Origin of the sequence: Shewanella sp. GutCb (assembly GCF_002836135.1) — a bacterium.
Lineage (GTDB): Bacteria > Pseudomonadota > Gammaproteobacteria > Enterobacterales > Shewanellaceae > Shewanella.
Map to the genome: position 1 here is coordinate 230,687 of NZ_PJBL01000003.1, position 57,671 is coordinate 288,357.

The 57,671-nt window shown below is 44.4% G+C and carries 54 protein-coding genes (2 of these 54 running past the window's edge); 24 read left to right on the forward strand and 30 right to left on the reverse strand.

Annotated features, from left to right (window positions below; translation table 11 throughout):
* Nucleotides 1-2,637, reverse strand: partial view of an outer membrane protein assembly factor BamB family protein gene (locus CXF86_RS04300; protein WP_102038416.1) — the 5' end (the start) only. 4,164 nt of this gene lie to the left of the window's left edge; only the first 2,637 of its 6,801 coding nucleotides appear in the window; the start codon lies at nt 2,635-2,637; its stop codon lies beyond the left edge, outside the window.
* Between the two features lie 750 nt (nt 2,638-3,387).
* Between CXF86_RS04300 and CXF86_RS23010 the strand changes: the two genes are divergently transcribed.
* Nucleotides 3,388-3,558, forward strand: a complete 171-nt coding sequence (locus CXF86_RS23010) for an alkyl sulfatase dimerization domain-containing protein (RefSeq protein ID WP_257985289.1) — start codon at nt 3,388-3,390, stop codon at nt 3,556-3,558.
* Nucleotides 3,559-3,823: 265 nt separating this feature from the next.
* Complete coding sequence (locus CXF86_RS22665) at nt 3,824-3,994, forward strand: hypothetical protein (protein ID WP_180961009.1); 171 nt, start codon at nt 3,824-3,826, stop codon at nt 3,992-3,994.
* 299 nt (nt 3,995-4,293) lie between these two features.
* Here the strand turns inward: CXF86_RS22665 and CXF86_RS04305 are convergent, their stop codons facing one another.
* Nucleotides 4,294-5,793: an aldehyde dehydrogenase gene (locus tag CXF86_RS04305; RefSeq protein WP_102038417.1), complete on the reverse strand. Its 1,500-nt coding sequence runs from the start codon at nt 5,791-5,793 to the stop codon at nt 4,294-4,296.
* 283 nt (nt 5,794-6,076) lie between these two features.
* Between CXF86_RS04305 and CXF86_RS04310 the strand changes: the two genes are divergently transcribed.
* The 5 genes from CXF86_RS04310 (at nt 6,077) to CXF86_RS04330 (ending at nt 11,115) form a co-directional block, all read left to right on the forward strand.
* The gene (locus CXF86_RS04310; RefSeq protein WP_101091268.1) at nt 6,077-7,417 is read left to right on the forward strand and encodes an omega-aminotransferase AptA; all 1,341 of its coding nucleotides are present in this window, start codon (nt 6,077-6,079) and stop codon (nt 7,415-7,417) included.
* Nucleotides 7,418-7,535: 118 nt separating this feature from the next.
* Nucleotides 7,536-9,029: a CoA-acylating methylmalonate-semialdehyde dehydrogenase gene (locus tag CXF86_RS04315; RefSeq protein ID WP_102038418.1), complete on the forward strand. Its 1,494-nt coding sequence runs from the start codon at nt 7,536-7,538 to the stop codon at nt 9,027-9,029.
* A gap of 65 nt (nt 9,030-9,094) precedes the next feature.
* The gene (locus CXF86_RS04320; protein WP_219621796.1) at nt 9,095-9,466 is read left to right on the forward strand and encodes a cupin domain-containing protein; all 372 of its coding nucleotides are present in this window, start codon (nt 9,095-9,097) and stop codon (nt 9,464-9,466) included.
* A gap of 123 nt (nt 9,467-9,589) precedes the next feature.
* Nucleotides 9,590-10,312 carry a TorF family putative porin gene (locus CXF86_RS04325; protein ID WP_102038419.1) on the forward strand — a complete coding sequence of 241 codons (723 nt, stop codon included), beginning with the start codon at nt 9,590-9,592 and terminating at the stop codon, nt 10,310-10,312.
* A 458-nt stretch (nt 10,313-10,770) separates the two neighbouring features.
* Nucleotides 10,771-11,115 (forward strand): DUF3634 family protein, encoded by a 345-nt coding sequence (locus CXF86_RS04330; protein WP_101091265.1) that lies wholly within the window; start codon nt 10,771-10,773, stop codon nt 11,113-11,115.
* Nucleotides 11,116-11,167: 52 nt separating this feature from the next.
* On the opposite strand, the gene CXF86_RS04335 is transcribed toward CXF86_RS04330, so the two are convergent.
* From CXF86_RS04335 to CXF86_RS04395, 13 genes are all read right to left on the reverse strand, one after another.
* On the reverse strand, nt 11,168-11,356 hold the full coding sequence (locus CXF86_RS04335; RefSeq protein WP_101091264.1) for a hypothetical protein: 189 nt from the start codon (nt 11,354-11,356) through the stop codon (nt 11,168-11,170).
* Nucleotides 11,357-11,492: 136 nt separating this feature from the next.
* Nucleotides 11,493-12,077, reverse strand: coding sequence for a DUF3833 domain-containing protein (locus CXF86_RS04340; RefSeq protein ID WP_180961013.1), 585 nt, complete (start codon nt 12,075-12,077; stop codon nt 11,493-11,495).
* A gap of 14 nt (nt 12,078-12,091) precedes the next feature.
* Nucleotides 12,092-12,712 carry a chalcone isomerase family protein gene (locus tag CXF86_RS04345; protein WP_157822912.1) on the reverse strand — a complete coding sequence of 207 codons (621 nt, stop codon included), beginning with the start codon at nt 12,710-12,712 and terminating at the stop codon, nt 12,092-12,094.
* Between the two features lie 42 nt (nt 12,713-12,754).
* Complete coding sequence (locus CXF86_RS04350) at nt 12,755-13,270, reverse strand: DUF2878 domain-containing protein (RefSeq protein ID WP_101091261.1); 516 nt, start codon at nt 13,268-13,270, stop codon at nt 12,755-12,757.
* A gap of 1 nt (nt 13,271) precedes the next feature.
* A complete protein-coding gene (locus tag CXF86_RS04355) occupies nt 13,272-14,522 on the reverse strand; it encodes an SAM-dependent methyltransferase (protein ID WP_102038421.1) in 1,251 nt (416 codons plus the stop codon).
* 2 nt (nt 14,523-14,524) lie between these two features.
* Nucleotides 14,525-15,292: a DUF1365 domain-containing protein gene (locus CXF86_RS04360; RefSeq protein WP_102038422.1), complete on the reverse strand. Its 768-nt coding sequence runs from the start codon at nt 15,290-15,292 to the stop codon at nt 14,525-14,527.
* Nucleotides 15,289-16,566, reverse strand: a complete 1,278-nt coding sequence (locus tag CXF86_RS04365) for an NAD(P)/FAD-dependent oxidoreductase (protein ID WP_102038423.1) — start codon at nt 16,564-16,566, stop codon at nt 15,289-15,291. The genes CXF86_RS04360 and CXF86_RS04365 overlap by 4 nt, the downstream gene beginning before the upstream one ends.
* Entirely contained in the window at nt 16,566-17,393 is an 828-nt protein-coding gene (locus CXF86_RS04370) for an SDR family NAD(P)-dependent oxidoreductase (RefSeq protein ID WP_102038424.1), read from the reverse strand. Before CXF86_RS04370 ends, CXF86_RS04365 begins: the two co-directional genes overlap by 1 nt.
* Nucleotides 17,390-17,923: a nuclear transport factor 2 family protein gene (locus CXF86_RS04375; RefSeq protein WP_232775039.1), complete on the reverse strand. Its 534-nt coding sequence runs from the start codon at nt 17,921-17,923 to the stop codon at nt 17,390-17,392. Before CXF86_RS04375 ends, CXF86_RS04370 begins: the two co-directional genes overlap by 4 nt.
* Complete coding sequence (phrB, locus tag CXF86_RS04380) at nt 17,920-19,392, reverse strand: deoxyribodipyrimidine photo-lyase (RefSeq protein ID WP_102038425.1); 1,473 nt, start codon at nt 19,390-19,392, stop codon at nt 17,920-17,922. Before phrB ends, CXF86_RS04375 begins: the two co-directional genes overlap by 4 nt.
* A 2-nt stretch (nt 19,393-19,394) precedes the next feature.
* Complete coding sequence (locus CXF86_RS04385; RefSeq protein WP_102038426.1) at nt 19,395-20,378, reverse strand: MerR family transcriptional regulator; 984 nt, start codon at nt 20,376-20,378, stop codon at nt 19,395-19,397.
* Between the two features lie 16 nt (nt 20,379-20,394).
* Nucleotides 20,395-21,351, reverse strand: coding sequence for a YbgA family protein (locus CXF86_RS04390; RefSeq protein WP_101091254.1), 957 nt, complete (start codon nt 21,349-21,351; stop codon nt 20,395-20,397).
* A 201-nt stretch (nt 21,352-21,552) separates the two neighbouring features.
* Entirely contained in the window at nt 21,553-22,470 is a 918-nt protein-coding gene (locus CXF86_RS04395; protein ID WP_101091253.1) for a polyprenyl-phosphate transporter, read from the reverse strand.
* Between the two features lie 168 nt (nt 22,471-22,638).
* On the opposite strand from CXF86_RS04395, the gene CXF86_RS04400 reads away from it, so the two are divergent.
* Nucleotides 22,639-23,130 carry a hotdog fold domain-containing protein gene (locus CXF86_RS04400; protein WP_101091252.1) on the forward strand — a complete coding sequence of 164 codons (492 nt, stop codon included), beginning with the start codon at nt 22,639-22,641 and terminating at the stop codon, nt 23,128-23,130.
* 127 nt (nt 23,131-23,257) lie between these two features.
* Entirely contained in the window at nt 23,258-23,551 is a 294-nt protein-coding gene (locus tag CXF86_RS04405; RefSeq protein ID WP_101091251.1) for an ArsR/SmtB family transcription factor, read from the forward strand.
* 18 nt (nt 23,552-23,569) lie between these two features.
* Here the strand turns inward: CXF86_RS04405 and CXF86_RS04410 are convergent, their stop codons facing one another.
* Nucleotides 23,570-24,226 carry a cupin domain-containing protein gene (locus tag CXF86_RS04410; protein ID WP_102038427.1) on the reverse strand — a complete coding sequence of 219 codons (657 nt, stop codon included), beginning with the start codon at nt 24,224-24,226 and terminating at the stop codon, nt 23,570-23,572.
* A gap of 33 nt (nt 24,227-24,259) precedes the next feature.
* Complete coding sequence (locus CXF86_RS04415) at nt 24,260-25,021, reverse strand: SDR family NAD(P)-dependent oxidoreductase (protein ID WP_102038428.1); 762 nt, start codon at nt 25,019-25,021, stop codon at nt 24,260-24,262.
* Nucleotides 25,022-25,134: 113 nt separating this feature from the next.
* On the opposite strand from CXF86_RS04415, the gene CXF86_RS04420 reads away from it, so the two are divergent.
* The 3 genes from CXF86_RS04420 (at nt 25,135) to CXF86_RS04430 (ending at nt 26,666) form a co-directional block, all read left to right on the forward strand.
* Nucleotides 25,135-25,470 (forward strand): winged helix-turn-helix transcriptional regulator, encoded by a 336-nt coding sequence (locus CXF86_RS04420; RefSeq protein WP_102038429.1) that lies wholly within the window; start codon nt 25,135-25,137, stop codon nt 25,468-25,470.
* A gap of 11 nt (nt 25,471-25,481) precedes the next feature.
* Nucleotides 25,482-26,105 carry a DUF1294 domain-containing protein gene (locus tag CXF86_RS04425; RefSeq protein WP_102038430.1) on the forward strand — a complete coding sequence of 208 codons (624 nt, stop codon included), beginning with the start codon at nt 25,482-25,484 and terminating at the stop codon, nt 26,103-26,105.
* Nucleotides 26,106-26,195: 90 nt separating this feature from the next.
* Nucleotides 26,196-26,666, forward strand: a complete 471-nt coding sequence (locus tag CXF86_RS04430) for a BamJ family beta-barrel-assembly machinery protein (RefSeq protein WP_101091246.1) — start codon at nt 26,196-26,198, stop codon at nt 26,664-26,666.
* Between the two features lie 82 nt (nt 26,667-26,748).
* On the opposite strand, the gene CXF86_RS04435 is transcribed toward CXF86_RS04430, so the two are convergent.
* On the reverse strand, nt 26,749-27,966 hold the full coding sequence (locus CXF86_RS04435) for a M24 family metallopeptidase (RefSeq protein WP_102038431.1): 1,218 nt from the start codon (nt 27,964-27,966) through the stop codon (nt 26,749-26,751).
* Between the two features lie 524 nt (nt 27,967-28,490).
* Nucleotides 28,491-29,684 carry an MFS transporter gene (locus tag CXF86_RS04440; RefSeq protein ID WP_102038432.1) on the reverse strand — a complete coding sequence of 398 codons (1,194 nt, stop codon included), beginning with the start codon at nt 29,682-29,684 and terminating at the stop codon, nt 28,491-28,493.
* Between the two features lie 288 nt (nt 29,685-29,972).
* Between CXF86_RS04440 and CXF86_RS04445 the strand changes: the two genes are divergently transcribed.
* Together CXF86_RS04445 and CXF86_RS04450 are read left to right on the forward strand one after the other, a co-directional pair.
* Nucleotides 29,973-31,760, forward strand: coding sequence for an aminopeptidase P family protein (locus CXF86_RS04445; protein ID WP_102038433.1), 1,788 nt, complete (start codon nt 29,973-29,975; stop codon nt 31,758-31,760).
* Nucleotides 31,761-32,065: 305 nt separating this feature from the next.
* Nucleotides 32,066-33,364 (forward strand): DEAD/DEAH box helicase, encoded by a 1,299-nt coding sequence (locus CXF86_RS04450; RefSeq protein ID WP_101091242.1) that lies wholly within the window; start codon nt 32,066-32,068, stop codon nt 33,362-33,364.
* A gap of 177 nt (nt 33,365-33,541) precedes the next feature.
* Here the strand turns inward: CXF86_RS04450 and CXF86_RS04455 are convergent, their stop codons facing one another.
* Complete coding sequence (locus CXF86_RS04455; protein ID WP_101091241.1) at nt 33,542-33,925, reverse strand: VOC family protein; 384 nt, start codon at nt 33,923-33,925, stop codon at nt 33,542-33,544.
* A gap of 177 nt (nt 33,926-34,102) precedes the next feature.
* The gene (cyaB, locus tag CXF86_RS04460) at nt 34,103-34,654 is read right to left on the reverse strand and encodes a class IV adenylate cyclase (RefSeq protein WP_101097988.1); all 552 of its coding nucleotides are present in this window, start codon (nt 34,652-34,654) and stop codon (nt 34,103-34,105) included.
* A gap of 207 nt (nt 34,655-34,861) precedes the next feature.
* Here cyaB and CXF86_RS04465 point away from each other — a divergent pair, with 207 nt between their 5' ends.
* Nucleotides 34,862-35,503 (forward strand): peroxiredoxin-like family protein, encoded by a 642-nt coding sequence (locus tag CXF86_RS04465; protein WP_374702322.1) that lies wholly within the window; start codon nt 34,862-34,864, stop codon nt 35,501-35,503.
* Nucleotides 35,504-35,593: 90 nt separating this feature from the next.
* Complete coding sequence (locus CXF86_RS04470) at nt 35,594-36,241, forward strand: DUF2913 family protein (protein WP_102038434.1); 648 nt, start codon at nt 35,594-35,596, stop codon at nt 36,239-36,241.
* A gap of 65 nt (nt 36,242-36,306) precedes the next feature.
* On the opposite strand, the gene CXF86_RS04475 is transcribed toward CXF86_RS04470, so the two are convergent.
* The 3 genes from CXF86_RS04475 to CXF86_RS04485 form a co-directional block, all read right to left on the reverse strand.
* Nucleotides 36,307-38,145: a S8 family serine peptidase gene (locus tag CXF86_RS04475; RefSeq protein WP_102038435.1), complete on the reverse strand. Its 1,839-nt coding sequence runs from the start codon at nt 38,143-38,145 to the stop codon at nt 36,307-36,309.
* Between the two features lie 773 nt (nt 38,146-38,918).
* On the reverse strand, nt 38,919-39,542 hold the full coding sequence (locus CXF86_RS04480) for an OB-fold-containig protein (protein ID WP_102038436.1): 624 nt from the start codon (nt 39,540-39,542) through the stop codon (nt 38,919-38,921).
* Between the two features lie 152 nt (nt 39,543-39,694).
* Nucleotides 39,695-40,243: a DsrE family protein gene (locus CXF86_RS04485; protein ID WP_257985290.1), complete on the reverse strand. Its 549-nt coding sequence runs from the start codon at nt 40,241-40,243 to the stop codon at nt 39,695-39,697.
* Between the two features lie 116 nt (nt 40,244-40,359).
* Here CXF86_RS04485 and CXF86_RS04490 point away from each other — a divergent pair, with 116 nt between their 5' ends.
* The 4 genes from CXF86_RS04490 to CXF86_RS04505 all read left to right on the forward strand — a co-directional run bounded on the left by CXF86_RS04490 (nt 40,360) and on the right by CXF86_RS04505 (nt 43,244).
* On the forward strand, nt 40,360-41,847 hold the full coding sequence (locus CXF86_RS04490; RefSeq protein ID WP_102038437.1) for a carboxypeptidase M32: 1,488 nt from the start codon (nt 40,360-40,362) through the stop codon (nt 41,845-41,847).
* Nucleotides 41,848-41,893: 46 nt separating this feature from the next.
* The gene (locus CXF86_RS04495; protein ID WP_102038438.1) at nt 41,894-42,373 is read left to right on the forward strand and encodes a GNAT family N-acetyltransferase; all 480 of its coding nucleotides are present in this window, start codon (nt 41,894-41,896) and stop codon (nt 42,371-42,373) included.
* 45 nt (nt 42,374-42,418) lie between these two features.
* Entirely contained in the window at nt 42,419-42,673 is a 255-nt protein-coding gene (locus CXF86_RS04500) for a DUF2960 domain-containing protein (protein WP_101091745.1), read from the forward strand.
* Nucleotides 42,674-42,734: 61 nt separating this feature from the next.
* A complete protein-coding gene (locus CXF86_RS04505) occupies nt 42,735-43,244 on the forward strand; it encodes an RDD family protein (protein ID WP_101091752.1) in 510 nt (169 codons plus the stop codon).
* A gap of 156 nt (nt 43,245-43,400) precedes the next feature.
* Here CXF86_RS04505 and lptG read toward each other — a convergent pair whose 3' ends face one another.
* Both lptG and lptF read right to left on the reverse strand, forming a co-directional pair.
* Nucleotides 43,401-44,459: an LPS export ABC transporter permease LptG gene (gene lptG / locus CXF86_RS04510; RefSeq protein WP_102038439.1), complete on the reverse strand. Its 1,059-nt coding sequence runs from the start codon at nt 44,457-44,459 to the stop codon at nt 43,401-43,403.
* A complete protein-coding gene (gene lptF, locus CXF86_RS04515; RefSeq protein WP_101091743.1) occupies nt 44,456-45,571 on the reverse strand; it encodes an LPS export ABC transporter permease LptF in 1,116 nt (371 codons plus the stop codon). The genes lptG and lptF overlap by 4 nt, the downstream gene beginning before the upstream one ends.
* A 223-nt stretch (nt 45,572-45,794) precedes the next feature.
* Between lptF and pepA the strand changes: the two genes are divergently transcribed.
* The gene (gene pepA, locus CXF86_RS04520; RefSeq protein WP_101091742.1) at nt 45,795-47,303 is read left to right on the forward strand and encodes a leucyl aminopeptidase; all 1,509 of its coding nucleotides are present in this window, start codon (nt 45,795-45,797) and stop codon (nt 47,301-47,303) included.
* A 1,230-nt stretch (nt 47,304-48,533) separates the two neighbouring features.
* On the opposite strand, the gene recJ is transcribed toward pepA, so the two are convergent.
* From recJ to brnQ, 4 genes are all read right to left on the reverse strand, one after another.
* A complete protein-coding gene (gene recJ / locus CXF86_RS04525) occupies nt 48,534-50,258 on the reverse strand; it encodes a single-stranded-DNA-specific exonuclease RecJ (RefSeq protein WP_101091741.1) in 1,725 nt (574 codons plus the stop codon).
* Between the two features lie 134 nt (nt 50,259-50,392).
* On the reverse strand, nt 50,393-51,121 hold the full coding sequence (gene dsbC / locus CXF86_RS04530) for a bifunctional protein-disulfide isomerase/oxidoreductase DsbC (RefSeq protein WP_101091740.1): 729 nt from the start codon (nt 51,119-51,121) through the stop codon (nt 50,393-50,395).
* A gap of 208 nt (nt 51,122-51,329) precedes the next feature.
* A complete protein-coding gene (xerD, locus tag CXF86_RS04535; RefSeq protein ID WP_101091739.1) occupies nt 51,330-52,232 on the reverse strand; it encodes a site-specific tyrosine recombinase XerD in 903 nt (300 codons plus the stop codon).
* Between the two features lie 126 nt (nt 52,233-52,358).
* Complete coding sequence (gene brnQ, locus CXF86_RS04540) at nt 52,359-53,702, reverse strand: branched-chain amino acid transport system II carrier protein (protein ID WP_101091738.1); 1,344 nt, start codon at nt 53,700-53,702, stop codon at nt 52,359-52,361.
* Between the two features lie 497 nt (nt 53,703-54,199).
* Here brnQ and CXF86_RS04545 point away from each other — a divergent pair, with 497 nt between their 5' ends.
* The 3 genes from CXF86_RS04545 to CXF86_RS04555 form a co-directional block, all read left to right on the forward strand.
* Nucleotides 54,200-54,931, forward strand: a complete 732-nt coding sequence (locus CXF86_RS04545) for a tRNA1(Val) (adenine(37)-N6)-methyltransferase (RefSeq protein ID WP_102038440.1) — start codon at nt 54,200-54,202, stop codon at nt 54,929-54,931.
* A gap of 78 nt (nt 54,932-55,009) precedes the next feature.
* The gene (srmB, locus tag CXF86_RS04550; RefSeq protein ID WP_101091736.1) at nt 55,010-56,236 is read left to right on the forward strand and encodes an ATP-dependent RNA helicase SrmB; all 1,227 of its coding nucleotides are present in this window, start codon (nt 55,010-55,012) and stop codon (nt 56,234-56,236) included.
* Between the two features lie 257 nt (nt 56,237-56,493).
* Nucleotides 56,494-57,671, forward strand: partial view of an efflux RND transporter periplasmic adaptor subunit gene (locus CXF86_RS04555; protein ID WP_101091735.1) — the 5' portion only. It continues 37 nt past the right edge of the window; the window shows 1,178 of its 1,215 coding nt (coding positions 1-1,178); the start codon lies at nt 56,494-56,496; the stop codon falls past the right edge of the window.

Below are 57,671 nucleotides of genomic sequence, written 5' to 3' on the forward strand. Positions count from 1 at the left end.
ATCACCATTTTCCTCAAGCGCTACTGGCGAACCCGATACGGTAATTTCACCGATTTTTTGGTAATCATCAGAAGACCATATTGAGATCACTGATGAACCAGCTTCATTCACAGATAGAGCAAAAATCTCATCAGCTATCCATCGAATATCAACGGCCGACAAGGACAAATCAGCGACTTCAGCCAAAGTCGTCACATCAATAATTCGTCCGTTGCCTAAAGCGACTTTCGTTTTATCGCTAGAAATTCTGACAGGATGAGCGATACCAGTTTGCCTGTGATAGGGCGAATAACCCGCACTAATAATGGTGCCATTAGATTGATCGATCTCTTCAAAGTACAGATCATTAGGTGAAACTCCATCTCTTGAAAAATAAACCTTAGATGTATTTGCATTCCATGCATAGGTACTGGAGAAGTAGTTGCGGTTTTTACTATCGGTTAACGTGCCATCTTGATTATAAATATTATGTGATGCTGAAGATCCATGACGGTATTGAGCGAGTATAAAATTACCAACACTAACAACACTATCCACCGGCTGACTCGAATTCGTATATTCTTGCAGTGGCGTTAGCACATCAATATTGGCATATTTGATAGCCCCAGAATCAAAACCCACATATAGGCGTTCATGAGTTGCAGAATAACCTATGCTAGTTGCAGACTCTTCGTCATTAAAGGGCCATGAAGACCTTAGATTAATTGGATTCGTATAAGATTCAGTTGACGATATCCAGCGGTATATTTTTTTGTCTTCTGCATTTAACAGGTAAACAACACCATCAACAGATGCTATATCATCGGCGGTGAAATTTGGCACCATCGCATTGTAATCACATACCCCGCCAGCGCCATGCTCAGCTAGCCAACATGCTGAATCTTGAGGAAATGCATCAACTAAAGCCATAGTTTCTGCATCAACTTCAACACCTTCGTGAACCTCGTCAGCAAAACCGTCGTTATCAGTGTCTTTAGAGAGAGCAGCATTATGCGCAAAAGCATCTTCAGTATTACCAACGCCATCACCATCGTTATCATCACTAGCTAGGTATGTGCCGATCCAAACTCTTTCTGCAGTTTTATAAACTAATACCGCTGAATCACTCTTTGAAAATGCGCCTAATAACTCACCATCAATAGCAACATACTCTTGCAGTGCTAATTGTTCATTTCTACGTACAAGAAGTAATTCATCAGAATTGGATTGAACCGTGACTAGAGCCTTATCAGCTAACCAAAAAGCGTGGTTGAATTGAGTTGATATTGAGCCCTGCAACTCTAAAGTTTCAGCGTCATACAGATCGCCACTTCCCAATGCAACAGTGTTACCGTCAAGTGAAATAGATAACGGTGGCGTAATAGAATAATCACCATGATATGGACTATCGATAGCATAGCCTAATTGCCCTGTAGACTGATCAATTTCAGTATAAAGAAGATCATTGGGTGAGGAGCCATCTTGGAAATGGTATAACCTTGACTTGGCTTGGTTCCATTCATAAGCCATTGAACGAAAATTAAAATAACTAATACTCTGCTCTGACTCTACGCCATTGATATCGTAAGTTGCATAAGCATCGTTGTAATAGTCCTGCACCAGAGTTAGCAGGTAATCACCAACTGGAATGAGGGTTGTGAAAGGAGTATCTGATGTCGCAAAATGGACTAATTCATCTCCATCAATATAACTGATGTCGCCGCTGTCATCACTGATATAAAAACGTTGATGTCCAGGTGAGTAGGCCATCGTTGGAGAGTCACTGACATGAACTGTAATTGGGGTTAAGAAATGTTCAGTATTACTATCGTAACGGTGTACTAATTCCCACTGCGACCCAGAAAAGTAAACAATGCCATCAGTTCCATATTCCACTACGCTAATTGTTTGCGACGCCATCCAGGTTAAGTAACAAACGCCATCACTACCATCTGACTCCGCAAAACAACTCGCATCCGTAAGAAAGTAATCACTACTATCACCGACACCATCGCCGTCGGTATCAACTGACTCGTTAGCATCTAACGGGAAGGCATCATCTTCATCTAAAACGCCATCACCATCATCATCGTTGTCTGCATTGTTACCTATGCCATCACCATCGGTATCAACAGACTCAGTAGCATCTAGAGGAAACGCATCATCTTCATCTAATACGTTATCACCGTCATCATCAGTATCAGCATTGTTACCTATGCCATCAGTGTCAGTATCAAGTGACTCAGCAGCATCTAAGGGAAATGCATCGGCATCATCTAAAAAACCATCACCGTCGTCATCAGTATCAGCATTGTTACCTATACCATCAGTGTCGGTATCAAGTGACTCAGCAGCATCTAAGGGAAATGCATCGGCATCATCTAAAACCCCATCACCGTCGTCATCAGTATCAGCATTGTTACCTATGCCATCGGCGTCAGTATCAACTGACTCAGTAGCATCTAGAGGAAACGCATCTTTGTCATCATTGACACCATCACCATCATCATCAGTATCTACATTATCTGAAATACCGTCATTATCGGTGTCAGTTACTGGTACTGGCTCAGGTTTAGGTGCTGGGCTATCATCGCCGCCACCTCCGCCACAACCTAATAGAGATAACATGACTAATGCAAGCGTAATTGTAGTTTTCATTGTGCATCCTAGCAGGCAAATTTGAGAGCCATAAAAATGGTAAAAGTGCTTTATACCAATAGCATTAAGTATTTGACTAATTCAGAGCCCCTCAGACTTTTCAATTCAAGGCGCATTGGTGAAAAAAGGGTTATTCCCTTTTAAGCCACTGCAAAGCAGAAGTGGAAAATCTGAGTCGCTTAACTGGTGCGGCCGACGTTTAAAGCAAATGGCAAAGCCCTTTAAGCTTCGTTGTGGGCTTTGGATATAGAATAGCTATTAGCTTCAATCCCCCATCTTGCCTACAGGGCTTTAAATTCCCGCCGAATGGTCAAACTTTTAATGCAACTGGTATTAGACAAAGCATGAAACTTTTCTTTTAAGAAGGAATATAGAAATAAAACGGAGGAAGCGTGCTCACACAGAGATACTGTCCTTAGTTGGCTTTTTAACTAAACTCATCCTTGTTTAATCGTCACAAAATACACAAAAACAAACTTAATATCAACATATTAATAACAATATTGGAGCTTAAAAAGCTTAATCTGTTTTTCAAGTTTAATAAGTTCGCAATAGCTGATAATCATAGGAAAAACCAACGTCGGATTATTAATCACCTTCTATAAAGATGCTTTTAGCTTTAGATTATTAGTAATCATCTATTTTTCAGTTTTATTTACCCTTACGACTTTCTGCTCGCTTCACTATACACACCTGCAAACCATCGACTTTTCATTCCAAAAGCACTATAGACACGCCCTTGTATACTCTGTGCTAGCGTTAAGAACAAAGCCGCCCAATATTATTTCCAGCACTGTCGAGATCATTATTCATCTTGTGGTAGCACATAACGGTAATGAGCGCGCCGAAGCGTTGCTCGCTACTGCTTATGATAAGCTCGGTTATCAAGCCGAATCAGCACAATGGCGCGGTTTTACCTAAGCGCTGTGTATAAACAGCAGTGCCGGAGTGTCAGATGTGTTGTTCTCGGATGAGCTGCAGATCGAAGGCAGTAAAATAGATCTAGCCAGTTCTTTCTCTAAACTCGATAAGCCAAAAGGGGTGTTTAATATCGTGACGCCATAAGGTTTGCAGGTTACAGCTTTGAGTGGCTAACTCGTTGTTTGGATGCTATGGGTTAGCCAGGTTAATCTTGCAAAACATAATTCTGCAGCAGTTAATTATCTTCAGACCAAGGTGGTTCCAATTGCCTGCGGCAAGCGTATGTGCAGATACTCCCGTGACACGCTACAAGTCCATCCATGGAAGCTCAGCCATCAATTCAGACAAACAGAAAACACAAATCCCCATCGAAGTTGCCGAAGATATTGAAGACAATCTCGTGATTGAGGCATGGATGCCGAATATGAGGCGATAGAGATTATCGAAAATATCTGAGGATCAACAGCTTCGTCTGGGGCGCTGAAGGATTGACTCTTATAAAATCAAGAACAGGAACAAGCGCTTTCTCCCTTGGCTCTGCTCTTGATTACAAGAATGGGCGAAGCGCCACGACTTTCTCGGCCGTAAGGCTGCTGCTTTAATAGCAATTAGTTAATACTGAGTTTAACTAAACTAGAAGTAATTCCAATGTTCGGTGAGATGCATATCAACCAACAACAAAAAAGCCAGTCATAAAAATGACTGGCTTATGACAAAGCTAATGACTACAAAAGTTTAATCTAGCGAAATCCAAGTGGCTTTGATTTCGGTGTATTTGTCAAAAGCATGCAGTGACTTATCACGACCATTACCCGACTGTTTATAGCCACCGAAAGGCGCTGTCATATCACCGCCATCGTAATGGTTAATCCACACCATGCCACTGCGCAACGCTTTGGCGGTCTTATGGGCTTTGTTGATATCTGCCGTCCAAACGCCAGCAGCTAAGCCATAGATACTGTCGTTAGCAATGGCAATCGCTTGCTCCATTCCCTCAAAAGTGATCACCGATAACACTGGACCAAAAATCTCCTCTTTGGCGATAATCATCTTATTATCAACGTCCGAGAAGATAGTCGGTTCAATATAGACGCCACCTGAATCTTGCATCACTTGGCGACCACCAAAGTTGAGCGTAGCGCCTTCATCTTTACCGGATTGAATGTAACCCAATACGTTATCAAGCTGCTGCTTATCGACCACTGCACCTGATGTGGTGTTTGGATCTAATGGATGACCCGGCTGCCAGCTTTGTAACTCTTCAGCAATCAGTCCGATAAGCTCATCTTTTACGCCCGCTTCAACTAACAAGCGAGAACCTGCAGTACACACTTCACCTTGATTAAAGGCTATCGCGGCTGCCGCGGCTTGGGCCGCTTTCTTTAGATCTGGGGTGTCGTTAAACACAATATTAGGGCTCTTGCCGCCCGCTTCTAGCCAAACACGTTTCATGTTCGACTCACCCGCATAGACCATTAACTGTTTAGCAATCTTGGTTGAACCAGTAAACACCAAGGTATCGACATCCATATGCAGTGCCAGTGCTTTGCCAACAGTGTGACCAAAACCTGGCAGTACGTTGAGTACACCTTTAGGAATACCGGCTTCGATGGCGATTTGCGCGATACGAATAGCGGTTAAAGGTGACTTTTCTGATGGCTTTAATATCACACTATTACCCGTTGCCAATGCAGGCCCAAGTTTCCAGCACGCCATTAATAGCGGAAAATTCCAAGGGACAATCGCGGCAACCACACCAACAGCTTCACGGGTGATCATACCGATCTCATTATGTGCAGTGGGTGCTATTTCATCATAAACCTTATCGATAGCTTCGCCAGACCAGCGAATAGAGCGAGCTGCGCCAGCAACATCGACAGCGCGAGAATACTGAATTGGTTTACCCATATCTAAGGTTTCAAGCAGGGCCAGCTCATCAATATTTTCATCTAGCAAATCGGCAAAACGAATCATTATCTGCTTACGTTTTACAGGAGGAAGATGCGCCCACACACCACTTTCAAATGTTTCTCTGGCATTGCTAACAGCAATATTGGCGTCAGCCTCATCACAACTAGCCACTTTAGCCAGTACTTTACCGTCGATAGGACTGATGCAATCAAAGGTCTCTTTAGACTGTGATTCAACGTAATCACCCGCAATAAATGCTGCGCCGTTAATTGACATTGTATCTGCGAGTGTTTGCCACTGACTGCGATTTTCTGGTGTGCTCATGAAGGCCTCTTAACACTGAATTTAATTATTAGAATTGTTTTCAATACGGTAATTTTGCCTATAAATAGCAAATTCCCGCAGTAAGGTGTTGCCCAAGATTACGCTTAATGACGCCTAAGTTTCAATATATTTTACAAAAAGTTCACTTTTGCTATAAATAAATGCACAAAAAGCTTTCATGTTCATTATTTCTGACATAGCATAGCAAATATCAACCGCTTGATTAAAAAAGCAACAGATACAAAAAAAACAACAATAATTAAACTGAATCAAGGTAGATGATATGGCAGATTCACAGACGCAACATCACAGCGAAACACCGTCTTTATCAAATTACTGGATGCCTTTTACGGCCAATAGACAATTTAAGTCTAATCCACGAATGTTGGCCCAAGCCGAAGGTATGTATTATAGAGACACCGCTGGTCGCCCCATATTAGATGGCACTGCAGGATTATGGTGCTGCAATGCCGGTCATGGACGCAAAGAAATCTCAGAAGCGGTGTCTAAACAGATCCACCAACTGGACTTCGCCCCCTCCTTTCAGATGGGTCACCCACTTGCATTTGAACTCGCTGAACGCCTAGCGCAGATAAGCCCTGAAGGTCTTAATAAAGTTTTCTTTACTAACTCAGGTTCTGAATCTGTCGATAGCGCACTTAAAATCGCACTCACCTATCACCGTGCCAATGGTCAGGCAACTCGAACGCGCTTTATCGGCCGTGAGCTTGGCTATCATGGCGTAGGCTTTGGGGGTATTTCAGTGGGCGGTATTGGGAATAATCGTAAGACATTTAGCCAACAGTTACTACAAGGTGTTGATCACCTTCCGCACACATTAGACATGAAAGAAAACGCGTTTTGTCGCGGTATGCCTAAAACCGGTGCTGAAAAAGCAGAAGCACTTGAACAGCTTGTTGCGCTTCATGGCGCAGAGAATATCGCGGCTGTGATTGTTGAACCTATGTCAGGCTCTGCTGGCGTTATCTTGCCACCAGAAGGCTATCTGCAAAAACTACGAGAAATCACTAAAAAGTACGGCATCTTATTAATTTTCGATGAAGTGATTACCGGCTTTGGCCGGGTGGGCGATGCATTTGCTAGCCAACGTTGGGGTGTGACTCCCGATATGATCACCACAGCTAAAGCACTCAATAATGGTGCGATCCCTATGGGGGCGGTACTGATTGATGACAATATTTACGACGCCTGTATGCAGGGACCTGAAAATGCCATTGAACTGTTTCATGGTTACACCTATTCCGGTCACCCCGTTGCGGCAGCCGCTGCTATTGCCACTCTTAATATCTACGAAAATGAAAAACTATTTGAACGTAGCCGCGAGCTTGAAGGCTACTTTGAAGATGCGGTGCATAGCTTAAAAGGCTTACCGAATGTTATCGATATTCGTAACATAGGCTTAGTCGGCGGCATTCAGTTTTCTCCCAGTGACAAAGGCGCAGGTAAGCGAGGCTTCGGTATATTTGAGCATTGCTTTGCTAATGGCACATTAGTGCGCGCGACTGGCGATATCATTGCGATCTCCCCACCTTTAATTATCGATAAACACCAGATCGATACCATCATTAACACCTTATCGGATGCGATTACCGCTGTCGGTTAATCTCTGTGCCTATTGCATGTTGTCGCGCCAGTTTGCGCGAATGATGTCATAGGCGGATCCATTAACACTCATTAACACCCTTGGTTCCCAGCAGGGAATAACATTAGGATTTTGCGCTATGCACACGATTAACCATTACATTAATGGCGGCCACACATCGCCTAGCCAACGTACACAAGCGATTTTTGAACCCGCAACGGGAGAGCAACGCGCTACCGTTTCTTTAGCCAGCGCAGCGGATGTTGTAGATGCAATTGAAATAGCAAAAAAGGCCCATGAGTCTTGGTCTAAAGTCACCCCGCTAAACCGGGCGCGCGTCCTGTTTAAGTTCAAGGCGTTAGTCGAAGCCAATATGGATCAGATGGCCGAACTTATCACCCGCGAACACGGAAAAGTGCTTGATGATGCCAAAGGTGAAATTATTCGTGGTCTTGAAGTGGTTGAGTTTGCCTGTGGTATTCCTCATCTACTCAAAGGCGAACATACCGAGCAAGTTGGCGGTGGCGTTGATGCTTGGACACTCAATCAATCATTGGGCGTGGTAGCGGGTATTGCCCCGTTTAACTTCCCGGTGATGGTGCCAATGTGGATGTTCCCTATCGCAATTGCCTGCGGTAATAGCTTTATCATGAAGCCGTCTGAAAAAGATCCAAGCTCAGTCATGCGTATGGCTGAACTCCTTACCGAAGCGGGCTTACCAGATGGTGTATTCAACGTTGTTAACGGTGACAAAGAAGCGGTAGATACGCTACTCACCCATAAAGATGTACATGCTATTAGCTTTGTCGGCTCCACCCCAATTGCGGAATATATTTACGCAACGGCATCGGCACACGGTAAACGCGTCCAAGCATTGGGCGGGGCTAAAAACCATATGGTGCTGATGCCAGATGCTGATTTAGATCAGGCCGTTGGCTCACTAATGGGCGCTGCATACGGCAGTGCTGGCGAGCGTTGTATGGCGATATCTGTGGTACTGGCAGTGGGTGATTCAGGTGATGCTTTAGTCGAAAAACTATTGCCTCAAATCAAGTCGCTAAAAGTCGGCAACGGTGTCACCCCAGAGATGGACATGGGACCACTTATCTCTGCTCAGCATTTAGAGAAAGTCACTAACTATATTGAAACGGGCGTGAACGAAGGCGCCAAGTTACTCGCCGATGGTCGTCAGCTAACAGTGACGGATCATGAACAAGGCTACTTCTTAGGTGGCTGCTTATTTGACCATGTCACACCAGAAATGACTATCTACAAAGAAGAGATTTTTGGCCCTGTACTCGCCATTGTGCGCGTCAAAGATTACGCCGAAGCGCTGCAACTCATCAACGACCATGAGTTTGGTAACGGCACTGCGATCTTTACCCAAAGCGGTGAAGCGGCGCGCCATTTCTGTCACCACGTACAAGTGGGTATGGTCGGCGTCAATGTCCCTATCCCTGTACCGATGGCGTTTCATAGTTTTGGCGGTTGGAAACGTTCGCTATTTGGTCCTTTGCATATGCATGGTCCAGATGGAGTGCGCTTTTACACCAAGCGCAAAGCGATTACCGCGCGCTGGCCTCAGCCAAGCAAGCAATCAAAAGCTGAGTTTGTAATGCCAACGATGAAATAGCCCCTAGATGCGCAGTTAACGCTGCGCATTTGCTATTTGAATATAGGAATAAAATGGACAGTTCAATGACCATAGGTATCGACTCAATCATTAATTTTGCAGCGATCAATACTGCTGTTGAACGTTACAAACTCAGTGCCGAAAAAGTATTGCAGGGCGACCCTGAGCAGCACTTACAGAATCATTACTCAAGTGACTGCGATCAATTCCATGTCGGTGTTTGGCAGGGTGATATAGGTCGCTGGAAAGTTGCTTATAGCGAACATGAATATTGTGAAATTCTATCGGGTGCCAGTGTTATCACTGACAGTAACGGTACTCAAATGACCGTTAGAACGGGTGATAGATTTGTGATCCCAGCCGGGTTTAAAGGTACTTGGGAGGTACTTGAGAGCTGCCGTAAAGTATATGTGATTTTCGAGCCTAATCAGCAGTAAAGGAATGTGAAATCATTATTTAGCCATGAGGTCGTAGCAAACGCTGCTGTTTGGCAAAACCGAAAGGTGCTTAAAACATAAAAATAGAGCATCTAAGTCAACATAGTAAATGGAGAAACTACCGTGTATAAAAAATTCAATAAAAAACGGATTGCCCTAGTTGTCGGTCTTACCTTATCTACAGCGCTAATCGCACCTTTGGCTCAAGCTGAAGTGTCAGGCGAAATCAGTGTCACCAATGATTATCGCTTTCGCGGTGTGTCACAAACCGCCGGTGACTTTGCCGTGCAAGGCAGCGTCGATTTCAGCATGGACAACGGCCTATTTTTAGGTGCTTGGGCAAGTAACGTAGATGATGACAGTTATGATGCTGATGTCGAAATCGATATCTATGCGGGCTACGCTGGCGCTTTTGGCGAAGATGATGCCGTAGAATACGATGTCACTTTGACTTACTACACTTATCCAGGACAAGATGAAAGCACACAGTATTTAGAAGCCTCTGTGGGTCTTTACTTTGCTGATTTTCATCTAGCGCAGTGGTACACCAACGACTACTCCAATAAAGACATATCACTTAACTATACCGAGCTAAACTACTCTTATGAAATTGCTGAAAACTGGAGTATTGATGCTCACGTAGGTTATAGCTATGGTGACGGTGCTGACTATGATTGGGGCGAAAACTATGCTGATTATTCTATTGGCGTCTCGACAGAGTTGGGCGGCGTGGCGTTGTCTGTAGCCTGGCTAGACACTAACCTAAGCAGCGAAAATATCATCGACTCTTCAGAGCCTTGGAGAAATGACGGTACTGTTTTAGCATCAGCAAGTTACGCTTTCTAAGCCCGTTGTTGCGAACCTGATCCCTCCTTATAAAAACCGCCTAATGGCGGTTTTTTTATGAGACATTCACCAAAGCTCAGAGTGATGACCTTAACTTGGGTATTAAAATAGCCTCGCCATTGCAGGGCAGTTAACTAACCTTGCACTAATACTTACTTAAATTAGCATGTTCCTCACTGCGCTCTGAAAAACCCGCGTTTGATTATCTATTAGGTCAGCCTACTACTGACACAACACCGATCACCCTTGTATGTTTGAAGCGATCATACTTTTTCATCCTTTACAGAAAATAGACCGACACACTAAATCCCTTGACTACACTAAAGTAGATCCTAGTGATCGAAAGATTACAAATCTTGGCAAACTGTGCTCTGGCTACTTTAAAAAAATGACCAGCCAGAGTATCTTAGCCTTAAGGCTCAAGGTTTAAAAATTGGATTAAAGCAAAAGGAATAAATATGACGCCAACACTAGTTAAAATCGCTGTTATTGCTCTCGGTATTTTTTTGGTCTACAAATTGATTTTCAGCGGTAAGAAAGGATTAACTGTATTTGAGATGCACTTTAAAGAGGGCCGACTCAGCTCCCACAAAGGTAAGATCCCAGAAAAGTTTGAAAAAGAGTGTCGCGCTATCGCTAAATCTAACAAGCTCACTTGCACCGTTAGAGCGGAAAAGCTCGGTGGAGTCAGGCTGCATGTGTCGGCGAATGTCGGCGATGACGTCACTCAAAGGATCAGAAATATGTTCCCGTTTGAGTATTATGATAAAAAGCAGGTCGATAATAGCCGTAAAACATCTTAACGATTGCGAGCTTGAGAGCGTAAATTTGATTTACGCTCGATTGACTTTTTGCCTATTTTTTCTCTTTCTCTTCCGCTTCTTTGGTCAGTTCGTCATTAATGATAGGCGTACTATCATTTACCATAGGCGCCTGCCTTGAACTCATCACGTCGTCATCAGAACTGGCTGAGACAGAATAACTGGCATTGGAACCACAGGCCGACAATACAAAAAGCGCTGATAAAATAGCGACAAATTTCATTAACAATTCCTTTTTAATAACTTGAACTTATAACCTCGAGTCCGTAATTAAGAGTTCAGTTGAATACCCTAACGGTTACCCTACATGAATTATTGGCTGATAGTAAATGCGATTTCTTACTATTATTCAGGTCGGCTCAATCCACTGCTATGGTCAAATCGGAAAAATCTGCCGTTGGTTGCTTGGTGATAACCAACGTGACTTGTGCCATGGTAATGCCAAACTTGATAATATCGCTGCGATTGATAATGGTATTTTCATCTACTAGATACATCCAATCATCGAAGCGTACTTGATATTCACTGTCATCAACGGGCAATAACATTTCATACTCCCACTGCAGTGCCATGCCAACAGCGCGGCCAGTGGCATCACCTAAAATATCATTTGCCCCACCAGAATAGTTGCCCTTACCTAAGCTAACGATATTCCAAATGCGAGTTTGCTTCTCGCCGTCATCATAGATAAACCACTCTTTTATCTCACCGTTATCACCGTCCCAGCGGGCAAACATTTTGACGGTGAAACGCCGTACAACATGGCCACTAAAATCCTCAACCACACCGTGGGCCGTTAGCGAACCATCAAAAAACTGCTTTAAATCCAAGTTTGGAGTGCTATCTTGGTAATCTTCAATATCGCGACTGGTGCACGCATTAAGTAATAGTGCGACGCACAGGGTAAACAAAACCCTAAATGACGCGATAGCCAAAAATCTGATGTCTTTCTGTTTGCTTAACAATCGCATGCGACCTCCCCGAGTAACTGTTTTCTAAGGTCTGGGCGACTGGTTTGATCCGACAACCAAATCGATAAGAAGTCGTCACTAAAACCTGCAGGCATCGCCTTGGACAGTGGTTTTCCGTTGAAATAAAATTGGCTAACTTGCGGACTCATCACCTTAAGGCTCAACTTGTCACCTTCTGTAACATCAGGCCAAAGCTCACTAAGAGTGGTTTGCCACAGCAGCTGACGGTTGTCGTCTAGGCCGAGATGCTGCCATTGATCTAACGTTGCTTCGAGCAAACGTGAACTAGGGATATCTTGGTAGTACTCAATGTCTAATACTAGCGGATACTGCCCTTGCCTATAAGCGCCATCAGGCGTCAGTAACCTTGCTCGGTAAAGTGTAAACCACCACCACTGCATCTCGCCTCGCCCCACTTCTTGAAATGATGCAACACTGGCTGCAAAACTCTGCTCAACTTGAGCGTCTACTGTAGAGGGTAAATCTGGCGTGGGATTAGGAGGAATGGTGTGAGTCAGCTCCTCAACCGGCCCCTCTTGCGCAAGGCAAGCAGCGCTAAACATGAAGACGGTCAATAAGATAGTGCGATTTACAACAGAATAACCCATGTTAACCATTCCTATAAAATCATTCAGAGAACAAACGGGGCGTTAATCCTTGAGCATTCGCCTGCTGATATTGACGAATATAGGGAATATTACGATCCAGATGGCAAACAAGATCATTGCACTGCTTAAATACTCCAGCGGCAGGTGAACGGCATCAAAGCGCGCTCCGGCTAAATAGCTGATACAGCCAAACACGCCTCCGAGTAAAGCATTGATATACCATGGTAGTTTTTGAGTAAACGCCAAACTGTAACCTAGACTGATAGCAAAGTGACACCAAAGTAATATGAGCCAGTAAGGTGTCTCACTAAAATGAAAAACACCGCTAAAGATCAACCCAGAATCAACAGCGATCCCCAACAGCACCACTTTCAGCATTAGCATGAAATCAAGCTGCATCCGGCTTGATAAGATGAAATGAAACAACAACAAACCTAAGCTAAGTCCCAATGCGCTATTTTGGTACAAAATAGATAACCACCACACACATTGGAACATTAGCAAATTAACGACCGTTAAATATTGCGATGCTAACTTATCGACCCAAACCTGAAACATATTAACCCTGTTGCTGCGTAGGGCGATATTGCGGTCTAACCGCGACTAGGTGAACTGCACTGGTGGTGCGTTCAAGGAAGCCACCTTCACAATAACTTAGGTAGAATTTCCACATACGGATAAAATCATCGCCATAACCTAGCGCCTTAATTTTTGGTAACGCAGCGTCGAAATTGTCCTGCCAGTCCTTGACGGTTTTAGCATAGTCCAAGCCCATATCATCCACTGACCAAGTGACAAAATCAGTGTGTTTAGTCAGTTCATTGTTCATGCGCGTTACAGACGGTAAACAGCCGCCAGGGAAAATATAGCGCTGAATAAAATCAACACTCTTGCGATAACTGTTATAGCGCTGATCGACGATGGTGATCGCTTGAATTAATAGGCGTCCATTGGGCTTTAACAGTGCTTGTAGTTTCTTAAAGAATCCGGGTAAGTACTCATGCCCTACCGCCTCAATCATCTCAATAGAAACCACGCGATCATACTCTCCGGTTAAGATCCGGTAGTCGTCTTTAAGCAAGGTGACACTGTCCGTTAACCCTTCCTGTATCACTCGCGCTACTGCATATTCAAACTGGGCATCTGAAATGGTTGTCGTTGTCACTTTCACGCCGTAGTGCTTAGCAGCATAAATGGCGAGGGCTCCCCAACCAGTGCCGACCTCAAGCAGCGTTTGCCCAGCTTTCAAGTCGAGTCGCTCACAAATAGTCTTAAGTTTATGTTGCTGTGCTTCCTCTAATGAAGCGTCAGCATGCGGATACAACGCACTTGAATACAGCATTTCTTTATCAAGAAAGGCTTGGTACATGTCATTGCCTAAGTCGTAATGGGCCAAAATATTCTTCTTTGAGCCTGCTTGTGTATTACGCTTGAACAGATGAGCGACTCTGCTAAAAGGTGTGGTCAACCAAGATAACTTCTGCTCTAATTTATCCAGCAACGGCAAATTTTTGGCAAAGATCTGTACCACCTTGGTGAGATCGGGACTGGTCCAGTCGTTTTGAATGTAGGCTTCACCCGCACCAATAGAACCAGACAACAAGATCTGCCGATAGAAACGGGGATGCTTGACGATTAACGTTGCATGTAGATCTGAATCCTTGCTGCCGAACTCATAGCTATTATCGCCGTCGATCAAACTTAAGTGACCATCGGCTAGCCCTGGTAATACGCTTAGCAATAACTTTCTCGCTAAGCTATCGGGTAAAGCTGCGCTAGTCAGACTTTTCTTGGTTACAGTATTGTCCATTATTATCTCTCCGCTGACTTGTCTGGATGCCCAATAAAAGGCACGCGCTTTATAAATAGTTTCAGTGCTTGCCAATAGATCCCTTGCACTATTTTGAGTGTCATAAAGGGGAACTGCAGCAGCATTGTGCGTAAACTATGGTGGCTCATTTCCCGTCGAAATAGACACAAGTTAACATCAAATAATTTTTGCGTACTTCGGTTCTCAATCCCGACTTTGACAGACGAAGATGGCGGCTCTATGCGCCATATGTATTTCATGTTTAAGTCCATAAAGGGTGACACATGAAACGCCTTATCACTGGGCTGCGGATTATTAAGATCAACAAGGTAGTAATGACGTTGATTCCACGGCGTATTACTGACTTCAGCCAACATGTATCTGACGTCGCTACCTTGGTAGCAAAAGAAACAATTAATCGGGCTAAAATAGATGCCAAAGTGCCTTACCTGACCCACAAAAAGCACTCGTTCACACTCAATATCGCCGCCTAACTCATCGACTTTATTCAACACTCTTGCTTTGAGGTTATCCGCGATAATAGCGGAGTCAGAAGTCTTTACCTGTTCATTTAGATAATCTTTTTGATTAAACATCAGTGGTGCAAAACCTGTGGTTGAAAATAACCAACTCATCTGTTCGATCACGTTCAGCTCGTCAAGATCGAGCACCAACATTGCTATTTCATAATCAAAATTATGTTTGCGTGGACTATAACGTCGATGCTTAACATCTCCTTTATATATACCGCTATTTAGCTGGATATTCATAGGCGTAGCCCAAATGCTTCACACACATCAAATGCGCTGTGAACGCCATCTTCATGAAAGCCGTTATACCAGTAAGCACCAGCAAAATGAGTATGATTAACGCCTGAGATCAATGACTTTTGAGATTGAGCTAGCAAGGTTTGTTCATTAAATACCGGGTGTGAATAATTAAAGCTGCGCACTATTTTGTTTGTATCAATTAGCTCAGACTGGTTCAAGGTGACGCAAAAGGTGGGCGCATCGCTAGGTAGACACTGCAATATGTTCATATTGTAAGTCACTGAGGCTTGCTTCTTGGTATCACCATCTAAGCGATAATTCCAACTTGCCCAAGCGGCCTTACGCTTTGGTAATAAAGACTCATCACAGTGCAAAACCACTTCATTATTTTGATAAGTCAGTTTACTCAATACTTGTTGTTCATCCTCGCTGGCATCACTTAGCATCGCCAACGCTTGATCGCTATGACAGGCTAAGATCACCTCATCGAATTGCAACCACTGATCGTTGACCTTAATTTTCACGCCTGCATCATTGCGTTCAATCGCATTAACAGGGCTATTCAAATGAATAGAGGAGGCAAAAGGGGCGGTTAAGTCAGCAATATAGCTACGAGATCCGCCTTCAAGTACATACCATTGCGGTCTGTCGGCAATATTCAACAAGCCATGATTCTGAAAGAACTGAATAAAGAATCGTAGCGAAAAGGCTTTCACATCCTCTATGCTCGATGACCAAATAGCCGCGCCCATAGGCAGTATGTAATGCAAACTGAAGAACTCACTAAAACGCTCTTTATCGAGTAATTCACCTAATGTTTGATAAGCATAATGGTCGTCTGAGTATGCTTGCTTACATAACTTGTTAAACCGTAAAATCTCTCTAATAAACAGCCAAAAACGAGGGCGGAATAGATTGCGCTTCTGCGCAAAAAGGCTAGACAGGGTGTTGCCATTATATTCAAGTTTAGTCAGCGAGTTGTGTACGCTGAAACTCATTTCTGTGGCTATTGCCTTAACCTCAAGGCGAGCCAGCAACTGTTCGAATCGCGGATAGGTGCGATCATTAAACACGATAAAACCAGTATCGATAGCATAGCGTTTGCCATCCATATCGACATCGACAGTCGCGGTATGCCCACCAATATAATCATTAGCTTCAAAAACACTGACATCGTGCTTCTGCGATAAAATATACCCACACGTAAGACCTGAAATACCCGATCCAACAATGGCAATTTTTTTGCGTTTATTGCGGTTTGCTGCAGATTCCATTAGCGCACCTTCCTATTATCTGTCGGCTTATTTGAATGCCGGTTAGCCTCAGGCTCAGTCACTTGTTCCACAGCTGATGCTTGACTTGGCTGGACCATTTTTTGCCAAATACCGCGGGGCAACAAGGATATAAATTTTAAAATGAGGGTAAAGCGACGTGGAAAGTGTATCTCTTGACGGCCTTTATCAAGACCTTGTCTTATTGCTACTGACGCTTGAATAGGCGTTTGCTGCATTGGCATCGCAAAATTATTTTTATCAGTGAGTGGGGTCTTTACAAACCCAGGGCAAATAACACTCACGCCAATGCCATGAGGCTTTAGATCCAGCGACAAACTACTGGCCAAATATTGCACTGCCGCCTTTGATGCACCATATGCCTCAGCCCTTGGAAATGGCAGATATACCGCACTGGAGCCCATTAAGCCAATACGCCCTCCCGTTTTAATTAAGGGTATAAAAGCCGCTAAACAGTGCCCCATAGAGATCACATTGGTGCGAATGACTCGCTCGAATAACTGGCCGTCAAAATGGATAGCATCATCAACATACTCACAGGTCCCTGCATTCAAGATGACTAAGTCGAGCTGCATTTTATCTGCTTTTATCAAGTCGGCTTGTACGCCGATGGCGTCAGTATCATTAATATCAAATAACAGCTTCTTTGCGCCAGCAAGCGTGGCTAGCCCTTGCTCATTACGGCCACAGGCATAGACTTGCCAGCCTTGCGCTAAATAGTCATGAGCCAGTTGCAAGCCTATGCCTGAACTCGCACCTGTGATCAGCACGCTTTTTTGTGTTTGGGTTGCCTCTGTCAGAGTGGTCATTTAGCCACCTTTGACTTGATAAAACCAATTAATCCACCAACGATAGGCAGCTGTTCATAAAGCATTGCACCGAGATCAAAATAGTCTTGATGATGATGAATTTTATCGGTAAACATCAGTAAACTCATGCCATCAACGCTAATGCCGTTACCCGCATTCAGCTTAGGGTGAACTAAGTTCATGGTCCATTTTAATGCTGCAGCACCGTCATCTCGCACCACTTGATGTATAACAAAATCTATCGATTCAACATTTTGATAAAGCGTTTCAAAGTAACTTGTTAGTGCGGTTAACCCAGCAATTTTATGCAGTGGATCAATAAAACAAATGTCTTCCGAGTAGATATCACCAAGTAACCCTAGGTTGTCTTTATTGAGCTGTTGATAGACAGAGACAAAGCGCTCAATAATCTCTTGAGACAGGATATCGACACTGGCTTGTTGGCTGTCTAATATCGCATTAGCGCTATTATTGACGGCGCTCATTGCGGCGACCGAAACTTCCATGGTTGTATCTGCAGTGATTGTCATCCGAAAATCTCCTTATCTAAATCTATCGCTGCCACTGGGTTGTTACCGCGTTTCATCGCAGCCAACTCTTTTAACGCTCGCTCACGGGCAAGTTTGTGATCGACGATCGGGCAAATATAGTGACTATCTGAAAAAAGTTGCGCTTGGGTCGGTATTTTAAGTTTATGAATTAACTTCAAATCCACACCTTTAAGCTCTGGTAGATAGTTACGAATAAACTCACCAGTAGGATCAAACTTTTCACATTGTGAAATCGGATTAAATACTCTGAAATAGGGTTGAGCGTCACAACCTGTGCCCGCAGACCATTGCCAACCACCATTATTGGCGGCCAAGTCACCATCGATAAGTTTCTGCCTGAAGTAACGTTCGCCCCAGCGCCAATCAATCAGCAGATGTTTAGTCAGAAAGCTCGCGACTACCATCCTTAAACGGTTATGCATCCAACCTGTTTGATTTAGCTGGCGCATCGCCGCATCCACCAGTGGATATCCGGTGCGGCCATCACACCAAGCTTTAAACTCTGTTTCATTATTTCGCCAAACGATATTGTCGGCTAATGGGTTAAAGTTCTGCGCTTTTGAAAGCCGAGGAAAGGCCACCAGCAAGTGACGATAAAACTCTCGCCAGATGATCTCATTTAGCCAGCAACGGCCGGGGCTTTCATCGTGGACTAATGCATCGGGATAATGACTGAGCAGGGCCACAATGCATTGACGTGAACTGAGAATGCCGACAGCGAGATAGGCCGATATTTGGCTGGTGCCATCAATTGCAGGAAAGTCTCTAAACGCCTTATAGTCTGCCGCTTTAGTTAACGCGAATTCTCGTAATTGGGCTAACGCCGCATGTTCTCCAACAGCCCAAGCTTTGCTGCACACTTTTGCACACTGCAGTCGAACGGGCTCAGTCACCCTGATAGGCGCAGCGATTGCATTAGGAGTAACGAGTGTGTGTATTGGCTTAGATCTGGCTATTTCACGCCACTTTTTACCAAACGGGGTAAAGACCTTATACATCTTTCCCGCTAAGTTGAGCACGCTCAATGGGGCTAACAGGCAATGCTGTTGATATAGGCTTAAATTCACCTTTGCGGCGACAGCGAGATCGCGCTGACACTCATTAAACTCAGGCTCACTGCTGGCAAATACACTATCGACCTGCCACTGCTCAACATATTGTTTTAGATATGCTGGAATATCGTCAAAGGTATTAAGGTGATAAACGTCCAACGGGATCCCAAGGGCGGCAAGAGCGACAGCCAATTCATTTAGCTGCCGTTCGATAAAGTCCAACTGAATTGGCGCTACATCATGTTGCAGCCACTGCTGCGGCGTAGCAATAAAAATAGCCCGCAGCAACAGGCCCTTGCTTACTGCATGTTCGCAAGCCGCCATTAATGTTTGGTTATCTTGCACCCGCAGATCGCTTCGAAACCAAACCAGTGTATTTACCTTTTCAGCCGCCATAATTAGTCATCCTTGTTTCCACTTAATCTTGTCTCATTGTTCGGTGTCATTATTTCGATATCGGTATCAACAATGCTATTCGCTACCCCATCCTTAGCCACAATGTCTTTAATACTGAGATGACTTAGGCCCAAGCGTTGATTCACGCTTTTGGCATAGATCCCCACCAGATTGATACTGCCAAGGTTGGATTGCATCAGCAGCTCAAACTCTCGTGTATCGACATTATTAAACTGGGGGTGAGCGATCAGCAGTATCTGTCTCGAGGGTATTCGTTGAGCAATAAACCCCAACTCACTAACCTTGGTAATATTAATCTGTTGATGTTTCACTTTATAGGCACTCAGTTCAGCAGAAAACATCAATGGACTCCAATGGGGTTCCTTGCCAATACAGACCAATAGCGTCATGGCTAAGCTATCTTCTTGTAGCAATGCCAACCGCCGCGCCGAAAAATGGGCTGCCAATTCATTACTGAGCCAAGCTTGAATACTTGCAGCATCCTTTCGCTCTCCCATCGTTGCTTCATGTCCACTTAACCAGGGCCAGTAAAGGCATGTTTTTAAAACGCTAAATGGGTAGAGCGCTGTTAATACGTTTAATTTTTTATGTAAGTCAGTGGCATTAAAATCAATACAGCACTGATTCAGAAAGATGATATTTCCCTGCCAAAAACTCATCTCAACAGCACTCAGCGAGGTATTGTTAGCCAGAGGTTTGGCCGCCGCTTTGATAACTGAAGCCTTAAGAAAGGGTTTTACTTTACTAATAGAGACCCCTTTATTGAGCCAATAAAGGATCTCTTCGATTTGCATTAAGTGTGCGTGGCTATAAAGCCGGTGCCCCTTTACTGTTCGCTTAGGGACAACTAAACCATAACGGCGTTGCCACGCTCTTAATGTCACTGGATTAACCCCAGTACGGTCAGCGGCTTCACCTATAGTGAGCCACTTATCTTCCGCAATGAAAGGCTTAACCTGAGTCATAATTGTGCCCGCTAACTTAGTACGCGTAACGCAGTTTAAGCTCTTCTGGATGCGGATTCAGATAGACTTGATTCTCAATATAAGGCGTTGGAAACTCACGGATATAATGGTTAATCAAGGTCATTGGTACCAAGATGGGTTGCAAACCTTGGTTATACTTTAAGATTGATTCAGCTAGTTCCTCTTTCTGCGCACTCGATAAGTGTTTTTTAAAGTAGCCTTGCATGTGCTGTAGCGCACTGGTGTGATTCTTTCGAGTCGCTTTAATCTTAAGGATCTGCATAAAGCCAGTGAAATACTCTTCAGCAATTTTCTCTAAATCACCGGTCATATCCGCTAGTAACGGTCCCAGCTCGCGATACAGTTTCGGACTATGCGCCATTAGCATGTATTTATAACGCACGTGGAAATTTAAGACATTACTCTTAGTAAAACCAGACGCCTGCAGGCAATGCCAATCATGATATGCGTAAACGCGAGTGAAAAAATTCTCACGAATAACCAGATCATGTAGCCTGCCCTCCTCCTCAACAGGTAATAGAGGGTAACGTTCCATCAACTTACGCGCATAAACGCCAATGCCTGATTTCCAGCCATTATTAGTCCCGAGCTTGTATTCCGTCACACGTTCCATACCGCACGTTGGCGATTTAGCACACAGAATGTACCCCCCCAAAAAGCCAAGTTGTTCCACTTTTTTTGTGCTGAATTCATTTAGTTTATCGGTAACATCAATTGAGCCATCGGCACTTTTAACATAAATAACGTCACCGTCTTTTTCAAGTCGAACCGACTTTCTTGGCGCGCCCATACCTATCGCCATTTCAGGGCATACAGGGACATAATCAAAATGAGGGGCTATCTCTTTGCGGCAATAGCCTGATGCTTTATGTCCGCCGTCGAAACGGACTTTCTCTCCAAGTAAGCAGGCGCTAATCCCGATTTGAATTTTGTCTGAATTAAAATGGCTCATGATATTACTCCCTTAATTTTGAAGTCATTACGCAGCATACTTGTACAAGGATCACTTTTTTGTACAAGTGTGAAATTCAGTATGGCACTCCTTTGAATTTTGGCAATAAAAACGCCAGCTAATTGCTGGCGTTTTTATTGATTAATAAGCAGATTTGAGTTTGTTAGCCTTATTCTTAGCGCTCTTTATTTACAATCCTTCTTAACGTTCTTTATTAGCAAAGCGTTCTAAACCCCATACCACTAAGATACCGGCTAACATGGCGATAACGGCATAGGTAAGCAATGACGCTTGTCCCGTTAGGTGTTCATACTGCAATGGCGATAGGATACGTTCATCCAGCGGCACCATCTCTCCTTTAGAGTTTTCTCGAAAACTGAGCACCTCTTTCCAAGGCCAGATCTTACCTAACGTCCCCAGCATTAACCCGGTTAAAAACACTAACGTTGCGTCATGGTATTTACGTAGCAATAGCGATAACACCCGGCTAAAGCTTAATAACCCAATAACGGCGCCTACAGCAAAGGTGACTATAATGCCTATATCAAAACTCTTCACCGCGCCCATAACCGAGGTATACAACCCCAATAGCAATAAGATAAAGCTCCCTGAGATCCCCGGCAAAATCATCGCTGTAATCGCGATACAGCCACCAAAAAATACATTTAAGTAGGTCATTTCAAGGGCAATAGGCTTTAGCATGGTTATCCCCCATGCGATAACAAAACCTAGGCCAAATAACACCACTCTTGCCGCTGTAACACCTTTGACCTGCTTGAGCATATGTACGACTGAGATAAGGATAAGCCCAAAGAAGAAAGACCAAACAGGAATGGGGTGGTTATGCAGCAGATAAGTAATTAGCCGCGCCAAGGTAAAAATACTGGTTAGGATCCCACCGAAAACACAGACCAAAAAAGGCCCATTGATATGTGAAAAAGCCGCTTTAACACCCTGTTTTCTAATAATTGAAATCAAAGAGGGGCTGATCCTGCCAATACTCTCTAGCAAGGTATCTAAAATACCTGTAATAAAGGCGATAGTACCGCCCGAAACACCCGGTACAACATCTGCTGCGCCCATTGCCATCCCTTTAAGGTAGGTCTTTAAATAATTCACTTTATTCCCTAATTCAATCAAAACTAATTACCCGCAAAATTATACGTCTCAATCCCATACAAAGGGAAATGAAGTTTGCCATTTCCCTTTGTATATAATCTGACGCTAGTAATTGATGTTAATTCAATGTTAATCTCATCCGACCAGTAAAGGTTCACAAGGAAGAAGATGAGCAACTCAGTCCACAACAACAAGCCGACAAAAGTGATGTCACTCTACAGGCGTGTGACCCGATTGCCCTTTGGCAATAAGATATTTTCACTCATGGTCTGCCGAATGGCGCCTTACTTCGGTACAGTTAACCCTTTTATTAGTGAATTAAAAGTGAATAAATGCGTTTGTCTCATTAAAAAACGCAAATCAGTTCAAAATCATATTAAAACGGTACATGTTATAGCGATCTGTAACGGCCTTGAGATGGCGATGGGCACGATGGCCGAAGCCTCTATTCCAAACCATTTACGCTGGATCCCAAAGGGGATGAGTGTTGATTACACCGCTAAAGCGGGTAGCGACATCACCTGTGTGGCAGAAGTTACGCCTGAGCAATGGGCTGTGGGTGATATGTTAGTCGCTGTCACGGCTTACGACACAGAAGGTGTAGTTGTGGTGCGGGGATCGATTAAATTATGGATCTCAGAGAAACCACCGAGAAAATAACGCGCCTTAATCGCCGGCGAATGAAATAACCCTTCATTGGCCGAGTATATCCTGCTATTATTTCGGTAATTACCGAAACATAGACACTTCAATCAAGTGTCTAGCGTAAACCAACTGAATTGAGCTTATGAACATTGACGTCGCGGCCAAAGCACTAAAAGAACTTGGACACCCAACGAGATTGACGTTGTTTCGCTGTCTTGTAAAAGCGGGATATGCAGGCTTACCAGTCGGGCAACTGCAAGAAACATTACAGATCCCTAATTCAACCTTGTCACATCACCTCTCAAGCTTAATGTCTGCGGGACTCGTGAAGCAGCAAAGAGAGGGACGAGTGTTGCATTGTATCCCTCAATTTGATTGCTTAGACGGGCTAATTTCATTTCTGCAAGAAGAGTGTTGTACCGACGAGAAATGTTAAGCACTGAGCAGTTAACACTTACTCAGCAAGGTAGAGATGCCCCGTTTTGACAAAAATAATGGTGTCCTGTTCAACAAAAGGAAAATGCTCACTCATATGTGGGCTCCGCAGCCAAGTGTATTGCGGGTAAGTGCCATGCTCATCGTTAAACTCACCGCTAATAACAAAGATCTCCTCGCCGCCAAAATGACGATGTACTTGAAAACGCTCTCCGGCAGGCCATTTTACCAATGCCACATGTTCATGCTCAAACTCATGCAGAGGCATCACCTGTAAACCGCCCATTCCTTGACGCCAATCATGAGTCTGAGTGCTCACCCTGACGGTCTTTAAATCACGTTTATCAAACTGATTTAACTTAACCAGCAGTACACAGCCATCTTCACTATACGGCGCATGAGCGCTCCCCGGTGGGTTACGAATATAGGTGCCCGCTGGATAATCACCCTCCTCATCAGAGAAAACTCCCTCCAGCACTAAAATCTCTTCACCATAAGAGTGGGAGTGACGCTTAAAGCGAGCACCAGCTTGATATTTAACGATGCTGGTCGTATGGCCACTTTCTGCTGCAGCGCGTTCAAGCGGCTTACGAAATACCGTAGGAGAAGGACTGTCTAACCAAGGTGATTCTTGGGTTTTAATAACCACTTTTTGACTTAAGTCCATATTTAACATCAATAGCTCCTAAACGTTTTATTCAAATAACGATTAATTACGGCCTGCCATAACGCCGCCATCGACATCCCAAATAGCCCCAGTCACCCACGCAGCTTGATCTGATAATAGATGCACAATCGTTTGCGCGACATCAATTGCAGTACCGACTCTACCAATAGGGTGAAAAGCATCGAATCCCGAGATAGCCTCGTCCAACTCTTCAGGCTTAATAAACGCCGCATAGATGGGTGTTTTAACCACGGCTGGCGCAACAGCATTCACACGGATATTGCTATCAGCCAGCTCCATCGCCATATGTTGTGTCAGTGCATGTAATCCAGCTTTGGCCATTGAATATGCTGATGATGGCGTGGCTTTAACCGCTTGCTTAGCCCACATAGACCCTATATTGACGATACTGCCGCCACCGTGCAACTGCATATTACTCGCAACCACTTGCGACACTTGGAACAGAGCTTTATTGAGTTGCATGTAAATATCGTAGTCAGCAGAGGAATGCGCTAAGAAGGGTTTTGGGTTGAAGTAACCTGCCGCATTCACTAAGTAATCTATTTTACGCTCAAGTGTGCTTAACGCTGTGGCTAATCGCTCTACATCGGTCGCCTGCTGCAGGTCAGCTTGTATTGTGCTTACGGTGCCCAAAGCTGATAGCTGCGCGGCGGCAATATTGAGTTTATCTACATTGTTGCCGATGATAATCACATCTGCCCCCTGCTTTAGCAGCAGCCTAGCCGTTGCCAGGCCGATGCCGCTTGATCCACCGACTACGATGGCTAGTTTTTTATCATTCATCTTGTTACTCATAAGGCTCACTCATCTGATTTAGTGTGGTAACCTTAAACAATGAATATATGTCTGAATAGTAAGCACAAATTAGTACCATAGGTACTTTTTGGTACATATTTATGAATCTAAAAGAAAAATTAATTTCAAGAAAATCTGGACCAGCTAAAACAGCAAGAATGGTAGAGACGATTGTCGGCTGTAAATGGTCACTAACGGTCTATCAGCTGCTGGAAGATGACATCAATCGTCCTGGCGAGATGGTAAAATCGGTAGAGGGTTTAACCACAAAAGTCTTGAACCAGTGCTTAAAACGCAATATCGAATTTGGTATTTTGCAGAAAGTCAGCTACCCAGAGATCCCACCACGAGTCGAATATAACGTGACCGACTTTGGGCAAAAGTTTGTGCGCATTTTAAAAGACTTAGAGTCACTGCAACTTGAGATAGATAACTAGAAGAGGACACCATGCAACAAGGCGTACTGACCCGATGGGATGATGCAAAAGGCTTTGGTTTTATAACCCAAGCCAACAGCAGTAATGACATTTTTGTACATGTATCCAGTTTCAAATCAAAAGTTCAACGCCCTAAAAATGGCGATATCATTAGTTTCAAGAATACTAAAAATAGTAAGGGCAAGTCGCAAGTCAGTATGGCTAAAATCATAGGGAAAGCCGCGGGCACGACAAAAATGGCTAAGCGTTCCGCTAAATTAAGCATGGTCAGTCTATTTGCTATCACTGCCATCATCAGCGCAATCGTACTTTATCAATTTGGTTTACTGCCGCTAACCGCGCTTATCTACATGCTCGTAATGTCTAGTATGACATTTATTGCCTATGCACTGGATAAACGCGCCGCACGCCAACAGCGCTGGCGTGTTAAGGAATCAACATTACATCTTTTTTCCCTGCTTGGTGGCTGGCCAGGCGCCCTGATTGCGCAGCAACTTCTTAGGCATAAGTCAGCTAAAACCCCGTTTAAAGTGCTGTTATGGCTAACCATACTGCTTAACATTGGCGTTAGCTACATCGTTCTCTTTACGCCACAGGGCGCTGAGCATTTTCAACAGATCCAGCGCATGCTCTAAACGACTGTAGATTTACCTGTGGGTATCGAGTCTATATGATTGCAATCAAGCTGAATTTAACTCAAACAAACTCAACCAAAGTGAATTAATATGAAAATGATATTAGCGGTAGTCGTCATTGCCGGCGTGATTTTTTACTTCTTTACCTCAATGAATAACCAAAAAGTGTCAAAAGAAAATATTGAACTAGGCAATGCCTTTCTTGCTGAAAACAAGTTAAAAGAGGGCGTATCAACAACCGCCTCAGGCCTGCAATATCAAGTATTGGCCGCCGGTGATGGCACTGTTCATCCAAAGGCGAGTGATACCGTCACGGTTCACTACCACGGCACACTTATCGATGGCACTGTATTTGATAGTTCAGTTGAGCGTGGCGAACCTATCGACTTTCCACTTAACCGCGTGATTAAGGGTTGGACTGAAGGGGTACAGCTTATGGTTGTTGGTGAGAAAACTCGCTTCTTTATTCCCAGTGAATTGGCCTACGGTAATCGCAGTGCCGGCAAAATTAGCGGCGGTTCAACACTTATCTTTGATGTAGAGCTTATCAGCATCGACTAGATCGCATCATTAGCGGTATAAAGACAATAAAAAGCCCGAATGTGCAAACATTCGAGCTTTTTTTAGCCTCTAAAAAGCGGCCTTACGCTTCGTAACCGAACGGATCATCGATTGAGTGAGCAGGCTTGGTAAACCAAACAGCGCCTTGCTCTGTCATGTAAAAATGGTCTTCATGACGAACACCAAACTCACCCGGTACGCATAACATAGGTTCATTACTAAAACACATACCTGCCGCGAGTGGAGTGTGGTCGTTAAGGACTAAATACGGCCATTCATGAATATCTAAACCAATGCCATGACCAGTACGGTGTGGCAAGCCGGGTACGTTATAACCAGGGCCAAAACCTGCTGCTTCTAAAGTATCGCGCGCTGCACGATCAACACTTGCACATGACACGCCAATGTTAGCGGCATCAAACGCGGCTATTTGCGCATCTTGCTCGTACTGCCATAGCTCACGTTGGCGTGCACTTGGCTCACCATAAACATAGGTACGGGTGATGTCAGAATTATAACCAAATAGCTGACAACCCGTATCAATCAATACTGTATCGTTGAGGTCTAGCGCTTTAGGAGATTTAACCCCATGCGGATAAGCACTGTCTTCACCGAATAATACGATGCAAAAATACGAGCCAGCTGGAATACCGGCTTTAATGTGTGCAGCATTAATAAAAGCTTCAACTTCGGTAGTGGTAATGCCCTCTCGAAGTATGCGTGCGACCGATTTGTGTACTTCTAGTGTTAAGTCTTTAGCACGCTGTAATAAGCTCAGTTCAGGCGCTGATTTAATCATACGGCAACCTGCGGTTACCGCCTTGGCACTGACATAATTGTATTGTGGGTGTGCTTGACGGACTCCGTCAGAGATAAAGAAAGCGGTCGATTCGTCGATGCCCACATCGCCTGCTTCAATGCCCATACCTGCTAATGTATTGCCAAACAATTCAAAAGGGCTTTCATCTTCTAGCCAAGTATTAACCTTGCCTTTAATCGTCATATAACCCAGTAGCGTATCAACCTCAAAAGCAGGCGCAATATACTCAAGTTCACCTTTAGCAGGAATAATGGCACCCACCATACGTTCACTGGCATACCAACGTGTGCCCGTATAGTAGTAAAGGTTTGTACCCGCATTAATATATATTGCTGCAATACCTTCGGCTGCCATAATCGCCTGCGCATTAGCAATGCGTGCCGAATATTCTGCATGAGTAATTGGCGCTGCGCCTTGGGTCATATCAGTCAGCTTGGCTAACTCTTGTTCTGCGGTTGAACCACCTACACCTATTGTCATTTCATTACCCTTACTTTAAAAATTAAACTCTTATACCTGGTTAAAGCCAACAATAAGCCTAATCAAATATCTGATGAATTACGCATTCAGCCCATTGGCTCGACCGTTACAGCTTTTTATACGGCCTATTTATACGCCATAAGACTACGTCGATATATCTGTCACACTTTCTAGCATAAAATATACAAAACGTCAGTACTAATTAACTGTAATTGATAAATACTTACTAAGTAGCTGTCTTGAAAAACAATAAAAGATAAATATGGGACCATGCTAAAAAGCTAACATTGGAATAATTAGAAGTGATGAGCTGTATTGCAGTAGATGAACCTTTCAAGTGAGTCGTTAATCTCATCAATAAAAAAAAGAGCGACAATAGCTCCTCTAACAAGGCTAATGTTTGTATCAACTCCTCCGATAACGTTTGTTAAAGTAAAAAATAAATTAAATCAAATAGAAAGAATCACTTCAGTTGTGTCTCGTTAGCCAACAGAGTGCATTTTACAGCTAAGAACTAACTCAATTTATAAGCGTTCTTTCTGCAACATTCGGCTTTTAGAGAGCTTCCACCAAGCAATTAATAGCAATTGAGCGGCGATAACAGGCAAACAAATTATCAATAGAATTTCCCAGCCAAGTGCATGAATAACCCATCCAGCGCTGAGCGATGCTATTGCCTGAGCACCAAAAATAAAGGTATCGTTAAACGCTTGCACTTTATAACGCTCATCAGTGTTGTAGCAACGAGGCAACAAGGCGGTGCCCGCCACAAATAGAAAGTTCCAACCAATGCCGAGCAATACTAAAGCGGCCCAATAATTCAATAGCTCCCGCCCAAGCAGTGCCGTAATGATCGTGACCACATAAGCCAACAACCCTAACAGCATCATTTTTGATACCCCGATTCGCGCGACTAACACCCCGCTGATAAGCGAGGGGAGATACATCGCGATGATGTGACTTTGAATAACCCACTTGGTATCGGCCAACGAATGATGCTCGATATGATGCATATGCAGTGGCGTTGCCGTCATCACAAAGCTCATCATGGCGTAACCCAGCGTGGCGCCAGCTATCGCTACCCACAGTTTAGGTTGAGTCAAGATAACGGCAAGCGGGCGTCCGGTGGCTTTAGTCGCCTTACGGCTTGAACTGCGATCGATTTTAGGCTCTCGATAGAAACATAAAATAGTGGCGGCTATCAGGCTAACGATAGTTAAAAATGAAAAAGCCCCCACATAGGCCTGATCTGATATCACGCCACCAAGCACGGCCAATTCAGGCCCTATTATCGCCGCAACAAGACCACCGAGTAATACCCGCGAAGCCGCCTTAGCCGCTAATTGTTCAGACACCGACTCCATTGCCGCAAAGCGATACTGCTGCACCACGGCACCCGCCGATCCCAATAACATACCGCTTAAACAAAATAGGACAAAATCTTGCTTAGATGTTGCATAAGCCGCCAACATTCCTGACGTAGCTGCCATCAATGCTCCAGAGATAAAGATAGGCTTTCGACCAAAACGTTGCATCAACTTAGAGACAGGTAATACCGATAGCGCTACCCCCACCACCATCGACGCAATCGGCAATGTCGCCAGTTCAGGTGATGGTGCGATATCAGCACCAATTATCCCGCCTAACAACATCATCATTGGTGTTGCACTCATCGCAAACGCTTGCGCCAGTGTCAGTACCCATACATTAAATGGCATAACTCGTTCTTATCCTTTCGCTACATCCATACACTGTAACGGACATAGCCGTTAGCGTAAGTGATAATTATCGCTTTTGTTAATAACATAGTCGCACGAATGACCTTGCAACTCACCTCTGTAAACCTTTGATAGACCGGAACGTTCCTATGGAAGGTTACAAGATCGCTAAATGCTGCTGCCCTTGCCGACTCAAGTTGTGATAACCTCCGCGCTAAATAAGTACACATTTAACAGCCTTCAGCCAACCTTACCCTTGCCGCTCAAGTGCTTAATTATGGAGTCATCATGTCTATTACTATTGCCGCCCGCTTAAGTGCTATTCGCCGCGAAATGGTTAAATCTAATCTCGACGCCTTTATTATTCCTCGCGCAGATGAATACTTGGGAGAATATGTTCCCGCTCACAATGAACGGATGTTGTGGACCAGCGGATTCACCGGTTCAGCAGGCATGATCATTGTATTAAAAGACACAGCTGCAATCTTTGTTGATGGTCGTTACACCGTGCAGGTTCGCCAACAAGTCGATGCCGAATTATTTGAATACCTCAGTTTGCACGAGACTCCGCAAGCGCAGTGGCTCACAGAGAAGCTTGATGCCAAAGCCAGTGTTGGTTTTGATGCCAGATTGCACACGCTTTCATGGTTCAACAGTACGCAAGCTACCTTGAATAAAGCACAAATCGAATTAGTCGCTGTAAAGGACAATCCAATTGATCTTAACTGGAGCGACAGACCACAGGCTTCAAACGAACCGATCATGGCGTTTAGCGAGCAAAGTGCAGGCCGAAGTAGTTTAGAAAAACGCACCACGATTGGCGCTGCAGTTAAAGTTGAAGGCGCTGACGTTGCCATTATTGCCGCCTTAGATTCATTCTGCTGGTTGCTCAACATTCGTGGTAAAGATGTACCACGCTTACCTGTCGTCCTGGGTACAGCCTTACTGCATGCTAACGGCGATATGGTGTTATTTACCGATGTAACCAAACTACCAAACGGTATCGAGCACCATGTGGGCAGCGGGGTTAGCTTTAAGACAGAAACCGACCTTGAAGCTGAACTGGCTAAACTGTCAGGCAAAAAAGTGCTCGCCAGCCCAGACACCACTAACGCCTGGTTACAGATAACCGCCAAGAACGCAGGCGCTGAGCTTGTTGCCGGTGCAGATCCCGTTGCATTGCCTAAAGCAAAAAAGAATGAGGCTGAATTGAGCGGGATCAAAGCCTGCCACATTCGTGATGGTGTTGCCGTTAGCCGTTTTCTTGCTTGGCTAGATAGCGAAGTCCTCGCTGAGCGTTTATATGATGAAGGTCAGTTAGCCGATAAACTGGAAAGCTTCCGTCTTGAAGACCCGCTTTATCAAGAGCCGAGTTTTGATACTATTTCAGCCACTGGCGCTAACGCCGCAATGTGCCATTACAACCATAACGATGGCACACCTGCACAGATGGAAATGAACAGTATCTATCTGGTCGATTCTGGAGCTCAGTACCTAGACGGCACCACAGATGTTACTCGTACGATTGCCATTGGTGATGTTACCGCTGAGCAGAGAAAAATGGTCACGCTGGTACTTAAAGGGCACATTGCCATCGACCAGTCTAAGTTCCCACAAGGCACCTCCGGACAGCAGCTAGATTCTTTTGCACGTCAATATCTATGGCAGTACGGATTCGACTTTGATCATGGCACTGGTCATGGCGTTGGTCATTACTTAAGTGTCCACGAAGGGCCGCAAGGTATCGGTAAAAATAGAACTCCTGTGCCTTTAGTCGCCGGTATGGTGCTATCTAACGAGCCAGGTTACTACCGTGCTAACGAATTTGGTATTCGTCTCGAAAACCTCGTCACGGTAAGACCATCAGTGGCATTAGCCAACGCTGAACGCGACATGCTTGAGTTTGAAGTACTCACCTTTATCCCCATGGATGCACGCCTCATTGATAAAGACTTACTCACAAGCACTGAGCTCAACTGGTTTAATCAATACCACCAACAGGTGCGTGAAAAGCTCAGCCCGCATATGCACGGTGATGATCTAACTTGGCTAAATAAAGTCACTGCGGCAATCTAAAGTCGCCGTTTATCAATAAAGCAGCGTTTCGACGCTGCTTTATTGCAAATGTAATCTCTGTACATTCATCAGTAATTCAAGCGATTAACTCCTATCTACTCAATGCGCTTCGAATTGAGAAACCCAGCCGCGACAAAATGGGCTGTATCGTTCATGCCATCAGCATAATTTGCCAAATGAAGTAATAAAAAAACTGCAGGTTCTAAGCGAAAGTTTGCTATACTCCGCCACCGCCATTTTAATGGTAGACAAGGCGTTAGCGCTGTACGCTAGCGGTTGAATAGTAGATTATAGGACCCCTCATAATGAGATTTGAATCTTTTAGTTTTGCTCCCGAGATTTTACGTGCTATCTCTGAATGTGGTTATGAAAAAATGACTCCTATTCAGCAGCAAGCAATCCCAGCAGTGCGTCGTGGCCTAGATGTATTAGCCAGTGCACAAACCGGTACCGGTAAAACGGCGGCCTTTGCATTACCCATCTTGCAAAAAATGGTTGATAACCCAAGCGACACTCAACGCTCAAATACCCGTGCGCTGATCTTAACCCCAACGCGTGAACTTGCGTCGCAAATTGCCGACAATGTGAATGATTACGCTAAATACTTAGACATTAATGTCGCCACCATATTCGGCGGCGTTAAGATGGAAACCCAAGCGATTAAACTTAAGCGCGGCGTAGACATTATTATCGCTACTCCAGGCCGCTTACTTGAGCATCTCACCGCCTGTAACTTAAGCTTGTCTAATGTCGACTTCTTGGTACTCGATGAAGCTGACCGAATGTTAGATATGGGCTTTAGCGCTGAAATCCAAAAACTGCTACAAGCAGTGAATAGCAAACGTCAAAATATGATGTTTTCAGCGACCTTTTCTGCTCCGGTTAAACGACTCGCTAGCGAGATGATGGTAAAACCAACTATCATTACAGCTGATAAGCAAAACACTACCGCCGATACCGTAAGCCAAGTGGTTTATCCTGTAGAGCAACGCCGTAAGCGTGAGTTACTGTCAGAACTCATTGGTAAGAAAAACTGGAAGCAAGTCTTGGTCTTTACCGCGACTCGTGATGCTGCTGATAAGCTAGAAAAAGAACTTAACCTTGATGGTATTCCTACTGCCGTTGTCCACGGTGAGAAAACCCAAGGTACCCGTCGTCGCTCTTTACGCGAATTTAAAGAGGGCAAAATGCGCGTATTGGTTGCAACTGAAGTTGCCGCTCGTGGACTCGACATTCAAGGTCTTGAATACGTCGTAAACTATGACTTACCCTTCTTGGCTGAAGATTACGTTCACCGTATTGGTCGAACAGGTCGTGCCGGTAAATCAGGTGTGGCGATCTCATTTGTGAGCCGTGAAGAGGAACGTACTCTGCACGACATTGAGAAATTAATTGGTCAGAAGCTACGTCGTGTGACGATCCCAGGATACGAAGTGGGTAGCCGCGACGTGTTGATCAAGCATCTGCAAACTCGCCGTAGTTTCGCGAAAAAACAGCAGCGCAGTGATAACGCAGGCGCTCAGGTGATAGGCGAGAAGAACATGCAAGGTCGCCGAGTTAAGGTCAAAAATGCCTCACCTGCTAAAATTAAAAAGATAAAATAATCTCAGTACGAGCTGTACTAATTTAACATTATTTTATAAACAGAAAGGCACCTATGGGTGCCTTTTTTGATTGTATCATCGTATTGTTGGAATTCAGCTGCGATAGATAATTGTCAGCAGATAATGATGCTTAATCGCTTTGGCTGTCAGCTTAAACAGATTTGTTATAGCGCAGGCTCAACTTGGCAGAAAATGCGTCGTACATATTTTATTTCCGTCTAGGTCGCGCAAGTAAGCAAGATACAATTTACGTTCTCCAGCTCCACGAACGCCAGGAGGCTCTTCTATTGCAATGCCGCCATTTGCCATCCCCACACGATGCCATTCATCAACAACTTCAGGACTGTCCGCGAGAAAACCAATCGTCATACCATTTCCATGACTCGCTTCTTCACCGTCTATTGGTTTCGTCAAACCCAACACACCTGATGGGCTAAAGTACATACAACGCCCTTTCTCATCGATGACACCCTCGCTGTAACCAAGCACCTTCATGATCTCATCATAAAATACTTTTGAACGAGCTACGTCATTTGTACCAATCATTAGATGGCTAAACATACACTTCCTTTTAGGTTACTTTGAAATTTTCAATCTAATTTAGAGGGATCACATATCGATGTCTATGAGTAACGTTGATTTGCTGCTGTACGCGGCAATAACCTGTGCTGAACGCTTTAATGACCAAGCCAATGATACTCTATGCCGAGTGTAGTCTGCATCGTGTTGATTGCTTTGTTATACCGTAAGACTTTCTGAGTAAATTTTTCGATATGAACGATGCTCTAAATCCGTCGAACTCAGACCAAACTTGCTTGCTAAAGTAATCAATTCAGACCTATAACTTTCGAGTAAGCTCTCCTCGTCAGTCATAATAGCAAACTCGGCAAAGTCACCTAACCCATCAAGATTATCGACAGTCATATGAAACTTACCAACAAAATAAATACTGCGTGTTTTCTTCATCGCCAAAACAACATGATAGCCCATTGTTTTAAGCATACTTTTTGCTTTATTAGCATCGGTAATATTTGTCGCTTCACAACGGTCGGCTTCAGGTCCTTTAACTATCCAAAGCTTAATTCCTGATGGCTCCATTTCACGAATACAAAGGCTTTTATTTTCCGCTAGAAGCTGCTGTTCAGAAGTATCAAAATAACAATCAGATTCTAGATTATCTTGAAGCATGATTTCATGCTCCATTGAATTCAATGTCACTAAAAATTGAGATTTAGATGCTATGCGATATTTTAACTCGACTTCAAACTTGCCTTCGAAATGTTCTGTCATGGTAATTACTACTTATAAAAATGGATAGATTAACGTATTAATCATCTGATTCTATTTAATTATTTTAGATTTTGATATGACTGTTCTTAAAAAGTAAGGTGCAGCTTGATGTATTTGTGGTTCCTATCGCCTTTCCACAACAATGAAAGTTATTGGCGCTTTTCAAGGTCTAGTGTTATTAAGTTAGTAACCCCTAAATTCAAAGGTATAATAATAATGTTAAAAAAGACCTTCACTGCCCTGTCAATATTGTTGTTTAGTTTACCCCTATTAGCTAAACCTATCGCGACCGACGAATTAAGCGTAATGCCTTTAATGAATGGCCAAACCATTCCGTCTGCATCGCTCAAAGACCTCAATGGGGCTAGCGTCGATATCGCTAAGATCACTGCGGGTAAACCAACAATTATCTTTTTCTACCGTGGTGGCTGGTGCCCTTTTTGCAATTCACAAATGGGTCAACTACAGGCGATAGAGCCACAACTACTCGAAATGGGTTACCAATTAATTGGCATCTCTCCTGATACACCTGAAAAACTCAAAGCATCAATGACCAAGCAAGACCTTACTTACACACTGTTGTCTGATGCCAGTTTAGAGACCACTAAAGCCTTTGGTTTAGCCTACTTTACCAGCGCTAAAACTACTGAACGCTATATGAGTAAAATGAAACTTGAAAATGATCTATGGCAAACTCCACAGGGCGAAAAACGGCTAGTACTGCCGGTCCCTGCCGTTTATATCAGCGATGCTAAAGGATTGGTGCATTTCCAATACGTAAACCCTAACTTTAAAGTTCGTCCTGCGCCTGAACTGATTGTTACAGCAGCAAAACTGGCACTTAAGTAAATCAAAGTACGGCTATATTAAGGCATAGTCGTTTATATTAGGTATAATGCCTCCGCCGTCCTCTATACTCACTTTCACGGCGGAGATCTCATGTCCGATATCAATTATAACCAAGCCATTCTTATTTTTGCTAACGCAGGCCTAGCCGCGCTGGCTGAATCAGCAGACACTAGCAGTAGCCTAAAGACCCCAGCAGGTGAAAGCCATTTCTTATGCAGTTGGATGGTTACCGCGCTTAAAAAACGTAGCTATTCAAAACTGCTCGCTGATGATCTTACTTTTTGGATCCGACAAGCCCGTAGCATGGGCGCGAACGCAGAGCTAAAGTTACTGCTGCAAAAAATTAGCCAGCAGTACACTTATATTGCCGATAAACAGCAGGGTCTAGGCTTATCTTTAAAGGCGATGCTGGCAGAGTTAGAAAGCAGTGATTGGCTGATTATTACCGACCAAGAAGTGACTAAAAAGCTCAAACTTAATAGTGACGGCAACTGCAGCCTTATCATCTCAGATGAACAATTTACCCAACGAATTGATGGCGACGAGCTGATAAAACCTATAACTTTTTATGTGCGCGCACCCGAGCAAGCTTTTGCTGAGATCGCCTATAAACATAATCTACTGTTAAGCGCTGGAAACAAAAAGACCTCACTGATTAAGCACCATAAGACTTATCGAGTTTGGCCTAAAAACGTGCAACCTGCGCTCACCATATTGCAACCATTAAGTGATTCTTAGTCTCCACAAACTGCATTAAAAAGGCCTGCTAACGCAGGCCTTCTTGTTTTCTAACTAGGGGCTATTTAGAATGTTACGCTAACATCGACACTGCAGGTTGTGGTGCCAGTATCACATGCCTTATAGATGTAAGTACTACCACCTTTGGTCGAAATAATATCAGTATATGTAACGTCACTTGAAGAAGTACCAACAATGCTTCCATTACGATAAACATCAACACTATTGCCAGCTGCGCCACTAAAGCTAAGATCGACATACTTAATGCCTCTTTGCTTATAATGAGTCTCTGTGACACTTAGGCCATCGCCAGTGCCTGGATCTCCACCGCCACCATTATCGCCCCCAGCGCATCCGTTAGCGGTCAAATATGTGTCCGCCGCCGCTGCGTCGATAATACCGTGACCAAAATACACATCATGGCCATTTGCACCACCGTCCATCGCAGATGCATTCAGTGCGGCGCGAATTTCAGTTCCAGTACATTCACTATGGTTAGACCACACTCGCGCTGCAATCCCCGATACGGCAGGCGTTGCCATTGAGGTACCACTCATAAAGCCATAATCTGAGCTGCCAATAGCAATATCAGCAGTACTTGCTGCAATGAGAACGGCTCTGTCTTCAAAAGCTGCGCCAACGGCGGGGATTGTAGTCGCATTGGTGTCACCCAATGTGCCATAAAGCATGCCCGGCTCATTATTAATAATAATGGCGCCGATACCGCCTGAGTTTTCGCAATTAAGCACTTTATCGTGGAAAGAGATAACGCCGCGGTCGATCATACACACCATACCGTTAGCCCCGCCATCTGTTGCTTCGGCAGTGTCCATGAAAAATACACTCCCGTCTATTGAACCCGCGTTCTCCATTGCAGAACTTGAGTATGCAGTACCATCCACGGTCATATTTGAGGCTGTTGCCATACCCGCTGGGTAAGTCGATAAAGTATCAACACCACCTGCTGCAATCTCTACGCAAATACTGGTATCCGTTTTCTGCTTCTTACCTCGGCCAGTTGTACAAGTTGGAAACTGTGAAAAATCAGCGATATCGTTATTGGCATCATTAGCGCCAACCATCATCACCGAAGGATAACCTGCAGGATACGAGCGTACACTGTTGCCATCGTTACCAGCAGCCGCAACTACAAGACCACCCGCATCAGTGAAAGATTGAAACGCATTCGATTCTGTTGAATTTGAACCGCCACCACCCAAGCTCATACTAATAATGTCGGCACCAGCGGCACTACATAAGTTTGCGGCATGAGCGAGATCAGATGAATAACCCCAGCCATCGGCATTGAATACTTTGATAATGTGCATCTCAATGCCGGGTGCCATACCGACAACACCGAAACCATTATCAGCCGCACCAATGGTGCCCGCGACATGAGTACCGTGTGGTCCGCCATTTTCATCCCAGCTTCCTGTACCACTGTCGCTGTCACCATCGATATTATTCCAATCGAAATCATTGTTAGATCGATCTAAACCAGAATCGATAATACACACCTTCTTATTGGTGCTAGCGCTGGCATCGAAAGCAATATCGTTCACGTTAGACTGATCAATTGCGTAGGGAGTGATTTGCTCTGTCATTGGGTTACCAACACTATCACTGAATGACATCAATGAACGACGTTGATCCACCTCGACTAACTTAATATGTGGGTTATTGAGTAAACCTTTCACTTGTGCGAGATCTTTACCTGAAAATGTTGCCGCAATAAACCCATTACCATCGAGGTTTAACTCGCCACCCATCTTCTTTGCCAATGCTTTAACAACACCCTTTTTGCTATTATCCACTTGAATAACATATCGCTCACCTGCTGTTACTGCCGCTGACGCGCCAACAGAAAGTGCTATTAAGGTCGCTGCAATTTTTGTCAATTTCATAAATGTCGCTCCGAAAGGTTTACAAAGGGCTCTTTAGTGGCCCAATTAATTATTAGATTCTTTAACTACAAACGCTCCACTTGGCAGTGGGAGCCACTAAGCGGGTTTATAAAACCTAGCACAAGGATTTAGATGCAACAACTCATTAACAAAGGTAAAGGTTGTCAGTGCGCATTTTATGAATAGAATTTGTAGAACAGATTCATCTACCCAGATGACTTTATTAATAATTTTCAGTCTATTAATGTAAGGATAAATATATTAACTGCAGATAAAGCGTACTTTTAATGACTATAAATTCAACATACTATTTTTGAATTTATACCTATCAAAAAAGTATTAGTCACTTATTTAGCCGTTAAACTTTAAGAGGGGCTGAGGAGGTGAAACACTATCTTATCACTGCACTATATCCGTTCTACCTGAAGATGCAGGATTCAGTGGGAGTTTAATGGGGTTTAATCAAAGCATTGATTGCAAGTAATGGTCGCTCCCTTGGTAAAATCAATAATGTAGAGTAAGCCCCACTCTTAATATAAAAAGCATACCCATCGTAGAATGGGTATATAAATTAATGCCAGTTTTCGGAGCCATTCAGTTATGAATACTAAGACGCTGGGAAGGTGGAAGCCATTAACGACTTTGAGTTCTGCCACTGCTCGATATACTCAATTCGCTATTGATTGGATATGCGGGATTAAGAGGCCTTGCGCGAGATCCACTCTAGGACATGTCATAGGAAGGGGAACTTCCTTTTAAGTTCAACATACTCGTTAAGATTCAAGTTTCGCTGCGCTCCACACTTGTCCCTTTCTTTTCAGCAACACCACTTGCGTGCCTGTCGGAAACTCGACACCATCGCTCTCAGGCTCCACTAACACGTAATGTTGCTGCATATAGTCATCTTTAACCACGGCTTCACTCGGACTCCCCTGCACCGCCTTACTCGTCGTCAACGTGCCAACACAGCCGTTAAGGTCTTCAACCGATACAGCCAAAGATTCATTATTTGGCAAAATATCAGCCAGTTTTCCACCGAAAAAGTGGCAGCATAACGCCATTAATATCAAAGAAATGGACAACGAGACAAATTGGGGGAGCAAGCTGTTGAACCAGCTCAGAGATAAGTAGTTAAATGAAAATCCTGCAATCGCAAAGCTTAATAGCGCTAAGACTAACCAAATGAGTAACGGCAGCCGGTTAATGCACAACCAACTAACAAGGCCGCTAACAGCTGCTATATCGGCGTTGCTGTCATTGGGTGTCCAATCATCAAGTAAGCCTAAGAAACTGGCACCAATGACGAGAGATAAGCTTTCTACAATTCCGAGTACAAATACGATACACAGCGAAATGGTATAAGGTAAATTATCTTGGCTTAATAGAATTGAAACCATTAAATCCTCCATGAACACAATTTATCCGCATCATCCTATGCGGCGCAGGGCGTCAATGCCCTGTAATGTGGCTTAACTTCATAATTAGTATAAATTATGAAGTGTTTGAGCATATCAAACTTTATCCGATAGCCAAACACAATAATGTACACTTAAAAAGGATTCAAGCTATAGCCTTGTTGGGCAGCAATTGCATGAGCCGTCATGGCAGACAATGCCATATCCACACCCGGTAATAATTGCGCCGAAGAGACATCATGATACGCCGCACTTTGACCACAAACGTAAAAATGAACGCCAAGTTTGGCAAGCTTACTTATTAATTCAGTATTGCCATTGGGCTTTGACTGATGAGATTGATAAAACTTATTATCAGTAAAGTCAGCGACCGCACTGCCGTGCACCACCATCATTAACTCAATATTCTTTAACGGTACTCCCTCACTAACATGCATATTAATAAACCTCGCCAGCGTATCTAGGCTGCGGTTAACCTTACCGGGTTCTGCCGCTGTACTCATATCGAATACCACTTTCATCTGCATATCCTTAGGGATCATCAAACGACTTTCGACTTTTGCAATTTTTCCATACTGAGTCAGTACGGGTCCTGGTTTAAAGGCGTCACTGCCCGCCATAAGATTAAAACTACACAGTAAAAAAAATCCGCTAAGAAAATAAACACTCTGCTGTATTTTCATTTTGTCTCTCCCTCGTCATTAGCTATTTGGTTGATAAAACTCTGCCGTAAATCACGCTTATTTAGCGCTTTATATCGTGCTAGCATAGTTAAATTAATCACTATCAGCTGACTCTTATGAATCAATCTGCACACAAGCACTATGCACTTCTTTGTGAACACTTTCAGAGCATTAGCCATTTTGAACATTTAAGCGCCCTCGGCGATTGGGATCAAGCGGCAATGATGCCTACGGGCGGAGGTGAAGCCAGAGGTGCAGCAATGGCGGAACTAGCCAAACATATCCACTCACTAAAAACGGCGCCGATGCTAGCGCACACCATTGCAGAAGCTGAATTAGAAAACCTTAATTGGCAGCAAAAAGCCAACCTAAGAGAGATCCGTTACCAGTACCAGCAAGCCAATATTGTGCCTGGCAGTCTGGTTGAAGCAAAAACAAAAGCCGCTTACCACTGTGAGCAAGCTTGGCGAGAGCAGCGTAACCAAAACGATTGGCAAGGATTTAAACCCAATCTTGAAAATGTATTAGCACTGTCCAAAGAAGAAGCTCAGATCCGCGCGGCAGCACTCGATATCTCTCCTTATGATGCGCTGCTAGATAAGTTTGAGCCCGGTATGACGTCAGCCAGATTAGAGCAGATATTTGGCGGGCTAAAAAGTTGGCTACCGGGCTTAATTGAGCAGGTCCAAGACAAACAGAAACACCAACCTCATTATGCTATCCCCCATACTGCGAGTGCAGCTCAAGCTCTATTCAGTCGAGATGTAATGACCTTACTTGAGTTTGACTTCAACCACGGTAGATTAGACACCAGCAGCCACCCTTTTTGCGGTGGTGTAGCCAGTGATGTGCGCCTAACGACGCGTTACGATGAAGCTGACTTCACCAGTGGATTAATGGGCGTAGTTCATGAAACGGGTCATGCAAAATATGAGCAAGGCTTACCTCTTGAATGGCGTGGGCAACCCGCTGGGCTTGCTCGCTCGATGGCTATTCATGAAAGCCAAAGCCTATTCTGTGAGATGCAATTAGGGCGAGGTGCTGCATTTTTAAAGCAGCTGCAGCCTAAGTTAACACAACATCTAGATTGCAATCTCAGCCATGAACAACTGCTCAACATCTATTCTCGCGTCACGCCAGGTCATATCCGAGTGGATGCTGATGAAGTGACTTACCCATGTCATATTTTGCTCCGATTTGAAGCAGAGAAAGCCTTAGTCACTAACGAGCTTGCCGTCGCTGACTTGCCTGATTTCTGGTCTGCACAAATGCAATCACTATTGGGAATTAATACCGATGGCGACTATAAAAATGGCTGTATGCAGGACATTCATTGGGCTGTAGGTGAAATGGGTTATTTCCCAAGCTATACGCTAGGCGCGATGTATGCTGCTCAGTTTAGAGTCGCAATGGAGAAACAATTGGGCTCGGTTGAAACACTGATCAACAAGGGAGAGCTTTCATCAATCATGGGTTGGCTCAACAACAATATTTGGTCTAAAGGGAGTTTACTCACAACCGATGAATTGGCACTGCAAGCGACTGGTGAAAACCTCAACCCAGAGCACTTTAAGCAACACTTAATCCAACGCTACAGTGCATAGCGACTGAAGAGTAATGATCCAGCTTACCCGGTAATAGGAAGTGAAAATGAAGTTACGCAATATCGAAAGCGCTGATTGGCCAACAATCCTTGAGATCCAATTAGAGTGTTATCCTCAAATTGAACCTGAATCGCTACAGGTTTTACAGAGTAAATGGCTAGCATCACCACAATCTTGCTTTGGCCTCGAGCTTAACAATCAAGTAGTGGGTTATTGCTTGGCACACCCTTGGGTGGCTAACAACCCACCTTCACTAGAACAGCAGTTGAGTGCTATCAAAGCCGCTAACACGCTTTATTTGCACGATATAGCCTTGTCAGCTAACGCCCAAGGCAAAGGGGCTGGAGGCTTGATATTGGGCAAGTTGAAACAGTTTGCGCTACAACAGGGTTATGCGACTATCAGCCTCGTCGCCGTTCAAGGTGCAGATCGTTATTGGCAACAACAAGGGTTTGAAACCCACGCTATTGATAAAGATCTCAGCGGCTATCCAAGCGACGCCTGTTATATGATTTATACCTTATAGCGTAGATTTGTTATCATATAGCCAATTTCAAAAGAGAAGATAACCATGGCCACTAGAATCACCTATAAGTTCAAGGGTAAAGCGAAAGAGATAAACTTTGCTTATGACAAATTTCACGACATATACGAAGCTGTAGCGGCTGAAGAAGGCATCGATTTAACCCGTTACCTGATGATGGCACAACAAGTTGAAACCACATCTAAAGGTTCATCTGCGGTAAGAGATTTCCGTAACAAAGAGTTTATCCGCTTCGGTTTTACCGATATCTATTACATCAAAGATGATCCAAAAGCGCGTTAAACTAATAGATGCTTTCTTTTCGATACCAACAAATAAAGTGATATAAATGACTGCGACTTCAATGCCCAATAGCGAACACGCTAACTTTCCAAGAGCGGGATTTTTTAAGCGTTTTGGCGCGATAATGTATGATTTACTTCTTGCTGTAGCAGTCTACATGGTTGCTGGTGCGCTAGGTTTTGGTATCTTCACTGCACTAGTCTCTGCCGGTTTCATCGACATGGCAGGACAAGAAATGGTGTCTGATCTTTTAAATGACACTCCGTTGTATAAAGGAATTTATCAATTCTGGATTGCACTGTGTGTTGGTGTGTTCTACATCAGCTTTTGGAGTTATGGTGGCCAAACGCTCGGCATGCGTGCTTGGAGACTTAAGGTACAACACCCTAACGGCCAGAACCTCAGCATGGTGACCGCTGCCGCGAGACTCGTGTGGTCATTACTTGGGATCGGTAATTTATGGATCTTGATTAATGGCGATAAACTAGCGCTTCAAGACATGATGACCCGTTCAGAAGTCGTTGAGCTATCGAAAGAAGCAAATCAGATGCGTAATTGGCGCGGCGTTTAACGTAAACGCTAGCCGCTAGCGCTAAAACCAAAAAAGCCAATCATCGCCCTTGTAAAAGACGCTTTATTGGCTTTTTTATTACTCTCTTTATTAGCGCTTTATGACATAAGCAGGTAATTAAAGGCTCTTATCAAGAGTGTTATGAGCGTTAGCTTATCACTTGCGAATATAATACAAGGCGGCGGCACTAAAGATGACCGCTGGCATCCCTGCGCTAATGAATGCAGGCAAGCCATAAACAATGCTTAACGGCCCAAAGACCTCACTGCAAATATAAAAGCTAAACCCAGCAACAACCCCTAACAAGACGCGTGCGCCCATGGTAACTGTTCTTAGCGGGCCAAATACAAAAGACAACGCCACCAACATCATTACCGCTATCGTGACCGGCTGCATTAACTTACGCCACAACGCCAGCTCATAACGAGCCGATGCTTGATTGTTATTCTTTAGATAATCTAAGTAGTCCACCAAACCTTCAATAGATAACGACTCGGGCTTAACAGATACCACACTTAACTTTTCTGGCGTAAGTGACGATATCCACTTATCTTCTGCTAAGTTGGTTAACACCACTTGGTTGTTCTTTAGCGAGGTTCTTCTGACTTCATACAGCTGCCAATACTTATCTTTATACTCTGCTTTTTCTGCGTGCACAGTACTCGTAAGGTTGGTGGTGTCACTAAATTCGTAAAGAGTAATATCGCGTAAATGATTGGTATCGACAACGCCGCCAATATTAACGAACAAGTCACCGTCTTTAGCCCAAACACCTCGATTAGATTCGATTAGGCTGCCGCCAGATAACTTGGTACGTTGAATCTCTTTCGCGCGCTGCTCTGCAACGGGGGCCACAAATTCTGACAGTAGCATCACCAAAATCATCAACGGAATCGCGGTTTTCATAGCAGACATGGCGATTTGTAAGCGCGACAAGCCAGATGACTGCATGACCACTAATTCAGAATTAGATGCCAACATTCCCATGCCAATCAATGCACCCAGCAGCACTGCCATGGGGAAAAACATTTCGATATCGCGTGGGATCAAGAACAACACATAGATACCAGCATCTATCATGCTGTAAGTCCCTCGACCGACTAATCTTAGCTGGTCGACCCACTTAATAATCCCTGATAGTCCAGTCAAGATCAGTAGCGATAAGGCGGAGCTGCTAATAAGGACCTTGGCGATATAGAGATCTATAATTCTCATGTGCTTGACGCCTTTTTACGCTTAAACACATTAGACAGTTTTGCCCCCGAAGGTCGCTCTTTTCCGAGCAACAGTAAGCCAATGGCCAGCGCCGAAGCATGGATCCACCACATCCCTAAGAACGCAGGGATAACCCCATCTTCTAATGACTTACGACCAGCAACCATTAATCCAAAGTATCCCAAATACAGCAAAATAGCAGGGAACATCTTGGCAAACTTACCTTGGCGGTTATTCACCCGCGCCATAGGGACAGCAATCAATGTCATCAATGGGATGGCTAAAGGTATCGCTAAACGCCAATGAAATTCAGCCGTGGCTTCAGGCGAATCGATATCCATCAATTCACCAATAGGCAATGCCGACAGTTTACGCCTACGCTCACCGCCCTCCTGCTCCTTGATTTGCATCTGATAACCACCAAATTCAACCACTTGATAGTCAACACGCTTGGGGCTTCCTTGGTATTGCACCCCATCTTCTAACTGTAATCTTTGTCCACCCGTTGCGTCTTCAACAACTTTACCCGAACGTGCAACCACAACGTTGGCTAAACCTGTTTCATCATCAGGGTCTGGCAGCTGCGCCACGAACACCTTATCGAGCTTATTATCTCGACCAATACGTTCAACGAATAATACTGCACGGCCATTGGGACTGGTCTGGAATCGACCTTGTGTTAATGCCGCAAGACCCGCTTCTGACTGTGCATGTTCCAATACTTGGTTTTGCTGCTCTTCCGCCCAAGGAGTGACATATATCGACAAAAAGCCAGTAAAGACCATATTCATCAAGGCAAGCAGCAAGGTTATCCGGGTGATGTACCATTCACTGATACCAACGCCATGTAAAATAACCATCTCATTTTCAGAATACATACGGCCATGAGCCAGTAAAATACCTAAAAATAGACTAAGGGGGAGTACTAACACCGTCAGGAACGGCATGTTGAGCCCTAGCAATGTCATCACTAAGGAAGCAGGAAATTCGCCATCTGAGGCATCAGCGAGCACTCGCACGAAATGTTGGCTAATAAAAATAGCTAACAGCACCAAAAGTACCGCTATTTGTGCCTTTAAAACTTCTCGAATCAGGTATCTAAATACAATCACAGGGAGGATCCGGTCTCTAAACTTTGAATTATGCTGGTATCAATACAACTTTCATGTAAACTGTCTACTTTTAGTAGTTTTGTAACCAACAATCACATAACATGGCTAGAGAAAACACCTGAAAAATCTATTCTAGGGTGCGCCATGTTCAGGCCCTTTTTGGGCACAAGCAGACATTATCTAATAAATAATAAAATTTGTCTTTAAGAATCTAGGAGAACCCATGGAGTTTAGCGTAAAGAGCGGTAGCCCAGAAAAACAACGCTCAGCTTGTATCGTCGTAGGTGTATACGAGCCAAGACGCTTGTCCGGTATCGCCGAACAGCTAGATAAAATCAGTGAAGGCTACATTAGCAACCTACTTCGTCGTGGCGACTTAGAAGGTAAGCCTGGACAGATGTTGTTACTGCATCATGTGCCTAATGTGCTTAGCGAACGTGTGCTTTTGGTCGGTTGTGGTAAAGAGCGTGAACTAGATGAACGCCAATACAAACAAATTATCACTAAGACCATCAATACCTTGAATGAAACGGGTTCAATGGAAGCCGTTTGCTTTCTAACTGAATTACACGTCAAAGGACGCGATACGTACTGGAAAGTACGTGAAGCCGTCGAAAGCACACAAAACAGTCTATATAGCTTTGATGCGCTAAAAACCCGTAAAGGCGAGACTCGTCGTCCATTGCGCAAATTAGTGTTTAACGTACCGACTCGACGTGAACTGACCGTTGGTGAACGTGCGATTCAACACGGTATGGCCGTTTCTGCTGGTATGCATCTTTGCCGCGACGTAGCAAACATGCCACCAAACATCTGTAACCCAGCTTACCTTGCATCGCAAGCTCGCCAAATGGCTGAAGCCACTGAAAACCTAACAGTAACAACTGTGGGTGAAGAGCAGATGGAAAAGCTAGGAATGAATTCATACCTAGCAGTGGGCCGTGGTAGTGATAACGAATCTGTTATGACCATCATGGAGTACAAGGGCGCTGTCGATAATACACAGAAGCCAATTGTACTTGTTGGTAAAGGACTCACCTTCGACTCAGGTGGTATTTCACTTAAACCAGGCGAAGGCATGGACGAGATGAAATACGACATGGGCGGTGCTGCTGGCGTTATCGGTGCAATGAAAGCCTTGTGTGACATGCAGCTTCCTATCAACGTGATTGGTATTCTAGCGGGCTGTGAAAACATGCCTTCAAGCAATGCATATCGTCCTGGTGATATTTTGACGACAATGTCAGGCCAAACTGTTGAAGTATTAAATACCGATGCAGAAGGTCGCTTGGTGTTATGTGACGTATTAACCTACGTTGAACGATTTGATCCTGAATTGGTTGTCGACACTGCAACTTTAACCGGGGCATGTGTTATTGCATTGGGTAAGCACGCATCAGGCCTGTTCTCTGGCCATAACCCACTAGCACATGAGCTACTTAATGCTGGTGAGCAAAGTGGTGACAGAGCGTGGCGTATGCCTTTGTGGGATGAGTACCAAGAGCACTTAGAAAGCCCATTTGCGGATATGACAAACTTGGGTGGACGTCCTGCAGGATCAATTACTGCAGCTTGCTTCCTATCTCGTTTCGCTAAGAAGTATAACTGGGCGCACTTAGATGTTGCCGGTACTGCATGGAATAGTGGCGCTAACAAAGGATCTACGGGTCGTCCTGTACCCTTGCTTACTCAGTTCTTGATCAACCGCGCAGGCGTTGACCAAGGCGAGTAATTTGCTTAAGCAAAATCACTTATCTAGCATTGCCAGATAGAACAAAAGCCAGTTGTTAATTCAACTGGCTTTTTTAATGCTTTGTGTCACTGAACAATACAAAATGAAACTCATTTTTGGACAGAAATTAGTTAGCTTCTGGCAAAAGTGGTTCCAATAACCTGCGGTCAGCGCATGTGCAGACGCAACTGAGGCTCGCTGCAACTCTTTATAAAAGAAAGGGTCCATGTGAGCTCAATGAAGACATCAGACCTCCAAGGACGGAGGAAATGCCAAATTCTGTATGGAACAGAATTGGCCATGCCATCAAAGGCCTCAGCCGCATCTACACTGGTTTCGAAAAGCACAACGCTCCAGCTCCTGCATTTTCAATTTTAAAACAGAAATCTAACCCCCTAACTACTTAGGCAGCGAATAACACCATCTTCCCCGTTGGAAATTTTCGCTTTTCAGACAATTTCGCCGGGGCGCTGAGGGATTGTCAAGGGGCGCAAGCGCTTTGCCCCTTGGCTCTGGTGTGGGCGAAGCACCACGACGTTGACTTGGATTTTGAAAAACAATAACGGATAGATCAGCCAAATCGTTTTGGGGCAGAAGTGCGTTACCTTCAGACAAAGGTGGTTCCAATGATCTGCGGTCAGCGCATGTGCAGACGCTACTGAGACTCGCCGTGAACACATCCCTGTGGGCTCAACGAAAACGTCCTGTTTTCGAAGGCCTCAGCCGCATCTACACTGGGTTATGAAAGCGAAATACTTCGCTATTTAAGTTTTCAATTTAAAGACACAAGCCTTAAATTAAACGATATTATCAAACAGAATAAACTGTGATCACAGAATCCAATCTCCCCCGTTGGAAATTTTGCTGTTTAAATTTCGCCGGGGCGCAGAGGGATTGACTCTTATGACATCAAGAGCGGGCGCAAGCGCTTTGACCCTTGGCTCGGGTGTGGGCGAAGCGCCACGACCTTGGTCAAGCGCAGCTTGATAGGTATTGCTTATCTAGACTAACGACATACTGGCAAGCATTGTGGCATTTCCGTGTTAGGAAATGCCTTACCGCGGCGGTATAAATTAAAACACCTATTATCCAGTGTAGATACGGCCGTGACCGTCCATGACATGGACGTCATGGCCGAGCTTCCAAGGATGGACTTACAGCGTGTCACGGCAGTGTCTGCACATATGCCCTCTGCAGGCGATTAGGTTCACCTTTATTCAAAGGTAAACACTACTTTGGCGCGATCTGCTCCACCATCAACTGCAGGGTTTGATTACCTCTAAACTCGTTCACATCTAATTTATACACGATCTCAGCATGCCCGATACTGGCATCAGGCCAAGTCTTCAAATCAACATTAAAGGCAATAGCATCAAGCATGATGCGGCCACACTCCGTCTCTAACACCAACTTTAAGTGCTTCTCGCCCACAATACGCTGCTGAATAATTCTAAAATGACCGTCGAACAAAGGTTCAGGAAATGATTGCCCCCAAGGGCCAGCATTACGCAGCTCAGTGGCCAACTCTAATTTAAACTGCTCTGGGATCAGTTCGCCATCGGACACCAACTCCCCAGTTAATAACTCGGGGGCTAGCACCTCACGTATCGCTTTATCATAGGCATCAGCAAACAGTGAAAACTGCCCGGCTTTAATCGACAAGCCTGCCGCCATTGCGTGGCCACCAAACTTTAAAATCAATCCAGGGTGACGACTGTTAATAAGCTCTAAAAGATCACGCATATGCAGGCCTTTAATTGAGCGAGCAGACCCTTTTATCTCACCGTCGCCAGCATCAGCAAAAGCGATAACCGGACGGTGATACTTATCTTTAATCCGCGAGGCGAGAATACCAATGACGCCCTGATGCCAATCGGCTTGGAATAGCGCAATGCCCCAAGGCAATTCACTTTCGTTAAGCTCGACACTTTCAAGACTCTTAAGCGCTTCTTGCTGCATTCCAGTCTCAAGATCGCGCCGTTCTGCATTTAAGCCATCAAGCTCCGATGCCATTCTTCTGGCCAGAACGATGTCTTCACATAACAGGGTTTCAACCCCGAGTGCCATTTCGTCCAAGCGCCCTGCGGCATTCAATCTAGGGCCCACAGCAAAACCAAAATCAGAGGCTACAATGCGTGACGGTGTGCGTTTAGCTACCTCTAATAGCGCGGTGATCCCAACGCGACAGCGGCCAGCTTTTACCCGCTGCAATCCAGCTTCCACTAAAATGCGATTATTAGTATCCAACGCCACAACATCGGCGACCGTGCCTAAAGCGACAATATCCAATAACAATCCAAGGTTAGGTTCGCTAATACCTTGCTGTTGATACCAATCTCGCTTTCTCAGCTCGGCCCGAAGCACCGACATCAAGTAAAATGCAACTCCAACACCGGCGATTGATTTACTGGCAAATTGGCAACCGTCCTGATTGGGATTAACAATGGCGTCAGCTTCTGGCAAAGAATGACCCGGTAGATGATGATCGGTAATGACCACCGTCATGCCGAGCGCTTTCGCCGCTTTTACCCCCTCAATAGAGGAGATACCATTATCAACAGTAATGATCATCTCAGCGTTTTTCTGGGCAGCAACCGCTACTATTTCAGGGCTGAGACCATAGCCATAATCGAATCGATTCGGGATTAGGTAATCAATATTTTTCGCGCCCATCATTTTAAGCGCAAGCATACAAACACTGGTGGAGGTGGCACCATCGGCATCAAAGTCACCCATAATCAGGATCGACTTTTGCGCCGCCATTGCGTCAGCAACCAGCTCTGCTGCGTGATCAATCCCCAACATCGTATTGGGTCTCAACAGCTTGCCTAAGCTAAGCTCGCACTCATTAGCGCTAACACCGCGGCTAGCATAAATCTGCTTTAACAATGGGGAATATGAATCAGGTAAGTGGCTATCATCCACTTTTGCGCGGCGAACAATCTTATGGATCACAGGGCTAACTACCTCAATAAAATGACTGAACCAGCATAACAAAGACTGTTAAAGAAGGCTTTAGAATGAACATAAAAAAGGTGAGCTTAAGCTCACCTTTTTCCATACATAACGTTAGTGCTTGCGCTGCAAGATTACTGCGCCGCTTCTAGCGTTCTTAATAGATCTTTAGGTGGCTGGTACCCTGGAACAAGGCTGCCATCTTCAAGGATGATAGCGGGAGTACCATTGATACCAAATGATTGACCCAGGTTATATTGCTCAGCAATTTTCGCATCACACTTTGCATTTAGTACACGCTTACCGGCTTTAGCATCGCTCATCGCTTTTAGCGGATCAGCTGAACACCAAACGGCTTCCATCTCATCAGCATTAGCCGATGGCACGCCAGCACGCGGGAATGCTAAGTATCTAATCGTGATACCAAGATCATTGTATTCATCCATTTGATTATGCAGCTTACGGCAATAACCACAGCTCACATCAGTAAACACAGTCACAACATGCTTTTCATTTTTGGCTTTATAGACCAACATATTCTTTTCGAGTGGCTTCATCATCTCGATACGCGGGCCAGCCATTGCAGCTTCCGTTAGGTTTTTCATGCCTTTGTCTAAATCGTAAAGCGTGCCATGCATCAGCATAGTGCCATCTTTACTGATGTAGAGCACACCGCGGTTGGTTAAGGCTTCATATAACCCAGGAATAGGTGACTCTTTAAACGACATGACATCGACACTTAATGCCTCTGACAACTTCTTTTCTAAAGCGGCGGTATCATCATTTTTGGTGGTAGACCCGGCAAGGGCAGCAGGGGCGATTATCATTGCAATGATCAAAGAAAATGCTCGGGTGAACTTCATTGGATATCCTATTCTACGTAACGGTCAATTTAAGGGTGTAAAGATTAGACCTTGTCTGGGGCTGAAAAGTTACAGTCTCATGCTAGTTAAAGCAAATATTTTGCTGTAACTAAATCATACAGACGTGAAACTTATCAAATTATTGGCAAATCTCTGAGTTAGAAAGTGTCATTATTACGGCTTGATCCTCACCAATAATCTACAACTCTTAACCTCTAGGGTGATGTTCGCTATGCAAGCTGGCTAAGCGAGCCGTTGCTACGTGAGTATAGATTTGTGTGGTCGATAGATCACTATGACCTAGGAGTAACTGTACCACTCTTAAATCCGCACCATGATTGAGTAAATGAGTGGCAAAGGCATGCCTTAGAGTATGCGGTGAGATAGCCGTGGCGATGTTAGCCCTTAATGCATAAAGCTTAATTCGATGCCAAAACGTTTGCCGTGTCATCTGTTGCGCCCGCTTAGACGGGAACAGCACATCACTTTGTTTACCTTTAAGCAACTCGGTTCTGGCATATTTCAGATAGCTTTCAACCTCTGTGACGGCTAATTCGCCCAAAGGCACTAAGCGCTCTTTGCCCCCTTTACCCACAATGCGCACCAGCCCTTGACGCAGACTAATTTGCTCCATAGTTAATCCAACCAATTCAGACACGCGCAGTCCCGTGGCGTACAAAAGTTCAAGCATCGCTTTGTCACGGCACTCAATTGGATCTTCTTCATTGGGTTCCGATAATAATCGATCGATATCATCTTCACTCAAAGAATCCGGCAGTTTACGCGCTAACTTCGGAGATTCTAGCAGCGCCATCGGATCACTACTTATCTGTTTGTTGATCACCAGATAACCATAAAATCCTCGCAGACTACTCATCATCCGCGCGCTACTACTTTTTGCGAATCCTTTATCAAAACGGACAGCAAGGTAGTCACGCACATCGAGCTGACCGCTGCCAATAAGATCTCCAGCATGAAGCTGAACATAGCGGTCAAAATGGCGCAAATCGGTTCGGTAAGCGTCCAACGTATTGTCACTTAAGCCTTTGGTTGACCACAAGTGGTCAAGGAAAAGATCGATTACGGGATCGGGGATGTAGTCAGCTGGCACCCAAACTCTCTTAGATTATGTTGCGATTAGATAAAAAAACGGCGATGAACTAATAATTCATCGCCGTTATCTTATGATATCAAGCCTGTGTTTGCCATCTCACTCAAGCAGACTACCGTTAATGATTTAGCTTACAGCCACTGCTGCTTGCTCTTTCTTCATCATCAAACAGGCAAATATCGTCATTGCAGTCGGTAATAACCAAGCCATACCTTCAGTATGCAAAGGCATAAAGTTAAACGCACTAACATCAACACCTGCCGCTTTAATACCATCGATAATACCGAAGAAAAGCGCAACGCTAAGCACGATTCGATGAGCCGCTTCAGGTTTAGCAAAACGTTCGGTTAAGAAGGTGACCGCCACTAAAGCAATTGCGACGGGGTAAACCGTCATCAATACTGGGATGCTAATACTAATAAGCTGTGCCAGCCCGACGTTAGCAATCGTCGCGCAAATCACGCTCAAGATAACCACAAAACGGCGGTATGAGATCTTAGGTAATAACTCATTAAAAAATTCGCTACAAGCACTAATCAGTCCAACAGCGGTGGTTAAACAGGCCAATGTCACAACCGTGGACAATAGCACTAAGCCCGTTGTACCAAACTCATGAGTCACATAGTTAGTTAAAATTACCCCGCCATTTTCAGCACCCGCCGCTAAATCGCCCGCGGTAGCGCCCAAATAGAATAAAGCAATATAAACAAACGCTAAGCCACCTGCAGCAATGAGAGCGGCTTTAATTAAGTAGCCCGTCTGCGCTTTAGGATCTGTTATCCCTTTCTTACGCAGAATATCGATAATTAAAATACCAAAGATCAGCGACGCCAAGGTATCCATGGTGTTATAGCCTTCCAATACGCCCTTCGTTAACGGGTGAGTTTGGTACTCACCGACAGCGGCAGCAACCGGACTTCCTGGTAAAAAGATAACCGAGGCCGCTAAACCGACAAGCAACAATATAAGGATAGGCGTTAATACCTTGCCGACATTATCCAGCAGTTTTCCTGGGTACAGTGCAAATACCATGGAAATACTGAAGAACATTAATGTGTAAAGAAGTTGCGCGACGTTTAGGGTAATACCAGCAATCATAAAGGTCGCTTCGGCATTGTCTAAGAAAGGTTTAAAACCAACTTCAAAAGCAACTAAACCGGTTCTTGGCGCGGCGAAAGCAGGGCCTATAATGATAAAAATAGCGACGGCAAGTGCGGTGGCAGCAATGGGAGGTAATAAGCTCATAATTTTACCGTTGGCTTTAGCAACAGCAATCAGCGTAATAAGAGGCAGTCCGACTGCGGTGACAAGAAAGCCAAACATGGCTAAGGTCATATTTTCGCCAGCCAAAAAACCCGCTAACGGAGGGAAGATAAGATTTCCCGCCCCTAAAAAGAACGCGAAGGTCATGAAACCCAACCCTAACGTATCTGCAATACTCATTTGATTATTTTGCACTTTATGCCCCATCTTTATTTTTTATTGTTAACAATTTCATCTCATCACGCCTTTACAGCACCACTTTAGGATGACAACTATTAATGTGTAATATTTGGTTTACACAAGCCAGTGGTAAATACGACCTAAGCTTGGCTACTTTATGAACAACAGCGAAAAAGCGGTCACTGTAATTGCTATAAAACTGGTTTACAGTCCCTAAAAAGAGGCTTTGTCCTCTCTTGGGGGCGCATACTATTATCAGACTCACAACCATTTAACAAGAATCGCGGCCGAATAATTGCCACTCTCGATACAAATAATAACACCCTGTTAACGCTTAATTTTCATCACTTACATTCAACCCATTTATCATCTAAGCAAGAAACATCCACCAGTTCGCCTATCAAATGCTTAAAAACGAGTAAACACAGGCCCTCGCCGTGGACTAAAACAGCAATGTCTATCTTGATTGTGCTTAGGATGATTTAGCGTACAATTCTGTCACTGACCCGCATTTTGTAACTTACATGCCTTTTAGCTTTAAACAGTTTCATATCGACGACAGCCGCTGCGGCATGCCTGTCAGCACCGATGGGGTTCTTCTCGGCGCATGGGCACCATTAACGAATGCCAAAACCATATTGGATATCGGTACTGGAAGCGGTTTGCTGAGTTTAATGGCTGCTCAACGCAGCCAAGCGCAAATAACCGCTATCGAGCTGGATCTAAGCGCAGCGCTCGATTGCCAGCACAACTTCAATCACAGCCCTTGGGCCGAAAGGTTAACCCTGCTAACAAGTTCCATTCAACAGTACTGCACTGAGGCGATAGAACTGCGTTTTGATCACATCATTTGCAACCCCCCCTATTTTGACAATGGCCCACAATCGAGTAGCCAGCTAAGAGCCACAGCGCGTCACACTGACAGTCTGAGTTTTGATGAACTGTTAAGGGCGATCAGCTCTTTGCTCTGTCCAATAACAGGCCAAGCGAGCCTTATCTTGCCAACCACTGAAGCCACTCAACTACTCAACCGACTCCATAAATACCCGCTAGCCCTTAGACACTCGGTGACCGTCGCCAGTGTTGAAGGCAAGCTACCCAATAGACAGTTGTTGCTCCTAGTCGTATCAAATGACACAAATACGCTAATTGATCAGGAGGTTAATTCAATCTCAACCTTAGCGATTCGTCAGAGAAATGGTCAGTACACCGATGAGTTTGTTCAATTCACAAAAAGTTTTTATTTAAAGCTGTAGCGATCGGCGATCTAATCGTTTCAAGTCGCTCGTGAAACCTTTATAATGTGCGGCTATTATTTATTGAGATGCCAACGCATGCTATTTGAAGATCTCCAGCTTGACCCTCGTTTGTTAGAGTCACTAAAAGCAATGGGCCACAACAAGCCCACTACGATACAACAACAAACAATTCCAGTTGCCATGGAGCAAAGAGATATTCTTGCTCGTGCGCCAACAGGAACAGGGAAAACAGCGAGCTTCCTATTACCTGCTATGCAGCACCTGCTCGACTTTCCACGTCGATTCGGTGGCCAAGCTCGCGTATTAATTCTGACTCCAACACGAGAGCTTGCCAGTCAAATTCATCGCTATGCATCTCATTTAGGCACTGGCTTAAACTTCGATACCTGCATCATTACCGGCGGCGTTCCTTACGCGGCTCAGGAAGATGCATTAAAAGGCAATGTCGACATTTTAGTCGCCACACCAGGCCGCTTAATGGAATACCTTGATAAAGGGTTATTCAATGCCGAAGAGGTTGAAGTTTTAATTATCGATGAAGCCGACCGTATGCTGGATATGGGCTTCTCTGCCGCAGTGGAAACACTCGCTATCGAGTCTGTTGGCCGTAAACAAACCATGTTGTTCTCTGCCACGCTTGAAGGTAGTGACGTAGGTCGTTTCTCACATCAGTTATTAAACAACCCTGCCAAGGTTGAAGCAGAAGCTCCTCGCAGCGAAAAAGCCAAGATCCACCAATGGGTCCATATCGCTGACGATAAAGCCCATAAATTTGCGATGTTATGCGCTATTCTGAAACAAGAAGAAGTGCAGCGCACTATCGTGTTTGTTAAAACACGTGAATCGGTTGCCAGTCTTGAAGGCTTATTACAGAAACAAGGTATCACCTGCAGCTTTATGCGCGGTGATATGGAGCAAAAAGCACGTTTTCAAGCCTTAGGACGTTTCACTAAAGGTGAAGTTAACGTACTACTTGCCACTGATGTCGCTGCACGTGGTATTGATGTAGATGACATCACCCATGTCATCAACTTTGATATGCCACGTTCAGCAGACACCTATGTTCACCGTATTGGTCGTACTGGCCGTGCTGGCGCAAAAGGAACGGCGATATCACTCGTTGAAGCCCATGACGTCCGTATTGTTGGCAAGATTGAACGCTATATTGATCAGCCATTAAAGCGTCGTTTTGTGAAAGATCTTCGCCCTAATAACAAAGAGGCTAAGCCTCCAGGGAAGAAGAAAGTACAAGACACTGGCAAGACTTATAGTAAGAAAAACAAGAAGAAGAAAAAGAAGTAAACCTCGCTTACTTGCTCTTTTAAAAGGATCACTTAATGTGATCCTTTTCTGTTTCTAGCCGAAAAAAATCTCACCCAACAACCTCCCCCAAAAATCTTAATGTCCATTATTTATGCATTAGCGCCTTAAAAAACCACACATGTTAGGGTTAACGCCATAAATTGAAACATTTTATATACAAAAAACAATATCGTGTTCGCGCTGAGTCTGGTAATTTACGTCAAAGGAAAGGTATTACATGGAAAAGCGAAATTATAATGATAAAAAAAGTAATCAGAAGGGCTTCCCCACTATTTATTCTTGTTTTCTTTATTGTGGCTGCGCAAGTACTTATCAGCACTAAAGAAGCACCTGAACAAAAAGCAGATGAAGCGCCCATCCCAATTGTTGATGTTATGGAAGTTCAACAACAAACAGTGTCGCTCAATCTGCCCTCTTACGGTATCGTCAGTCCTAAATATAAAACCCAATTGGTCACTGAAGTTCAGGGCCGAATGCTTAACATATCCAACAAATTCGTTGCCGGTGGTGTCGTTAAAAAAGGCGAAGAACTCGCCGTTATTGAGCCTTCAGATTATGAAGCCGACCTAATGCAAGCTCAAGCTTCTGTAGCACAGGCCAAGGCAGCACTTGAAGAGGAACGCGCAAAGGGCGAAGTGGCTAAAAATGACTGGAAAGGATACGACGGCGGCATTCCCCCAGAATTAGGCCTGCGTCTGCCGCAGTTAAAGCAAGAGCAAGCCAATGTTAAGTTTCAACAAGCCGCACTCGCTAGAGCAGAGCGAAACCTTGAGCGTACCGTTATTCGCGCGCCTTTTGATGGCATCATCAAGGCGCGAAATGTGGACCTTGGGCAGTATGTCACCTTAGGCACTAACTTAGGCGAACTTTACGACACTCAAATAGCAGAGATCCGCTTACCACTTTCAAATAATGATTTAGCCTATTTAGAATCAGTCGAAAACCCCGATACAGAAGTCACTTTAAGTGCCGATCTTGCGGGTAAGATTGTAACTTGGACAGGCAAGATTATTCGCAGCGAAGGCGTTATCGACGCAGAAAACCGCATGGTTTATTTGGTCGCTGAAGTGAAAGATCCCTACCTTAGAGGCACTAGAGTTGATGGTCAACTGCCACTCAAATACGGCAGTTTTGTCAGCGCCGTCATTAAAGGTCGCACTGTTGAAGGTATAGTGAAGTTGCCACGTTATCTGGTACGTCATGGAACCGTTACCCTCATTAAAAAAGATAACAGCGTTGAGATCAGAGCCGTCAACGTCGTCCGCACCGATCTAGAAAATGTCTACATCAAAGATAGCTTAGCCAGCGGAGAGCGCATTTCAGTAACTAACCTGACCAATGTTGAAGATGGCCAATTAGTCAAAGTCTTAGGCGAAGAGAACAGCTCGATTTTAGAGGGTTCTGATGAGCCGGC

Bases quoted from the DNA above. Each gene is read 5' to 3' on its own strand.
- CXF86_RS04495 (WP_102038438.1), top strand. From the start codon at position 41,894: ATGAAGTTACGCAATATCGAAAGCGCTGATTGGCCAACAATCCTTGAG.
- CXF86_RS04490 (WP_102038437.1), top strand. From the start codon at position 40,360: ATGAATCAATCTGCACACAAGCACTATGCACTTCTTTGTGAACACTTT.
- CXF86_RS04335 (WP_101091264.1), bottom strand. From the start codon at position 11,356: ATGAAATTTGTCGCTATTTTATCAGCGCTTTTTGTATTGTCGGCCTGT.
- CXF86_RS04425 (WP_102038430.1), top strand. From the start codon at position 25,482: ATGCAACAAGGCGTACTGACCCGATGGGATGATGCAAAAGGCTTTGGT.
- CXF86_RS04365 (WP_102038423.1), bottom strand. From the start codon at position 16,566: ATGGAATCTGCAGCAAACCGCAATAAACGCAAAAAAATTGCCATTGTT.
- CXF86_RS04475 (WP_102038435.1), bottom strand. From the start codon at position 38,145: ATGAAATTGACAAAAATTGCAGCGACCTTAATAGCACTTTCTGTTGGC.
- CXF86_RS04405 (WP_101091251.1), top strand. From the start codon at position 23,258: ATGAACATTGACGTCGCGGCCAAAGCACTAAAAGAACTTGGACACCCA.
- CXF86_RS04500 (WP_101091745.1), top strand. From the start codon at position 42,419: ATGGCCACTAGAATCACCTATAAGTTCAAGGGTAAAGCGAAAGAGATA.
- CXF86_RS04355 (WP_102038421.1), bottom strand. From the start codon at position 14,522: ATGGACAATACTGTAACCAAGAAAAGTCTGACTAGCGCAGCTTTACCC.
- CXF86_RS04430 (WP_101091246.1), top strand. From the start codon at position 26,196: ATGAAAATGATATTAGCGGTAGTCGTCATTGCCGGCGTGATTTTTTAC.
- CXF86_RS04320 (WP_219621796.1), top strand. From the start codon at position 9,095: ATGACCATAGGTATCGACTCAATCATTAATTTTGCAGCGATCAATACT.
- CXF86_RS04360 (WP_102038422.1), bottom strand. From the start codon at position 15,292: ATGAATATCCAGCTAAATAGCGGTATATATAAAGGAGATGTTAAGCAT.
- cyaB (WP_101097988.1), bottom strand. From the start codon at position 34,654: ATGACAGAACATTTCGAAGGCAAGTTTGAAGTCGAGTTAAAATATCGC.
- brnQ (WP_101091738.1), bottom strand. From the start codon at position 53,702: ATGGGGCATAAAGTGCAAAATAATCAAATGAGTATTGCAGATACGTTA.
- CXF86_RS04345 (WP_157822912.1), bottom strand. From the start codon at position 12,712: ATGGGTTATTCTGTTGTAAATCGCACTATCTTATTGACCGTCTTCATG.
- CXF86_RS04505 (WP_101091752.1), top strand. From the start codon at position 42,735: ATGCCCAATAGCGAACACGCTAACTTTCCAAGAGCGGGATTTTTTAAG.
- CXF86_RS04420 (WP_102038429.1), top strand. From the start codon at position 25,135: ATGAATCTAAAAGAAAAATTAATTTCAAGAAAATCTGGACCAGCTAAA.
- CXF86_RS04385 (WP_102038426.1), bottom strand. From the start codon at position 20,378: ATGACTCAGGTTAAGCCTTTCATTGCGGAAGATAAGTGGCTCACTATA.
- CXF86_RS04435 (WP_102038431.1), bottom strand. From the start codon at position 27,966: ATGACAATAGGTGTAGGTGGTTCAACCGCAGAACAAGAGTTAGCCAAG.
- CXF86_RS04400 (WP_101091252.1), top strand. From the start codon at position 22,639: ATGAGCAACTCAGTCCACAACAACAAGCCGACAAAAGTGATGTCACTC.
- CXF86_RS04485 (WP_257985290.1), bottom strand. From the start codon at position 40,243: ATGAAAATACAGCAGAGTGTTTATTTTCTTAGCGGATTTTTTTTACTG.
- phrB (WP_102038425.1), bottom strand. From the start codon at position 19,392: ATGGCGGCTGAAAAGGTAAATACACTGGTTTGGTTTCGAAGCGATCTG.
- pepA (WP_101091742.1), top strand. From the start codon at position 45,795: ATGGAGTTTAGCGTAAAGAGCGGTAGCCCAGAAAAACAACGCTCAGCT.
- CXF86_RS04315 (WP_102038418.1), top strand. From the start codon at position 7,536: ATGCACACGATTAACCATTACATTAATGGCGGCCACACATCGCCTAGC.
- CXF86_RS04305 (WP_102038417.1), bottom strand. From the start codon at position 5,793: ATGAGCACACCAGAAAATCGCAGTCAGTGGCAAACACTCGCAGATACA.
- CXF86_RS04440 (WP_102038432.1), bottom strand. From the start codon at position 29,684: ATGCCATTTAATGTATGGGTACTGACACTGGCGCAAGCGTTTGCGATG.
- CXF86_RS04450 (WP_101091242.1), top strand. From the start codon at position 32,066: ATGAGATTTGAATCTTTTAGTTTTGCTCCCGAGATTTTACGTGCTATC.
- CXF86_RS04310 (WP_101091268.1), top strand. From the start codon at position 6,077: ATGGCAGATTCACAGACGCAACATCACAGCGAAACACCGTCTTTATCA.
- CXF86_RS04480 (WP_102038436.1), bottom strand. From the start codon at position 39,542: ATGGTTTCAATTCTATTAAGCCAAGATAATTTACCTTATACCATTTCG.
- CXF86_RS04445 (WP_102038433.1), top strand. From the start codon at position 29,973: ATGTCTATTACTATTGCCGCCCGCTTAAGTGCTATTCGCCGCGAAATG.
- lptG (WP_102038439.1), bottom strand. From the start codon at position 44,459: ATGAGAATTATAGATCTCTATATCGCCAAGGTCCTTATTAGCAGCTCC.
- CXF86_RS04470 (WP_102038434.1), top strand. From the start codon at position 35,594: ATGTCCGATATCAATTATAACCAAGCCATTCTTATTTTTGCTAACGCA.
- CXF86_RS04390 (WP_101091254.1), bottom strand. From the start codon at position 21,351: ATGAGCCATTTTAATTCAGACAAAATTCAAATCGGGATTAGCGCCTGC.
- CXF86_RS04415 (WP_102038428.1), bottom strand. From the start codon at position 25,021: ATGAATGATAAAAAACTAGCCATCGTAGTCGGTGGATCAAGCGGCATC.
- CXF86_RS04545 (WP_102038440.1), top strand. From the start codon at position 54,200: ATGCCTTTTAGCTTTAAACAGTTTCATATCGACGACAGCCGCTGCGGC.
- CXF86_RS04410 (WP_102038427.1), bottom strand. From the start codon at position 24,226: ATGTTAAATATGGACTTAAGTCAAAAAGTGGTTATTAAAACCCAAGAA.
- srmB (WP_101091736.1), top strand. From the start codon at position 55,010: ATGCTATTTGAAGATCTCCAGCTTGACCCTCGTTTGTTAGAGTCACTA.
- CXF86_RS04350 (WP_101091261.1), bottom strand. From the start codon at position 13,270: ATGTTTCAGGTTTGGGTCGATAAGTTAGCATCGCAATATTTAACGGTC.
- dsbC (WP_101091740.1), bottom strand. From the start codon at position 51,121: ATGAAGTTCACCCGAGCATTTTCTTTGATCATTGCAATGATAATCGCC.
- CXF86_RS04375 (WP_232775039.1), bottom strand. From the start codon at position 17,923: ATGACAATCACTGCAGATACAACCATGGAAGTTTCGGTCGCCGCAATG.
- CXF86_RS04330 (WP_101091265.1), top strand. From the start codon at position 10,771: ATGACGCCAACACTAGTTAAAATCGCTGTTATTGCTCTCGGTATTTTT.
- CXF86_RS04370 (WP_102038424.1), bottom strand. From the start codon at position 17,393: ATGACCACTCTGACAGAGGCAACCCAAACACAAAAAAGCGTGCTGATC.
- CXF86_RS04455 (WP_101091241.1), bottom strand. From the start codon at position 33,925: ATGTTTAGCCATCTAATGATTGGTACAAATGACGTAGCTCGTTCAAAA.